A 57105-nucleotide genomic window follows, 5' to 3' on the forward strand; every position below is an offset into this window, starting at 1 on the left:
TATTCGAAACAAAAACAGCCGAAAACCTGTGTTTAGGTTTCGGCTGTTGGGGGAAAGGAATTTTGCAAAGGTCTCAGACTCATTAAAAGCACAAAAAAGGCCGTCTGATTTTTTCAGACGGCCTCTATGGTTTAAAAAGATGATAAGGCTATTTCCCGGCTACTTCTTCATCTTTTATAAAATCCGATACGCCATGAACACAGCGGATTTTGCGTTCCGACAAGGTTGCCTCCAACAAGGCATCGTTTTGCGGCAAAGAATCGCGTTCTGCCTCATTGTGCCAGAGGTGGTACGCAATGCCGGCAAATTTCAAATTATGGCGTTTCATCCCGTTATGATAGCAACGGGCGACAAATTCGCTGTCTTCCCTGCCCCAACCGACAAAGCTATTGTCAAACCCATTGACGGCAAGCGCATCGCTGCGGAAAAAGCCCATATTGCAGGTTTTGATGCCTTTATGTTTGCGGTTGCCTTTTCGGCCTGCCAATTTGGCCAAACAACGGCAGCGCAGGGCGGAAAGCCGTTTTTCTATCCCTGAGCTGAACATAGACAAAGCAGGCAAATCGCCTTCATCCAAAATATCCTGCGTTTTATCCTCAGTCAAAATCACGCGGGAACCCTGTATCAAACGGCCTCTGCGGGCAATCTTCAAATGATCGGCGATAAAAGACGGATCCAAAACCATATCGCCGTCAATCAACACAATATAATCGCTTTTCGCCTGCGCCAACGCACGGTTGCGCGATTCGGCAGCACGAAAGCCTCTATCCGGCTGCCATGAATGCTTAACGGGAATACTTGTCCTGCGGCGGATAAAATCAACCACTTCGGCGGTTTCCTGCCTTGAGCCGTCATCCGCGACAATAATCTCATCCGGCAGACGGGTTTGCGATAAAGCCGATTTCAACACCAGCTCCAAAGCATCGGGGCGATTGTAAGTGGTGATGATGAGGGAGACGGTTATCGTGCGGTTGCGCTCGTAGAGTTTGACATATTTGTAATACGAACCTTGTGCGTTGGAAACTGAAATCGTCAGGCCGTCCGCACCATAAGCAAAACCGCGCTTGAGCAGGTAATTTTTCACAAACGATACGCCGCCATGCAACAAAGCCTTAAACGGCGAACTGTCTTTCTTGAAGCGGTTTTCTTCCGCATACAGTGAGCTATACTGCTGCATTTTCTGAATCAGCCCTTCGGCGTTTTCAAAAGAATAATGTTTCAGACGGCCATCGAGTTGTTTAACCTTGGCTTCCTGCGGCAACACCAAAGACTCATGCACCTGACGGTCGGAAAAACGGCTAAATCTGCGATGATAAAGGCGCGGAATAATATCCGGATACCAGCCGCAGCCTTTAATCAGTCTGCCGTGGTAATGGTTCAGACGGGAAAGCGAAAAAATATGTTCCTTCTCATTTTCCAAAACGGCCGCACGAATGGATTCGATTAAAGCCTCATCCGCCACTTCATCACTGTCTATGCTGAAAATCCAATCGTTTTGCGCCAGTCTGGCCGCCAGATTTTTCATCGGGCCAAACCCGATAAAGTCATGCTTGTAATAGCTGACATTGGGAAAGCCCTTAGCAATTTCAAAAGTACGGTCGGTCGAGCCGTTGTCCAACAGCAGGACTTCGTCAAAGTCTTTCAGCGCACTCAAAACTTCTGAAAGATAACGTTCTGAATTTTTTACCAACATGGCGGCGGTTGCCGGAATTGTGTGCATCATAAAAAGGCCGTCTGAAAAAGGAAGCTGTATTTTAACCGATATACCGCTACAATATGTCCTCCTTTTTTCAGACGGCCTGACCCATGCAGCTTATTCTTGCCCCCATGCAGGGGCTGGTGGACGATGTGATGCGCGACCTGTTGACGCGCATTGGCGGATTTGACGAATGCGTCAGCGAATTTGTCCGCATTACGCACACGGTCCACTCACGCGCCACTTGGCTTAAATATGTTCCCGAAATCGCCCATGCCAACCGCACGCCGGCCGGCACGCCCTGTACTGTCCAACTTTTGGGCAGCGATGCGGAAAACATGGCCGTCAATGCTTTAGAAGCCGTGCGTTTCGGGGCGGACAAAATCGACCTCAACTTCGGCTGCCCCGCACCGACGGTCAACAAACACAAAGGCGGCGCGGTCTTGCTCAAAGAGCCCGACTTGATTTACCACATCGTCCACACCCTGCGCCAACGCCTTCCGCAACACATTCCGCTGACTGCCAAGATGCGGCTCGGTTATGAAGATAAAAGTCTGGCATTGGAATGTGCTTCCGCGATTGAAAACGGCGGCGCATGTGCATTAACCGTCCATGCGCGCACCAAAGTCGAAGGCTACGAACCGCCGGCACATTGGGAATGGGTGCGCAAAATCCGCGATGCAGTCAGTATTCCCGTTACTGCCAACGGCGATGTATTCAGCCTTCAAGACTATCTCGACATTAAAACCGTCAGCGGATGCGACAGCGTGATGCTCGGGCGCGGCGCAGTTATCCGTCCCGACTTGGCGCGGCAAATCAAGCAATATGAAAACGGCGAAACAGTCAAAGATACCGACTTTGCCGAAGTCTCCTCATGGATAGTCCAATTCTTCGACTTATGCCTTGCCAAAGAAGCCAACAACAAATATCCGGTTGCCCGCTTGAAACAGTGGCTGGGCATGATGAAAAAAGAGTTTGAACAGGCGCAGGTATTGTTTGACCGTATCCGCGCCGTTAAAGAAGCGGATGAAGTAAAACAGATTCTGCTGTCATTTGAACAAGAGATGCATTCATGATTCAAAAAGGCCGTCTGAATTTCAGACGGCCTTTAATATGATTACTGACAGATATAATCAGCCAACAGTCTGCCTTTTTCTGCACTGGCTGCATTAGCCATATTCACCTGTCTGGTCTCAGGGCCATTCTTGGATTTCAGGGCTTCACCATATTTTCTGGCAAACTCTTTATTGGCACTGGTCACCCTTGACTCAGTGGAATCCAATATAAAACCGTCTTGCTCATATTTGCCTTGCGCAGTAATAATCAAGATATTTTCAGGCGAAGGATAATCCGGAAAATTAACATAGTTGGTAACCAGCTTGTAGGAAACGCCTTTGCCGTGTTTCATATCCTGACAGATGCCGTTAGGCGCGGTAAAGACTGCATGGCCGATCCGACTACGTCCGAAATCGTAAAAATCGACTCTCTTAGCAGTAGCCAACAGTTTTCTATCATTGTCGTCATTAATATTTAATGACTTGCCGTTTACCAAAAACAGGGTTGGCAACAAGGGGCTGCCATAAGATGCTTCCAAATTATATGCTTCGCCCAACAGCTTGCCCTGACGATACACTGTCAAGACAGGCTTTTTCAGACCATTTTCCGGATTACCGGTTTTCTTAAAAGAAATCTTCTGAAGTACATTGCCAAATTCATAATAAGGCCGCGACTGCACGCCTGTTTTCGCATCCTGCAGGGCGCTCCAGTCTCCGTCCGTCGTTTGGGCGCATGCAGTCACAGCAGCAAACAGAATACCCGATAGTAAAACTTTAGAATGTTTCATTCATAAACTCCTTCTCAAGTAAACAAAAGAACGGATGTGTGCCTTTACTGCCTAATTTTGTTTCTTTCTTTATTAAAATTTTAGAACTATTGCACTAAATTAGCAAGGGATTAAACAACAGGCCGTCTGAACATTCAGACGGCCTTGATTAAGCTCAAATTTTAAGAAGCCAAAACGCGGTGGAACAAAATCTCATTTTCTAAATGGATATGGTCTTTCAAATCATCCACCATCTCTTTGGCCAAAGTGTACAAACGGGTCCAGCTGCCGCAAGCGCCTTCGGGAAGCTCAAAATTGTTGGTCAATTCTTCCAAACGCGCGATGGCTTGGTCGTGTTCTTCATGCTCGTGCATCATCACGCTGATGGGCATTGCTGCACCACGACCCACACCCTGATTAATCATCGGGAACAACATGCGCTCCTCTTTCATCATGTGCATCAACAGCTCGTTTTGCATATAGGCCAACAAATCAGGAACTTCGGCAGGGAAAGTATCGGCATGAACCTGCGCCACTTTTTGCGCCAGCGGAACCAACTCTTCAAACTGGGCGCGGTGGACATTGTGGTAACGCTGCAGGATATGGTCAATCGTAGAATTGAAAGGTGCGGTTTCCCAAACGGTAAAGTCGGTCATGGCTGTGTTCCTTTAAAGATTGATATTGGATGAATGTTAGACATAAGGATACACGCTGCAAACGGCTTTGTATAGTTTTTTAATTGCTTAATTAATTGATAATAAAAGTTATTTTCAAAATTAAAATACCAAACAGGCCATCTGAAACATAAAGTCAAAGTTTCAGACAGCCTGCCCTTTTCTTAAATAATCCAACGATATAAGGCAATCATTACCGGCATGGTTACCACGCAAAGCAAGGTCGTCAGCCCATAAATCGCGCTGGCTTTTTGGGCATTTTTGCCGTAAACAACCGCCATTTGGGTAACTGTCGAAGCGGCAGGCGAAGTCGTTGCCAAAAAGCTGATTAACACAACCGTATCCGCATGCGCATCATGATGGGCAAAACCGCAAACTTTGACGGCGAAAAGCAATAATACCGGAATCAAAATCAGCCTTAAAAAAGCAACGAGATAAAGCCTCGGCGTCCACATAATCGAGCGTAGCGGCAAGGAAGCTAAAAGCATACCCGCCACCAACATGGCAACCGGGCCAATCATACCGCCCACCGTCGCCAAAGTATTATCGACAATGTGCGGCAGCTTGATTTGAAAGGTAAACATTAGCAGCCCGACCAGCATGGATAAGATGTTGATATTGGTGAAAATGGTTTTCCAAGCCACATTGCCTCGGCCGCAAATCAACAGGCGCAGATGCGTCCAAAATAAAAACGTCTGCACCATGATAAAACCGCTGGTGTAAATCACCCATTCCGCACCAAAGACCGACATTACCAAAGGGATAATCAGGTTGCCCGAATTGCTGTACACCGTCGCCGCGTGTTCGAGTGAATCGAGTTTGAACAAGTGTTTAAACAACCTGCCCAAAACAATCAATACCACATGGAAAAACACCGCCAGCATGACGGAAAGCTTAAGCCCTTCGATAATCTGCGGCGTATTGTCCATCTGAAAAGCGTGAATCATGACGGACGGGCTGATCAGGTAAAGCGCGATGACGGAGAGCGTGTAGCTGTTTTCCGATTTCAACAGCCCTGCCTTCACCAAGGCCACGCCCATCAAAACAATCAGCGTCAGCTCGGTAATTTTTCCGGCAAGCAGGAAAGAGGTTTCCATAATAAAAAAAGCGGCAAAAACGTTGATTTTACGCTTCTACCGCTTCGCATGCCAAATTCAGACGGCCTGAAGCCTTTTTCCAACAACCCGACATAATTTGCCCTACCGCAAAGCAAATCAATATAAATCTGTCTGTATATCCGCTATAATCAGCCATTTTCTTCAAACAGGAAACATCATGTCCCCCAGCCGTTTCAATCAAACGGGCCCCAAAATCGGCCTGAGCGTACGCCTTGCAGAAACCCAAGCTGAAATCGAAGCCGCCCAAAGATTGCGCTATCAAGTTTTTGCCCAAGAATTGGGGGCGGAAATCGAAAGCGATGACGGCCGCGATGTCGATCCTTATGATGAACATTGCCACCACCTGCTCGCCTTCGACGATGCAACCGGCGAGGTAATCGGCTGCTACCGCCTGATTACCGAAGAAACCGCAAAAAAAGTCGGCGGCTGGTATAGCGAGCATGAATTCAACCTTGAGCCTTTGAAAGACATCCTGCCGCAAACCGTCGAACTCGGTCGCGCCTGTACTCACCCGGACTACCGCAACGGCGGCTTGGTCATGCTGTTGTGGACCGGTTTGGTCAAATTCATGAAAGACGAAAACCTGCGCTTTATGATTGGTTGCGGCAGTATCGAAATGCGCGACGGCGGCAACGATGCGGCGGGCCTGTATCATGCTTTGAAAGACAAATACCTCGCTCCGGAACAATGGCGCGTCAAACCGCTCAACCCGCTCAAATGGGACAGCATCACGCCGTCTGAAAATCCGCCTGTACCCGCACTGATCAAAGGCTATCTCAAAGCAGGCGCGTGGTTCTGCGGCGAGCCTTGCGTCGATGAAGCATTCAACTGCGCGGATGTGCTGATCATGATGGACATCAGCCACCTTTCCGACCGCTACTTGCAGCGTTTTGCCCCTAAAACCGATTCATAATAAAAGGCCGTCTGAAACTTCAGACGGCCTGCCTAATCTTTATAAAAACACACACAATGACTGCCAAAATCCGTTTTATCTTCCGTCTTCTCTGCATTGCCGGCTGCCTTTTGTACGGCATGGCCGAAATGTTTTTTCTGTTTCCCTTTTACAGCAGCAAACGCAAACTGCGCGCGATCCAATTATGGTCGCTGCGCGTGCTCGCTTCCTGCGGCATGAAACTGCAAACTTTCGGCACGCCGCCGCAAGAAGGCCGCGGCCAAATGCTTATCAGCAACCATATTTCATGGTTGGATATTATGGCGGTCAACGGCGCATTCCCCGGCCGTTTCGTGGCTAAAGACGATGTAGCCAAATGGCCGGTGGTCGGTTACCTCGCCACGCAAGCGCAAACGGTTTACGTCTCGCGCAACCGCGGCATCAAAGGCAACTCCGCCAAAATTGCAGGCGTGACCGAAGCACTGAAAAACGGCGATACCGTCACCATTTTCCCCGAAGGCACCAGTACCGAAGGCCGTGAAATCCTGCCGTTCAAACCCAGCTTTTTTCAGACGGCCTACGATGCAGGCGTACCGATTATTCCGGCACTCTGCCGCTATCCGAATCCGGACGGCAGCAGCCCTAATCCGCACACTGCCTACTACGGCGACATCAGCCTCTGGCAATCCATCTGCATGGTCATCAGCCAGCCCTCCAGCACGGTCGAGCTGCATTTCCTCGATCCGATTGAAGCGGGAGAAGACCGCTACGCCACCGCGCTTCACGTACACGCCCTGTTGAGCGAAAAGCAAAAACAGTTGGGCTGATCAAACAAAAGGCCGTCTGAATATTCAGACGGCCTTTTCCATTATCTTATGTCTGCTGAAAATAAAGTGCGGTTAAAAACGGAATAATTTTTAACCGTACTTTCAATCAGTTTAGCTACAAATAACTAAAAATCTTCTGCATATTGCATAAAGTCAAATTCGCCCTCAGCACGTGAGAATAAATGAGCAGCATAACGATCTATTACCTCTGCTGGATTCGTTAACTTTTTAATACCCATCACATCCGCTCTTGGTATCACATAAACATTACGCTCATCATTATGTGAAGACACAAATAATTGATATCCTGTTTTACTCCAATCGTCATTGGCACGGGTATCTAGTAAACATCTTAATTCAAAATATTTTTCGCCATCATTGAATTTATCATCGTCATAGCTTTGTCTAAAAGCATGATGAAATTTCTGCTCTAAAAATTCAGTATATTCAGGAAGAGCAACGCCATGGCTATCTTCAAAACCTTCTATAATTGAATGAAGAGGCATCAAGAGAAGTGACGGAAGATTGCTCTTATAAATATTAGGAACAATACTTTCTGCACTACACCATCTACTACTAAGGTATAACCATGAATCAAGGATTTCCTGAGGAATAAAGGCTACTTCCTCTAAACCTCTATCATGATATGGGTTATATTTAATATAGTACACCACATCATTAATAATGATGCCAAATTGTGTAATATCATCCATAACTGGAATTTCTGATTTTTCTATTGCATAAAAGAATTTCCCTTTAGTTAAATATTGACATGTTATTGGCATGATATTTTTAAAAGAGGATATTAATTTACTATTAACCTCTCCTGAATTTAAAAAATTAAGCCCATCATACTCTCGAGTAATATCGTCTATGTTTAATTTATCATGTTCAATATTTTTAAAACTATAAAAAACATAAGTAAAATGTTTTTCTAAATCATCTTTATTGAAAAACTTCATATCTATTTCCCTTTGCTTATTTCCTTAATTTTCTTATTAACTAAATCTCGCATCATTTCTTGTCTTCGAGCAAGGAATTTTCTGTAGTTAGGCGAAATATCTTTCCCTTCCTTAACATAGTGCGCCCAACCAGAAGTACCAGTTTCTATTTTAGATCCTTTTGAAGAATTTAAGTATTTTGGTAAAGGTTGCAAGTTCTTAGGATGATTCATTAATTCGTTCTAAACATGTTTTGGTAATTCATCAAAGCCAGGAATCCGTTTAAATTCAACTTGAGGTAAAATATGATCCACTGATTAAGATGAATATTGCACTGAATCGCTACCGCTTTTCTTTTGAATAAATTCAATTTTGTAGCCGTCCGGATCTTCAACAAACGCAATCACAGTCGTGCCGTGTTTCATCGGACCGGCTTCGCGTACCACTTTGCCGCCCATCTCTTTGACACGTTCACACGCCGCATAAGCATCATCGACTTCAATCGCGATATGGCCGTAAGCATCGCCCAAGTCGTAAGACTCGGTATCCCAGTTGTGGGTCAGTTCCAAAACAGTATGGTCCGCTTCATCGCCATAACCAACAAAAGCCAAAGTAAAACGGCCTTCAGGATAATCGCGGCGGCGCAGCAGTTGCATATTCAATACGTTTTGATAGAAATCCAAAGAGCGTTCGAGATTGCCGACACGCAGCATAGTATGAAGCAAGCGCATGATTTTGTTCCTTTCTGAATTATGTTTGGTCATGGATTATAACACATCGGGCATTTGCCCCCCTCATCTTAGAAAATGCCGATACATACACCGTGTAGAAATGAAGCGTATCCTCTATCGCCATTTGAATTTCATGTATTAACAAGCACACCGACTGACTAAATTGCTATAATCGCCACACTTACAACACAACACTTCAAACCGTCATGAAAACCTTTGTTCTTCCCGATACCCGCCCTTATCCGCAAAGCCCTATCAAAAACTACCTTCTGCTCAATGCCTATCAGCTGGCACACAACTCCTCCTCCGCATCACGCAAGCTTTCGGCCGGCCAACTGCAAACCGAAATCCGCACCATGCTCAGCCAAAACCATTACATCAACCTTTCATTGGCGATGACCATGGCGCCCGATGTCGGCACTTACACCAGCCTGATTCAAAGCGTGGGCGAAGTCCTGAAGGCAGAAAACGATAACGAAGCCCAATGGTTTGCCCTGCCTGTCGTTTTGGTCGCCGGTTGCAAAAAAGAACAAACCCTGCCGCTCACGCTGCCTACCGAAGCCCTCTTCGCCTGCCTGCAAAACTACCCTAATCTGCGCGCCCTCACGCAAAACACGCAATGGCTGCCCTACCTCGTCCAATCTACCGATTTGAGCAGCGTTACCCCGGGCGAATGGTTCCAAGCCAAGCAAAACGATGAAGCGGCAGGCGCATTCCTGCAAAAATTCGAATACAAACCATTGACGCTGCCCGAAGGTCAATCCGTCCATGTTGTTTACGCGCTGGGCTACGGCAATAAAGACATTCAGACGGCTTTGGGACTCAACCTGCAACAGGCAGGCCTGCCATTGATGCAGGTTTGGCAAGAGCATCTCGCCCTCGACGGCGTTACCCTCTTTACTAACCCGCTCTCGCCCAATACGCCGCTTGACGCGCTTACCGACGGCAGCCACACCCGCCAACGCATGGCCATGGACGTTTTTGCCACCAACGCCATCCGCGCCATCCGTATGCAAAGCCCGCGCGTCGGCGTTGTTGCCGCTGCAAAAGCGGACGGCAAACTCCAGTTCAGCTTCAACGCGACCGACAGCGCGTTTGAAATCGTTCCGCAGACCTTCACTTGGGAGCTGGCATCAACCGACAATATCGCTATCGTTCAGCAAAACTTCCTCGACCTGATGGCCGAATGCCGAATCGAGCACCTCTACCTGCTGCACGACCCATTGGGCGAAAACGAGAACATCCCTACTTATGCCCAAGCGTTGAAACTAGAAGGCCATAATCCTTTCTTCAGCAATGTAAACTAAATTGAAAATGCAACACGCCAAGGCCGTCTGAAAACGGTTTAGCGTGTTGCATTGATTTTCAAACCTTACCGCTCATTTTCACAAACATGAAAACCCACAAAATCCTTTTCGTCTGCCTCGGCAACATCTGCCGCTCCCCCATGGCCGAATACGTCCTGCGCCATCGCGCCCGCGAAGCAGGCATGGGCAATGCTGTCATTACTGCCAGCGTAGGCACATCAGGTTGGCACGACGGAGAAGACATGCACGAAGGCACGCGCCGCGCACTCAAGCAACACGGCATCGACCCGTCAGGCTTTACCAGCAGCAAAATCAAACCCAGCGATGCCGAGCATTTCGACTACATCATCGTGATGGACGACAACAACCTCAGAGAAACTGAAAAGCAGCTCGGTTTCCACCCTGGCAAAATCTTCAAACTGACCGACCTTATCCCCGATTCAGGGTACAACCACGTTCCCGATCCGTGGTACACGGGCGACTTTGACGAAACCTACCGTCTGGTCGATGCCGGCAGTTTGGCCTTGTTGGAAAAATTGAAACAGGCTTAAACCGACTTTAACAATAAAAGGCCGTCTGAACAGATATTTGCAAAAGCCATGCTTTCGTGATGACCTGTTCAGACGGCCTTTATTGATTGCCGTATCAACCCACGCGGTAAAACGCCAGGCTGCCCAATAAATTCGGCAGATGTTTGACCTGTCGGTTGCCCGTCATGACCGCACGCTCAAGCACACGGATTTTGTTTTTGGCACACAGTAAATCAAAATCTTTGAGGGTACACCAATGGATATTGGGCGTATCGTACCAATGATACGGCATCCGCTCGGAAACCGGCATATGGCCACCGACGGCGATTTGAAAGCGGTTGCGCCAGTAGCCGAAGTTAGGGAAGCTGACGATGGCCTGTTTGGCCACGCGCATCAGGCAGCGCAGGATTTTTTCCGTGTTCTGCATGGCTTGAATGGTTTGGCTCAAGACAATCACATCAAAACTTTGATCGCCAAATGCCGCCAAACCCTCTTCCAAGTCGGCCTGAATGACGTTTACACCGCGGGTCATGGCGGCAATCACGCTGTCGGTATCGATTTCAATGCCATAACCGGCACAGTTTTTATGCGCTACCAACGCGGCCAGTAGCTCGCCGTCGCCGCAACCTAAATCGAGTACGCGGCTGCCTTCGGGTATCCAATCGTAAATGAGTTGCAAATCGTCGCGCAGATTCATTGTTGGCAGTCCTTGTAAACGTTGTTCATGTAAGCGGTAACCGCGCGGATATAGGCTTCGTCTTCCATCAAGAAGGCATCGTGGCCGTGATTGGATTTGACTTCGATGTACTGCACGGATTTTTGCGCAGCGATTAATGCCTTGACCAATTCATGCGAACGTTGCGGCGAGAAGCGCCAGTCGGTGCTAAAGCTCGCGACAAAAAATTTGGCCTGCACATTCTCCACGGCTCGCGTGAGGTTGTGGCCATAATCGGCGGCCGGGTCGAAGTAGTCGAGTGCCTTGGTCATCAGCAGATAAGTGTTGGCATCAAAACGGCCGACAAACTTGTCGCCTTGATAGCGCAGATAAGATTCCACTTCAAATTCAACGCCGTAGCCGTACTGATAGCCGTCTGATTTTAAAATGCGGCCGAATTTTTTACCCAAACCGTCTTCGGCAAGATAGGTAATGTGCCCCATCATGCGCGCGATACGCAAACCGCGTGAAGGAACGGTATGATGGCTGCGGTAATTACCTTCGTGGAAATCGGGATCGGTCAAAATCGCCTGACGGGCAACATCGTTAAACGCGATGTTTTGGGTGGAAAGTTTGGGCGCAGAAGCGATAACGAGCGCGTGGGCAACGCGTTCGGGCAAAGAAATCGTCCATTGCAATGCCTGCATGCCGCCCAAGCTGCCGCCGACAACGGCCGCCCATTTTTGAATGCCGAGATAATCGGCAAGCATGGCTTGGGACTTCACCCAGTCTTTGACGGTTACAACCGGAAAATCCGCACCATATTCGCGGCCGGTTTCAGGATTCTCGGACAAAGGGCCGGTGCTGCCGTCGCAGCCGCCCAAGTTGTTCAAACCGACCACAAAAAAGCGTTCGGTATCGATAGGTTTGCCGGGGCCGACCATATTGTCCCACCAACCGGCGTATTTATCCTCCGCACTGTGCTTGCCGGCAACATGATGATTGCCTGATAAGGCGTGGCAGATAAGGACGGCATTGCTTTTGTCGGCATTGAGCGTGCCGTAGGTTTCAATCATCAGGTCGAAACGAGGTAAGGTTTTGCCGTTTTCCAGAGCAAGCGGTGTGTCAAACGGAATTTTCCGGGGCGTTACAATGCCCACTGAGGCATTTGTTGTCATTTGTAATTTCCAAGTGATGCGGCAAAAGGGGTATTATAACGTTTCGTTTTTGTTTTGTGCATGAGGCTTCAGACGGCCTGCCCTAATTAGAGGCAATATTTTTGGGAGGATGTGGAATGATAGGCAGGCTTTTGCGATTTTTTTTCTTTTGCGCCATCGCGGCATTGATTGTGAACCGTCTGTTCAGCCGCCAACAAAAGCGCACCATTCGGGAAATCGCCAAAATCAGCGCGTGGGTATTGCTGGGGGCGGCGGCGGCTACGCTGTTTTGGTATCTGATAATGCTGTTTTTCAAGCATATTCCCAATTCTTATTGAAATAAAATATAAAAGGCCGTCTGAAAACCTTAATCCAGCGTTTTCAGACGGCCTTTTGATGTTCAAATTTAAAACAACTCTTCCGGAATCTTGCAAACCGGAATCGGATTGACTTTGTGCTGCATGGCTTTGTGCAATCGGGTATAGATTGCCAAAACTTCGCGCTGCCTGCCTTCAAAATCTTCAGGCTTGTGGCTTTCGTACACGCTCATCGCCCATTCCAGTTCGGGATAAGACGCGCCCATTTGCTCTTCATCGGTACGCTCGGTATCCCAAAGGCCGTCTGTCGGTACGGCTTTTTGAATGTCTTCCGATACGTCCAACTCGGCTGCCAGCGCGTACACTTGAGTTTTGGTCAAATCGGCAATCGGGCTGATGTCCACGCCGCCGTCGCCGTATTTGGTGAAGAAACCGACGCCGAAATCTTCAATTTTGTTGCCCGTCCCCGCCACCAGCAAACCATGCAGCTGGCCGTAATAATAAAGCGTCGTCATGCGAAGGCGGCTGCGTGCATTGGCCAGTGCCAGCTGTTTGTTGGGAAATTCGGTTTCGCTGACGTCAACGGTATCGGCAAACGTATCGAACGCCGGAGTCAAATCAACGCTTTGCGCTTTTACGTTAGGATAACGCTGTTTCAGACGGCCCATGTGTCCTTGTGCGCGGTTGACTTGGTCGGATTTCTGACGAATCGGCATTTCCAACAACAAAACCGACAAACCGGTTTGCGCGGCAAGTGTGGAAACCACGGCAGAATCGATGCCGCCGGATACGCCGACGACAAAACCTTTGGCACGCGCCTGCTCGGCGTAATCTTTGAGCCATTGAACGATATGGCGGATGATGGCTTGGGTTTGCATAGGGATAAATGTTCGCTTCAAATAAACCGAATGATAGCCTGATTTGCACTTGTCTGAAAGACGACAGGGTATAATGCTTCTTTTATTTCTTGCACACACACCATGTCCAAACCCATTCTTTTGCGCTGGCTCGCCGTCTGCCTGATTCCGCTTGCCACCCTTTTGTGGTTTGCCCTCAACCCGCCCGAAGACAAAACGCAACACCTCATCAACGGCATCATCCTTGCCTGCGAAGCCACGTTCCTATTCAAATTCGTCCTCTTTGACGTCATCAAACACCACCTCAAACAAGAGCCCGAATTGAAACGGCAAAGCATATGGATGTTTATCCCGATTGTTTTGCTGATTGTTTATTTGTTCCACTATTTCGGCGCATTCTGATGTTTTCAGACGGCCTTGGGCATATTTTCCCATGAACACTCCCCTACCTTATACCTGCTGGATTTTCTGCAACGTCATCGACAACTTCGGTGACATCGGCGTTTCATGGCGGCTGGCGCGTATTTTGCAACGCGAACTCGGCTGTCAAGTGCATTTGTGGACAGACGATTTCCCGTCCCTTCAAGCACTTTGTCCTGATTTGGCCTCGATTCCCAATATTCATCAAGGCATCGGCATTCACGCTTGGCAAGCCGACCATGCCGAAGATACCGATACAGCCCCTACCCCCGACATTGTCATCGAAACCTTCGCCTGCGAACTGCCCGACAACGTTCAATCCATCATCCGCCGACACCGACCGCTTTGGCTCAACTGGGAATACCTCAGCGCGGAAGACAGCAACGAGAGGCTGCACTTAATGCCCTCGCCCCAAGCCGGCGGCATACAGAAATACTTTTGGTTTATGGGTTTCAGCGAAAAAAGCGGCGGCCTGCTGCGCGAACGCAATTACGCCGAATTTGCCCGCTTTGATACGGAAACCTTACGCCGACAACTCAAACTTCCCGCAAAAAACACGCTCGAATGGCTGCTTTTCGGCTATCAAAGCGATATTTGGGCAAAATGGCTGACCATGTGGCAACAGGCCGGCCAACCCATTACCTTGCTGCTTGCAGGTACACAAATCATCGCCAGCCTGAAAAACAGCGGCCTAGTGCCGCAAAACACCATGCTTGAAGACGGCGATGTATATCAGAGCGGACACGTTACCCTGATCAAAATCCCTTTCGTTGCCCAACAAGATTTCGACAAACTGCTCAACCTTGCCGACGGCGCCGTCATACGCGGCGAAGACAGCTTTGTTCGCGCCCAGCTCGCCGGAAAACCTTTCTTTTGGCACATCTATCCGCAAGAAGAAAATATCCATCTCGACAAGCTGCACGCTTTTTGGGACAAAGCGCATCAAGTTTACCCGGATGTTGTCGCCACGGCACACCGCCGCCTTTCCAACGAACTCAACAACGGCGAAGCACTCAGCGACAGCCAGCGCCTGCAAGCATGGCAAACCCTGACGGCACACCAAAACGAATGGCGGCAAAGCGCGGCAAAATGGCGGGACGGACTTTTTGCCCAAAAAAGTGCCGTCGAAAAACTTGCCGCCTTTATTTCAAAGCACAAAAAAATACGCTAAAATAGCGCGTTTTATTACAACCGATTTGATTGGAAAACCACAATGAAAACAGCACAAGAACTGCGCGCCGGCAACGTATTCATGGTCGGCAACGATCCTATGGTCGTTCAAAAAACCGAATACATCAAAGGCGGCCGCTCTTCCGCCAAAGTCAGCATGAAACTGAAAAACCTGCTGACCGGTGCCGCTACTGAAACCATTTACAAAGCCGACGACAAATTCGACGTCGTGATCCTGTCCCGCAAAAACTGTACTTACAGCTACTTTGCCGACCCAATGTACGTCTTCATGGACGAAGAATTCAACCAATACGAAATCGAAGCCGACAACATCGGCGACGCGTTGAAATTCATCGTTGACGGCATGGAAGACCAATGCGAAGTCACTTTCTACGAAGGCAACCCAATCTCCGTAGAATTGCCTACCATCATCGTTCGCGAAGTTGAATACACCGAGCCTGCCGTTAAAGGCGATACTTCCGGCAAAGTGATGAAAACCGCACGTCTGGTCGGCGGCACTGAAATCCAAGTGATGTCTTACATCGAAAACGGCGACAAAATCGAAATCGATACCCGTACCGGCGAATTCCGCAAACGCGCCTAATCAGCCCGTAATACAAAAAGGCCGTCTGAAACAAGTTTCAGACGGCCTTTTATCAATCTGCCTTATTGTTTCTTCAAGCCCTTGGCTTCGACAGTGGCAATCGTACCGTCAATGCCTTTGCTCTTAATCAGCTCGCCAAATTGATTGCGGTATACCGTTACCAAGCTGGTACCGTCCACGCGGATGTTGTAAATCTTATACACACCGCCGCTTTGGTAAAGTTGGTAAGCCACCTCATACTTCGTACCTTTTTTGGTTTGAATTTCCGAGAAAACGTCAAACTTATTGCCGTTTGCCGTCATCTTCGGCAACAGGCGCACATTTGCATCCGCCGCGCCAATTAACGCGGAATGCGAGTACATCGCAATGACCATATCTTTGAATGCACGGATAAAATCGGTTTTCTGCTTGGCAGAAAATTCACGCCATGGCGCACCGACCGCCAAAGCCGAAATACGCTCATAATCCAAATAACGGTTGGCATACTGCTCAACCTGTTTCACGCGTTGCGCCTCTGTCAAAGACGTATTGCGTGCAATTTTCAACACGGCATCAATGTTCTGCTGCATCTGCTTTTGTGCCGGATGCGTTTCCGCCGCCACATAAGGCGCGGCAATTACCATCGGCGCGGCCACAATCAAAGTCTGAAAAAAACGGTTCATGACAATATCCATCCAAAATAAAACCGCATTGTAAAAACAATCTATTCCAAAAAACTTAATTCTTTGTAAAAGCAGGCATGAGCAATGAAAAATCCTGCAATTAAATTTCAGACGGCCTGATAAAAATAAGATAACATATAAACGTTATTTTCAAAGGAGGAAGCCATGCCCTACGTCAACATCAAAGTAACCGGCGGCAACGAAGCCCCGAGCGCGGAGCAAAAAGCCGAATTGATCCGCGGCGTCACCGAATTACTCTCACGCGTTCTCAACAAAAACCCTGAGACAACCGTCGTCGTCATCGACGAAATCGATATGGACAACTGGGGCATAGGCGGTAAAAGCGTGACGGTTCGCCGTGCCGAAGCGCGCAATAAGTAAGCCTTGGCCGTCTGAAACCCTTTTAATTTACCCGCAAAAAGAGTACATTTATCCCATTGTTAACAATTTTACGGAACACACATCATGGAGAAATTTCCCAAATCATCCAAACTGGACCACGTTTGCTACGACATCCGCGGCCCGGTTCACAAAAAAGCCCTGCAACTGGAAGAAGAAGGCAACAAAATCCTCAAGCTCAATATCGGCAATCCGGCTCCGTTCGGCTTTGAAGCGCCTGACGAAATCTTGGTTGACGTCATCCGCAACCTGCCGACTTCGCAAGGCTACTGCGACTCCAAAGGCCTTTACTCCGCACGCAAAGCCATCGTCCACTACTACCAAACCAAAGGACTGCTCGACGTTACAGTCAACGACGTTTACATCGGCAACGGCGTCTCCGAATTGATTACCATGTCCATGCAGGCGCTGCTCAACGACGGCGACGAAATCCTGATTCCCGCACCGGACTATCCTTTGTGGACCGCCGCCGCGACACTGGCAGGCGGCACCGTCCGCCATTATCTATGCGACGAAGAAAACAACTGGTTTCCCAACCTGGCCGACATAGAAGCCAAAATTACGCCTAAAACCAAAGCCATCGTCGTCATCAACCCCAACAACCCGACAGGCGCGGTGTACAGCAAAGAAATCCTGCTCGAAATCGCCGAATTAGCGCGCAAACACGGCCTGATTATTTTTGCCGACGAAATTTACGACAAAATCCTCTACGACGACGCAGTACACCACCATATCGCCGCGCTCGCCCCCGACCTCCTGACCGTGACATTCAACGGCCTCTCGAAAGCCTACCGCGTTGCCGGTTTCCGTCAAGGCTGGATGATACTCAACGGTCCGAAACATCATGCAAAAGGCTATATCGAAGGCTTGGACATGCTCTCGTCTATGCGCCTTTGTGCCACCACACCCATGCAACACGCCATTCAGACGGCCTTGGGCGGATACCAAAGCATCAACGAATTCCTCCTCCCAGGCGGCCGCCTGCTCGAGCAACGCAACAAAGCATGGGAACTGGTCAACCAGATTCCCGGCATATCCTGCGTCAAACCCATGGGCGCATTGTATATGTTCCCTAAAATCGATACCGAAATGTACAGCATCCACGACGACATGAAATTCATCTACGACTTACTCGTACGTGAAAAAGTCCTGTTCGTCCAAGGCACAGGCTTCAACTGGATACGCCCCGACCACTTCCGTATCGTTACCTTGCCGCCCGTTCATCAAATTGAAGAGGCCATGGGCAAACTCGAACGCTTCCTGCAAAACTACCGTCAATAAACCTAAACAAAGAGGCCGTCTGAAAAAGCAAACCGCTGTTCAGACGGCCTTTTTAATCAAACAGCAACTTGGCAAAGCCCGCCGACATGCGTATAATCGACTTTCCCTATCTGGGGGCGATCTTGGTTTCGACGGGGGTTGCAAAGCAGATGCGGGCATACCGGGGTCTCAGATTTCCCGTTAAACACTGAATCAAAATAGTCGCAAACGACGAAACTTACGCACTGGCCGCTTAAGGCCTGCCGTTGCAGCAGTTGGTCAATGGGCTGTGTAGCGCAAGCTACCGCAACGTCATTCTACATTGACTGGTTTTCTGTCGGGTTACTTGGCAGGAAACGAGATTTAAGGTAACTGGTTCCCTGAAGGCCTGTTGGTCGGCATGATGGGGACGAGATTCTAAATAGACACAACTAAGTATGTAGAACGCTCTGTAGAGGACTTTCGGACGGGGGTTCGATTCCCCCCGCCTCCACCATACCGAATTTTCAGCAGTATCCTGTAATACGCATAAAGCCTTGAGCCATAACGGTTTCAAGGCTTTTTTATTACCTTGAATATGCTGGCGTATGCTTGAGTTTTCGTCATTTATAGGGTAACTTTTAGGGTAACTTTTCAGGAATTACCCAAAAAACAAGCCCGAAAAGTGGGCAAATTAGCCCTATTTTTTTAAACAAGTTACCCCAAAAGTCCATAAAACCAATTATTAACAATGGCTTAATGAGTTTTTAAAAGTTACCCCAAACTGGATTAAAAATGCCTAAACAGACGCTACCGCTTACAGATAGCCAATGCAAAAAACTACAACCGCCGAATCAATTATCAGACGGCGGAGGGTTATATCTTCAAGCAAAGGGAAACGGCAAATACTGGCGTTTTCGTTACTACCGGCCAAGCGACAACAAACGCGATGAAATGCGACTGGGTGTCTATCCTGAAATCAGCTTAAAAGAAGCAAGAGAAAAACGCGAAGAATTGCGCGGGCTGATAGCCAAAGGGATAGACCCTAAGCTACACCAGCAAGACAAAGCACAGAGGCAGGCAGAACAGCTAAAAAACACATTTGAGGCTATTGCGCGCAAATGGCACAGCGACCAAGTAGCGAAGCCGAATAAATGGAAGCCCGACCATGCACAAAGAGTTATCCGCAGCCTTGAGCTTCATATTTTCCCTGACCTTGCAACACGCAAAATAGACGAAATCATGCCGCTTGAGGTTTTAGGACTGTTGCAGAGGCTGGAATCGGCGGGGAAATATGACACGGCACAAAAAATTTATGACGTAGTAAATCAAGTTTTCAAATATGCCGTGAAACTTCGCTTGAGCCTATTCAATCCCGCCGCCGAATTGCGGGGAGAGCTGGCAAAGGTGGAACAGAAACATTACCGTTTCATTAAAGACCCGCAAAAGCTAGGCGAAGTGTTACGGGCTTTTGACGGTTACACTGGCTTTCCGCAAACACGCGCCCTATTACAGCTTTCCCCTTATGTGTTTGCCCGCCCTTCCGAATTACGTTTATTGCGCTGGTGTGAAATTGATTGGGAGGAGCAGCAATACTATAAAGACGGCGTAAACATGAAGAACAAGATAGACCATATTGTCCCCTTGAGCCGCCAAGCCTTAGCAATACTGGACGGCTTGAAACCAGTAACAGGGCATTATGAATATGTATTTTGTAACACCAGCAAAAAACAGCCCTTGAGCGAGGGGGCGATACGGAAAGCATTAGACCGTCTGGGATTCTTGGAAGAAACCACACAGCACGGCTTTAGGCATACAGCCAGCACGATATTGAATGAGATGGGCTATAACGCCGATTGGGTAGAGCGACAACTAGCCCACAAAGACCCCAACACGACAAGGGCGGCATATAACCACGCGGAATATTTAGAACAGCGCGCCGATATGGTTCAAAAATGGGCTGATTATCTTGATGAATTGAAAGCACATTCAGGCGTATTGCAGGAAACGGCAGAATAAACTATCATCTTAAGCATTACGAAAGAAAACCATGCGGATATTCAGAAACCAGTGGATAACGAAATTTGCCAAGAAGCACAAAATCAGCGATTCCGAGCTAATAGAAGCGGTAGAGCGGGCAGATAAAGGAGTGATAGACGCAGATTTAGGCGGCGGCGTTATCAAGCAGCGCATAGCAAGGCAAGGGCAAGGCAGAAGTGGCGGTTATCGTAGTCTGATATTTTTCAGGCGCGGGGAACGGGCGTTTTTCATGACTGCCTTTGCCAAGAACGACCGCGAAAACATCACGAACAAAGAACTTGCAGAATTAAAGAAAGCCGCCGCCATCATCTTGGCAATGACGGAAACCGACATAGAACAAGCCAAATCAAACGGCACTTTCACGGAGATACAGCCATGAAATACAAAAGCGAGATTTTTGCAGCAATACATGAAACCATGCAGGGTTTGCACGACATCGGCATTATCGACAAAAAAACCATGCGCGATTTTGACAAATCATGCCTGACCGAAATCAAACCATTGAGCGGCGAAGACATCAAGGCAATCAGAGAGCGCGAAGCATTATCACAAGCCGCTTTTGCCATGTATCTAAACATCGGCAAAAACCAAGTTTCCGAATGGGAGCGGGGTATTAAAAAGCCGAGCGGCGCGGCTTTGAAGCTGCTTACTATCGTCAAGAACAAGGGAATTGAGGCGATTGCCTAAAAATACGTCTGAAAATATCCGCTTCAAGTTATCGGGGAAATTTAAGGCTAACATAATGAGAACATGGGAAGAATTAGAAAATTTGGCTTGGCAGGCTAGTAGCTTTTCAGCACCAGCTACAAGCAGACTGTTAGCAGCGTTAAAGCGATTGTTGCAGAACAGGACGCATGAGCAAATTGAATATGCTATTAGATTGATTGATGAAAACATCGAATATTATTTTCAAGAGGAAGAAGATACAGCCATTCGTGAACTAAAAGAAGCCCTTCACTTTGATGATAGTCTGCATAATTTGTTCGAGTGGGATTATTCAGATGGAGAGGTAAATTGTTATCCAACACATCGAGCTATCGAATATATTCAAGAGACATCATACTTAGAAACAGAGGAAAACACTGAAGATTATGAAGCGCTACTAGGGTATGTTGAGAGATATGGGATAGATGATGAAGATGATGAGCTTCCAAATGTAAAAGAGTTTGAATTAGTCGCAGTTTTAGCTTTAAAGCATTTTGAAAATGCTATGAGTGGGTTTTGCCCACAAACTGTTGAAGATGAAGCAAGTGATATAGATTTTCCAATCCCTCTTCAAGAATGGAAAGAGTTTCATAGAAAAAATGCAGTGAGCGATTTATTGAGGGCATGGAACATTTTAAGGATTGCTGAATATGATTTTATGAGCAGTCAGAGAGATGAGGAACTGAAGAAACTTATAAAAGAAGTAAAAGAAAATGCAATTTCGGAAAACGCTAAAAGAGCAGGAAAAGCCAAGCAAAGCCCTTATGAAAAAGCAGGAACGATAGCAGCCGTAAATCAGTTATTGGAGGAAAGAAAGGGAAAGTTAAATCAAAGAGGAGGAAAAGCTGAATTAATCAGCCTGATTATCCGTAAAATTAATAACGGTGAAATCCCCGCCCCTGATGTTCCAACAGAAAGAACGGTTGTAGAGTGGATAAAAAAATTTGAGCAAAACATGAAATCAACTAGCTGACTTCATGAAATCAACACGCTATTTCATGAAATCAACACGCTACTGCCTAAACAGCCGCCCATTGAGGCGGCTATATTTGTGCCTATCGAAACGCCAGCAACCCGCAGGCGTGATTAACCAAACGGAGGCAATAAATGCACATTATCAATATCGACAGCTTACCTGATACCGCGCAATTAACTATTGCAGAACTTGAGACCAGCCAAGCGAAAGGACGGCGCGGAATCACTCGCTTGAGCAGCAGCCAAATCAGACGACTGGAAGCAGCAGGACAATTCCCGCAATCACGCCAAATCACAGGCACGCGCAGCCGCTTTTATGTAGCAGGAGAAGTGAAGAAATGGCTTACAGAACAGGCAAGCTAATGAAAGGAGAACAGGAGTTTTCGTAACAGTACGCGCCCGCGCGCGCGATTGTAACTCAAGACCTGATTTTTAAAAAATAAAACCGCCTGAACGGACATTCAGACGGCAGAAAGAAGAGTAGATTATGAAACTTGATTGTATCAATAACAAGCCCAAAACGCCAAGCCAAAAAGAGCGCGTTTTAAACCGATTAAGACAGGGAAGCGTTACATCATGGGAGCTTTCCCAAATGGGCATACTTGGCTATAACTCACGCATTATGGAGCTTCGCAGAGCAGGGCATGAAATCATAACCGTGATGGAAGATGTAAAAAACCAATTCGGGGCAACCGTGAAACGCGGGCGGTTTTCTTTGCTGGTGTCGGAAAGGAGTAAGTCATAATGCCAAGCGCGCTTGTAAAACGTGCTAGGCAAGGCATAGCCCCTTTTAATTAAAAGCAGAATCAGACATTTATAAAAATCCGTCTGAAAAGTATTTACAAACACCACGCAAAACGGCAAGATTAGCAAACCTGTTCAATAGCAGGTCAGCCGTGAGAAGCTGAAACAAACAGGCAGATACAAAGCCGCCTAGCGGTTTTTTTTGTATCTATCCCCTAGCTTTACCTTTCATGGTGGGCGGGGCAAGGAGGGCGCACGCCCGCTGGTACTGTTTGCCAGTTTCTCACACCTTGCCTTTGCCCGCCGCCCTACCGTGTGAGAACGGAGGAGGCATTAGCCAAACAGAAAGGTAGCACCTCATGAAATCTTCAAATTCTACCCAAATCCAAACCATTCAAAATCAAGCCCAAACGGTAACCATCCCCTTAGAGCTGGCAAACCGCATCATGGACGCGCTGTACTACGGCGGCGAATTTATCGCCAATACGGGCGCAATCATCGACACCATTTGCGACAACATGGCCGCCCATTCCGTCCGCAACGCCCCCATAAGTGCGAGCGGAAGCACGGCACGCCTTGCCACAGTCATTCAAACCCTAGTCCCCCATGCGGAAAACTTGGAATCTTTCGATTTGTCATCCGAGCTTGCGGGATACATTCAAACTGACCCCGTCTCAGCGCCCTGACGATTCAGACGGCTAAGCCCTCTTATTCCCTGAAATTTACCCGCCTTTATGCCGCCTATTTCAGACGGCATAGGGCAAACTTCGCCCTAGTGTTTTCATAACTAATTGATTTTATTAGATTCATGTTTTGAAACACTGGAGGCAGAGCAAAGGATAAAACCATGAAACAGACCAATAAATCCGACCGTTTCCGCCGGTATCTTAACCGCGCCTTGCTGGTGTTTTGGGTGTTGCTTTTGGCTTTGGTAGTCCGAGCCTGTAACCAGCCCGCCCACGCTGACACGGAGCAACTAGAGCCGGAAACGCCCGCAATATGGAAAACCGACCCAACAGCCGGAATAGTTTTAGAACCAGTATCAGAGGAGGCAGAGCAATGAAACCAACATACCAAGACATTAAAGCTGCCGCGCAATACCGCTGGCAGGAAATACACGCGGCATTAGGCATAGACCCGCGATACCTGAAAAACAAACACCAGCCCTGCCCCGCGTGTGGAGGGAAAGACCGTTTCAGATATGACGACAAGGACGGAAACGGCACATTCATTTGTAACCATTACAACAACGGCGCGGGCGATGGTTTCGGCTTGGTAATGCACTATTTGCAATGCGACTTTCAGACGGCTTTAAAGCAGGTTTCAGGCGTTTTAGGCATGGGCAATGCAGACCCTTTGCCGATACCGCCAAACCACCCACAAGCGCAGCCACGCCCCGAAAAAGACCAAATCGAGAAACTGGCCGCATTATGGAGAAGCACAGAGCCTATCCGCCCTGATTCCCCTGTTATCCAGTATTTGAAATCACGCGGTTTGGAGATGGCGCATTTACCCGAAAACGTCCGTTTCCTACCTGAAAAAGACTATTGGACAACAGGCGAAAATAAGCCGCTTTTGCTTGGCCGTTTCCCGTGTATGGTTTGCGCTATCCGTGATATGGACGAGGAGCTTCAAGGCTTGCACCTTACCTATCTTCAGACGACCTATGACAAGCCATGCGGAGAGGACGGACTACACGCCCCGCGCTATCAGAAACTGGCAATCAAACACCCTGAAACGGGCGAAGCATTACCAGCTAAGAAAATGCGAAACCGTAAGCAAGGCAGCATTTCAGGGCAAGCCGTCCACTTGTTCCCAATTCCTGAAAATGGCCGTCTTGTCATTGCAGAGGGAATAGAAACCGCCCTTGCCGCCCGTGAATTGTACAAGGCTTACGATTGGGGCTTATACGCCGCCCTAAGCACAAGCGGCATGACTAATTTTCACTTTCCAGACGGTATAAAAGAAATTGCGATTATTGCCGATAACGACACGCCCCGCCCTGTTGGTTACAGAGCCGCTTATGACTTGGCAATGCGAGCCTTTAAGCAAGGAATCAAGACGAGCATATTGCGAAGCAAAACAGCAGGCTATGACGCACTGGACGAACTGAACGAGAAAAAGCAATCAGACAATCATTTCGGAGGACAGACAGCATGAAAAATACCGAAACAGCGAAGCAGGAAAGCCCCAACGACTACAACCTTGAGAATATCGAGTCATTCCGCCCGCGCCCTCACTTTGAAATCGACAATCGGGGCGTATGGTGGATAAACGTTAGAACCGACAAAGACGGCGATATTGTCGAAGCAGAGCCGCTATTGCTTTCCGACCCTATCGACATCATAGGCACAGGGCAAGACAATGACGGCGCGTATTATCGGATTATCAAGTTTAAAGACAAAATCACACGCCGGCATAAGACCGCCGCCCTGCCACAAGCAGAAATTGCCGGTGGGAAATGCTGGGAGCGTTTGGGGTTTTACGGCTTATTCATTGAGAGCAACCCAACAAAAAGGCGAAAACTGGCAGACTATTTGCAGAAAGAGGGAAGCCAGACAGCCTTTACCATTACCGACCGCGCAGGCTGGCACGAAGACAGCTACATTATGCCCAGTGGGGAAACCATCACAGCGACCGACAAAGACCCCGCCATTATCTACAACGGCGACACCAGCCAAGCAAAGGCATATCAGCCAAACGGAGAGCTTACCGACTGGCAACAAAACATAGCCCGATATGCAGTAGGAAATAGCCGTTTGTGCCTTGCTTTGGGAGCTTCATTTGCCGCCCCGTTGCTTTCCCTATTAAACGAAGAATCGGGGGGCTTCCACTTGATGGGCGATTCTTCAGACGGCAAAACCACAGCCGCAAAAGTAGCCTTGAGCGTATGGGGCAAACCATCAGGAAGCCTGTTGTCTTGGAGCGGTACGAAAATAGGCTTTTCCAACACAGCCGCCGCCCGCAATGATGGCTTGCTGGTGTTGGACGAAATAGGACAGGCAAGCCCGCACGTTATCGGCGATACTGTTTATAGCGTTATGAACGGTATCAACAAAGTGCAAGGCGCAAAACAAGGCGGAAACCGCGCTTTAAGCCGCTGGAAAGTGATGATGTTTTCCACCGGCGAAAAGACCCCCGATTCCATCTTGAAGCACCATAAGGGCGATTGGAACGCAGGACAAGCCGCCCGCCTGCCTAGTATCAGAGCCGCCGCGCAATACGGCATTTATGACACATTGCACGGATTTGAAGATGGCGCATTGTTGAGTGAGCATATCGCCCAATCAGCAGAAAAATATCACGGAACGGCAGGAAGACTATTTATCCGACAGCTTTTAGACAACCTAGAACAAGCCAAACAGCAGGCAACGGAGCGCATGGCCGCATTTATGGCAACCATTCCCGAATTATCAGGGCAGGCGCGAAGAGTAGCAAAACGCTTTGCTATCGCCGCCTCCGCTTTGGAACTTGCCGCCCCTGTTACCGGCTTGCCCGTAGGTGTAGGCATGGCAGGCGTGAAAAAATGCTTTGATGAATGGCTGGAAGCCAACGGAGCAGGAAAACACGAAGACCGCCGAATCATTGAGCAGGCAGAGGATTTTATCGCCCAGCACGCATTAGGCACGCGGTTTATGGAATGGAGCGATAAAAGCACCAATAAAGACCATGCAGGATATAGGAAACAGGAGGGGGAAAAATTGGAATTGTGGGTAATCCGCCGTGTCTTTGCCGATGAAATCGCCCAAAGTTTCGATGAAGCGAAAGTTTGCCGCGTATTAGCAGATAATGGATTGTTGAAATATAACCACAAAAACAGAGGCTACCAACACCAGCGGAAAGGTAACGGCTGGTTTCATGTTTTAGCTACAAATATAGAACTGGACGACTAATCATTTACATGGGGTTAATTCCAAAATCCTAACCAAGCCCGCCGGGATCAACACAGGCGGGCTTTTTTACGTCTAAACATTCAGGCAGACCAACCAAGAAAGCATAAAATTAACAGGAAGCCCCTAAATCTCAAAAATTAGGACTGTTTGACCCTTTCCCTATACCTACCCTACCAAAACAAAGAAACGCGCTTACAGCGCGATTTTAGCCTATTTACGCTATGACCAACAAAGACAGACGAGGGATAAATAATTTCGACACCAATACGCGCGCGCGCGAGAAAAGCAGCCCTTGAATTTTTGGAGCCCATAAAAAGGAAAGAAGACCAAGACACGCGAAAAGATAAAACCATATGCGCGAGGCAAAATCACTTGTTACCTTTGTTACCACAAAATTTAACACTTATAACTATATGAATATAAATATAAAAACACAGAAAAAACGGTAACAAATGAACATAAATTTACTTGTTACCGATTTGTTACCACTTGTTACCCTTTTATATTCAAATGGTTACGCTTAAAAAATAGGAGCGGTAACAAATGGTAACAAGGTTAAAATATGTGTTTTGTTACCATGTAAGCCATGACTGGCAAGGCTTTCAGCCATTGGTAACAAGGTAACAAACGATTTTTGCGTTTTTTTGTATATATACGCTTTTTTTGTTTGGGCGCATGACTGACAGAGCCGATACAAACAAAAGCCGCCCGAGAGACAATATCGGACGACTGGAAGAAGAAAGCAGAGAACACCCCACAAGCGCGGATAATTTCCAGTGTTACAATTCAACCATGTTTACAGCTTGGCAGAAATGCCGCAAAATATTTTTGCCCCTGCCACCCAAACAGCTTAAACTGGCAATCTGACAAGGGGTAAATAGTGCCAAAAAAATGCCCCTACCTTAAAGTTTTGGGGTAACTTTTGGGGTAACTTTTACCGTAAACAAGAACATGATTATATTTAAATCAATGAGTTAATCTCAAAGTACGATTGACCCCGCCTCCACCAGATTTGAAGCGCAAACTTTTAATATAAAAAAGTTTGCGCTTTTTTATAAACTTAAACAGGCCGTCTGAAACTTTTCAGACGGCCTGTTTTTATATCAAATATCTGAGCGAAAAAACTTTTTCTTTCGATACATTCCCAATAGTGCTTTAAAAAATTTCAGCCTCACATTTTTCTATCTGATTTCATATTCATTTTACGATGAGGTCTAACCGTTACACTCAAGGGCAGATGATCTGACAAATGCTGCCAGTCTTTACTGTTGTGGATTTCAGAATCGATGACATCAAGGTTGCGCGTGTAAATGCGGTCAAGACTGAGGATGGGCAGGCGCGAAGGGAAGGTTTTGGGGCGTTTGCCTGTATTATCGACGAATACTTCGTTCAAATCTAATGCCCTGCCCAATTCATGCGCTGATTTCTGCCGCCAGTCATTGAAATCGCCAGCGATAATCAACGGGCTTTCCGGACGAATATATCGGCCAACGTAATCGCTGATGGCGCGGTATTGTTTAAGGCGGTCCGGCTCGCGCAGATTGAGGTGGACGCACAAACACACCAGCGGATCTTCCCAACCTTCGGGCACGACCTCGCAATGCAACAGGCCGCGCTGTTCGAGTTTATTGACGCTGATGTTGAGGTTGTTTTCCGTTTTCAGCGGCAGGCGGCTGAGAATGGCGTTGCCGTGGTGTCGTTTGGGATAGACGGCATTTTTGCCGTAGCTGCGATGATAATCGAGGCTGTCGCCGATGATGTCGTAATGCGGCGCATCGGGAAAGTCGGTACGGCGGCTTCTGTTGAGATGTTGTCCTTGGACTTCTTGTAAAAACAAAACGTCCGAACCCAATGCACCCAGCGCGTCAGCCATGCGGTTGACCTGCACTTTGCGGTTGAGCGCAGACATGCCTTTGTGCATATTGTAGGAAGTAATGGTAACTGGACGGGGAGACATGATGTGTGATGAAGCGGTTTATTTGCTTCAGTATAACACCGGAGCGTGTGGTTTTACGGCAATTTTGGTTATACTTGTTTAAAGAATAAAACGGCGTTTTGACAGGGAATTTCCCAATCAAAACGCCTTTTGTTTTTCAGACGGCCTTGCGTCCGAATCAGTTGTTGATTACTTCAACATTGGTCTCAAAAGTAACGGTATGTTGGTATTTAGATGCGGTTTTGCGTTTCGGATAAGGATATTTGGAAACGCTTTTCACTGCACGTTCGTCCATTTCAGGATTGCCGCTGGATTGAATGATATTCACGCGGTCGACATTACCGGCAGGAGTTGTGAAGACATCCATCAAAACGGTTTTAACGCTGCCGTTTTGTGCTTTCATGGCTTCCAGAGTTTCGGTATCGGCTGCTTGTGCGGTACCGAATACAGCGGCAAACAACAGGGCTGAGGCGAGGAGTTTAGTCGTTTTCATGTTTTAGTCCTTATTAGGGTTGTGGTTAGGTTAAATATTTCAGACGGCCTGGATTCGTCGTTATTTGAAATTCAAAATCGGCCAACCTTTTTCTTTGGCTTCTTTTTCCAACTCGGCATCCGGATTGACGGCGACAGGTTCGTCCACGATACGCAGCAACGGCAAGTCGTTTTTGGAGTCGCTGTAAAAATAAACCTTACCGTAGCTTTCAAAGGTCTCGCCGCGCTCGGCAAGCCATTGGTTCAATCGGGTAATTTTGCCTTCTTTCAGGCTCGGCGTACCGACATAGTTGCCGGTATATCGGCCGTCTTCACCGGTTTCAAGCTGTGTGCCGATAATGTTGTGAATACCGAAAAGATGGCAGATTGGAGTAATGATGAACTCGTTGGTCGAAGAAATAACCAACATTTCGTCACCCGCCATTTGATGGCTTTGTACCAACATACGCTGCATCGGAGAAATATGCGGAACAATATATTCGGCCATAAACTCGCGATGAAACTCAGCCAATTCCTCCTTGCTGAAACGGGCTAAAGGCGCGAGATGGAATTTGAGGAAAGCATCAATATCAAGACAACCGTTTTGATAGTCTTGGTAGAACTTTTCATTTTGCGCCTCGGTTTCAGCCGCATCCACTATGCCTTTTTTAATCAGGTATTGCGGCCAGGAGTGATCCGAATCGGTATTGATTAAAGTATTGTCGAGGTCGAAAATGGCAAGGTTTTTCATTGGGTTTCCTGTTGTTTTAAAAGCTGGCGCAAAAGCGGCAAAGTAATGCGCTTGCCCATCATAACGGCGTAGTTGTCGAGGGTATCGAGCATTTGCATCAGGCTGTCCATATCGCGCCGCCAATGGTTCAGCAGGTATTCGAAAATTTCTGGATCGATGGTTACCTGACGGGCGGCCGCCATGCTGACAAGCGCATCGATTTTTTCCCGGTCGGTCAACGGTTTGACTTCGTAAACCAAGCAATACGCCATGCGTGTGCGCAGGTCTTCGCGGATAACGAGTTGTTGCGGCGTATATTCGGAACTCAAAAGCAAAAAGCCTTTGCCGCTGTTGCGGAAGCGGTTGAAGATGGCAAACAGTAAAGCCTGTTCTTCATTATTAAGCTTTTCGATTTGGTCAATGGCAAGATATTCCGCATCCAGCGCGGCTTCTGTCAGCGGCGTGGCGGCGGCATCAATATAGATGGCATTTCGTCCGGCATCGAGCGCCTGTGCGACCCATGCCTGCAAGAGATGGCTTTTTCCTGCGCCCTCTTCGCCCCAAACATAGATAAATTGCCCATGTTTGTGCTGCAACACATACACCAGCTCGGCATTTTCTGTTCCCAGAAATTTGTCGAAGCCGGGATAATCATGGCTGGCAAAATCGAAGATGAGCTGGTTCACAAAGGCGCACCGGTTAGGTTGAAATCGGCTTTATTTTACGTTGTTTTGCCGTCCACCATCAAGGATAAAGGCCGTCTGAAACCTATACCTGCAACATATCTGCACTTCTAAACATATCTTGACGCGCTTACGGCATTGGTTTTATTCCGCTTTGGTTTTACAATGTCGAACTTCTCGCCGAAACATTTGTCTGTTCTTTTTCAGACGGCCTTTTTATTTGGGGAACCCTAGTGATTTCTACCCTTATTGATTTCATCCTCCATATCGACCAACACCTTGTCCACCTTTCCGCCCAATACGGCCCGTGGATTTACGCGATTTTGTTTGTTGTGATTTTCTGCGAAACTGGTTTGGTCGTAACGCCATTTTTACCCGGCGACTCGCTGCTTTTTGCCGCCGGCGGTATTGCGGCCATCGGCGGCATGAACATCCACGTCATGGTATTGCTGCTCTTGGCGGCCGCTATTTTAGGCGATGCGGCCAACTTTATGATTGGCAAGTATTTTGGACAAAAACTGTTTGCCAATCCTGATTCCAAAATTTTCCGCCGTTCGTATTTGGAAAAAACCCATGCGTTCTATGAAAAACACGGCGGTAAAACCATCATCATTGCGCGCTTTGTGCCGATTGTGCGGACGTTTGCTCCATTTGTCGCCGGTATGGGCGATATGCACTACGCGACGTTTATCCGTTACAACATTATCGGCGCAGTGTTGTGGGTATTGTCGTTTTCCTATGCAGGCTACTTCTTCGCCAATATCCCCGTCGTCAAAAACAATCTGGGCTTAGTCATGGCGGCAATCATCGTGATTTCGATTTTACCTGCGGTAGTCGAAGTCGTCCGCGCCAAACTTAACGCCAAAAAATAACAATCAATCGAAAAGTTTGAAAGTTTAAACACATCAAGGAATTGTCATGCCGTTGTTGTCTATTGAGTTTGCGGTATTCTTTATCGTATTTTTGCCGCTGTACTGGGCATTTGCACGTTTGCCGCAAGTTCAAAACGTTTTACTTTTGGTTGCCGGACTGGGCTGGCTTTACCGTATCGACCCCATCTTTGCCGCGCTGATTTTGGTTTACTCGTCTGTGGTTTACCTGGTCAGCGTGCTGATGTTTTCTGAAAACGAGCATATCCGCAAATTTTGGCTGGGTTGCGGTATTTTGGCGGCATTGACTGTTTTGTGTTTCTTCAAATACTTCGACTTTTTCCGCCCGATTATTCAGCAATATACAGGACAAAGCGCCGTCATCGACATCCTTTTGCCTCTGGGCTTGTCTTATTACACTTTCCAATCGCTGGCTTACTTGGTGTATTGCTACCGTGAGCCTAAGGGAGAGCGTTTTGAATGGCACGAGCTCCTACTGCATCTGAGCTTCTTCCCCACCATCACATCCGGCCCGATTATCCGTGCAGCCGCTTTTAAAAGCATAGATGGCGAACAAGCAGGCGCATTGGTGCAAATCCGCACCAAACAGGCACGCCAGCTGATTTATCCGGCTTTGGCGGTTGGCCTGATTATGTTGGGCATTGCCAAAAAGTGGTGGCTTGCCGGCGTATTAGCGGAAGGTTGGGTATCGCCTGTTTTTGAAAATCCGGCTCAGTTCGACGGCTGGGGCGTTCTGTCTGCGATTTATGGCTACACCTTCCAACTCTTTTTCGACTTTTCCGGCTACTCAGATTTGGTCATCGGCTTGGCCATGCTGCTCGGCTTCCAACTGCCGAAAAACTTTGCCGCGCCGCTTCGCGCCATCAACATCCGCGACTTCTGGGACAGATGGCATATCAGCCTGTCCACTTGGATTCGCGACTATATCTATATCCCTTTGGGCGGCAGCAAAAAAGGCTTCGGCCGCACCCAGCTCAATCTGATGATTGCTATGTTGCTTTCCGGCATTTGGCATGGCTATGGCTGGAGCTTTTTAATTTGGGGCGCGCTGCACGGTGCGGCTTTAGTATTCCTTAACTGCGGCGATAAAATCGTCGGCCGCAATGCCTTAGGCCGTCTGAAAATCGGCAAACCGCTTGCCTGGCTGTTTACTTTCCATTTCGTTTGTTTCGCTTTTGTCGTGTTCAACAGCGCAACGCTTGCCGATACGGAAATGCTGTTCAGCGCATTATTTGCCAATGACAAAGGTTGGAACGCGCCTCTGCCGACCGACCTCATGTTGCTGGGTGCATTTGCGATGATGCTTTTGCTGTACCCGTATTTGCTTCGCTTATTTGAAGCATCGGTAAAAGGCTTGGACAAACTGCCTGCATGGCTGTGGTTTATCCCCATCACGCTGATCCTCGCCCTGATTATCGTCTTCGCCCCGTCCGGTATTCCCGGCTTTATTTACGCCAACTTCTAAGGAGCAGAACATGAAACGCTTTATCTCCCTGTTTGTTTCGATTCTGCTCAGTGCGGTTGCGCTGACGTGGTTTGCCCAAAACTCCATCAATGCCTATTGGCAGCAAACCTATCATGAAAACAGTCCGCTTGAGCCTTTATCCGAATACGCTTGGTGGCGTATCGGTGCGGATTGGCAACAAAAAGCCTACGAATTTTCAGACGGCCTGAAAGCTTCGCTGGAAGCAGAAGACACTTTGGCTTCGGAAGACTCTGGCATTGAAACAACAAGGTCGTCTGAAAATACGGAAAACATTGAAGTATCCGACAATCAAAAAGACTCTGCTGCTTCCGATGCGGCTAACAATACAGATACCGCAGCCAGCGAGCCAAGCAATCAGGCTGATCAGTCGGCAACACAGGTCGTGTTGAAAAAAGGCAACAAAGTTTTCTTTGCCGGCGACTCACTGATGCAGGGCGTTGCACCTTTCGTACAAAAACACCTCAAGCAAGAATATGGCGTACAATCGGTCAACCTCAGCAAACAAAGTACCGGTTTGTCCTACCCCAATTTCTTCGACTGGCCGAAAACCATCGAACAAACTTTGCAAAAAGAACCCGATATCCGCGTTTTGGTTGTATTCTTAGGCCCCAACGACCCTTGGGATTTCCCGATGGGTAAAAAATACCTGAAATTCGCCTCCCCCGAATGGGAGGCAGAATACCTCAACCGCGTCCGCCGTATTCTTGATGCAGCCTCCACACATGATGTCCAAGTCATTTGGCTGGGCATTCCTTACATGAAAAAAGCCAAGCTCAACGAACAGATGCGCTACCTCGACAAAATCCTGTCGGGTACGGTGTCGCCTCAAGCCATTTGGCTGCCGACTGACAAACTGTTGAGCAATGGCGCAGAAGAATATGCCGACTCTGTCAAAGTAGATGGAAAAATCATCCGTTACCGCAGCAAGGACGGCATTCACTTTTCCGCAGAAGGCCAAAAACTATTGGCCGAAAAAATTATGGAAAAAATTAATTTTACACACGATACACAACCATGAAATTTAATAAAACCTTACTCCTCACACTTCTCGCACTCCCTATTACCGCCTGCGCAACCAATGACGGCCTGTTAAGCAACTACGGCTCCAACCGCCCTGCCTGGCTGAATAAACTGCAACAGTTCAACAATACTTCAGACGGCAAGTTTCGCATCATCCAAGTTGGCGACTCCCACACCGCCGGCGACTATTTCACCGACCGCCTGCGTCGCCGTTTGCAACAACAATGGGGCAACGGCGGCATCGGTTGGGTTTACCCCAACACCGTCAAAGGCCAGCGCATGGCAACCGTCCGTTACAGCGGCAGCGGTTGGAACACCATCAGCAGCCGCAAATCACACAGCGATTTTTCTTTCGGCGGTATTGAAGCACGCGCCGATGGCGGCAGCATTACCTTAAGCGCAGCCGACGGCAGCATGGATATGCAACAAATCTCCATTTTCGGCAAACCGGTTTGGTCAGAGCAAACCCTGACCGTCAACGGCCGCGAAATCCCTGCCACACAAAACGGTTGGCAACTGCTGCGTACCAATGCTTCCCTGCCGATGACCCTCAGCAGCAGCATGCCTTGGCAAATCGGTTTCATTAATATCGAACGCCCCGGACGCGGCGTAACCGTTTCCGCCATGGGCATCAACGGCGCGCAGTTATCCCAATGGTCAAAATGGCGGCCCGGTATGTGGGAAGATTTGGCACAAACCAAAGCCGATTTAATCATCCTTGCCTACGGTACCAATGAAGCCTTTTCCGGCAACCTCGATATTTCCTCTACCGAGCGGACATGGCGCAATTACATCCGTCAAATCAAAAACACCCTGCCTAACGCAGGTATCCTGATCCTCGGCGCTCCGGAATCTTTGAAAACTGCCTACGGCAGCTGCGGCAACCGTCCAGTCTTACTCAGCGAAGTACAACAAATGCAGCAACGCGTTGCCCATGACGAAAAAATCATGTTCTGGTCTTGGCAGGATGCGATGGGCGGGGCATGCAGCATGAAAAACTGGATGGCTCAAGGCTTGGCAGCCAAAGACGGCGTCCACTTCTCTGCACAAGGTTATGAAACTGCAGCCGATAAGCTTGCCGACAGCCTGATCCGCTTTGCTCAATAAATTGGCCAAGGCCTAAGTGTTTTTCATTAACAGCACATAAAAGGCCGTCTGAAATTAATATTTCAGACGGCCTTTTGTTTATCGCTTATTCAGCAAACTGCTTATTTTTTTAAGCCAACATATTGCTGCTCATGCGTTGCGTTTGGTTTTCCGTAAAATGAACCAATCTTGCCTGCCTGTCAAAACCTAATGGCTTGGCGACAAGGCGGTTGGGCAGCTTGTTTAAATGATGGTTGTAGCTTCCGGCTCTGCGGTTGTAAGTGCGGCGTGCCGATGCAACTTCCGCCTCTGCTGCATCCAGCATTTCCATCAAACCGGCCAATTTCTCATCAGGATACTGTTTCAAAAGGCCTTTGACGGCAGTTTGCAATTTTTTCAGCGCATGATTCAATGCTGTTTCGGCTTCGCACAGATGTTTGATCTTGGATTCGGAAAATGTTTTGGCAGTTTGCGCCAATGCGGTTTCGACTTCGGCACACATCTGCTGAACGTTTCGATCCGATGCAATGCCCTGCTCTTGCAGGTGTTTGCTGTATGCATCCAATACATGACGGACGGCCTGATGTCGGCAGTCAAGCGCAATGCGCAAAGAGACAAAGGATTCGCGACAGTCTTTTTTGCGGTCTTTCAACTGTTGTTTGAAATACAATAAGACGGCGGCGATTGATACGAAAATAAGTGCAAGACTGATAATGCCCATAGTGAGTTCCCTAGTTATGATGCCACTCATACCGGTGGCTGATTTTTTACATTGATTATAATCCAATTTTAATATTTTTTCCCAATTTTCATAAAAAAGGCCGTCTAAAATTCAGACGGCCTGAAGTTTATATTTCTATTTCAATGCTTTGACTTGATGTCGATAACCCACACTTCTGATTGCGAACCCAAACGAAGGGGAATGCCCCAGAAGCCGTAGCCCGAAGTGGTGAAAAAATGGCCGTTGCCGATCGCCTCATAACCGTAAGCAAGACGATAAAGCGTACGGACGATAAGGTTGGCAGGTGCAACTTGGCCGTTGTGGACATGGCCGGAGACCTGCACATCAATCGGCAGCCGGGCATGGGTTTCGATTGAAGTAGGACGGTGATCCATCAATAAAACCGGTAATTGGGTATTTTGACCTTCCAAAAGCTGCTCCGCACTGGGACGCTTGCGATCCAAATCATCGCTCCGCCCTACCAGCAACACACCATTCACTTCCAGAACCTGATTGGCCAAAACCGTCAAACCTGCCGCTTCCAATTCATGTTTGATACGCTTCTGATCGCGGAACCAGTCATGATTGCCCAAAGTGGCATAAACGCCCATCGGCGCAGTCAGCTTCTGCAAATGCGGTTTCATGTTTTCTTTAAGGTAGGCATCAACGGTATCGTCCATCAAATCCCCCGGCAGCAACACCATGTCGACTTTTTCCCGCTTCATGATGTCCGTTAGCTTGTCCAATTGACGCGCGCCAAACAAAATCCCCAAGTGCAAATCGCTGGCCACGCCGATACGCAGCGGCTTATCCATTTTCTTATTGATGAATACAGTCTGATGGCGAACAACAGGCGTATAGGCGTTATACATCCCAAAACCGAGCAAACCGGCCACAAACAAAGGCGCAAACAGCCGCAGGCTTCGTGACAGCAGTTGGCGTGCCATAAAACGGCGCAGCAAAAGATACAGGATAAATGTCGCCAGCGCGGCATACATCACAAACAGCAAGATCACCATCCAAAACGCCATCGCGCGGAATATTATATGTCCCAACTCCAGCAGCAAACCGACCAACAAGCCGTTTGTAATGAAATAGGAAATACCCATCAGCCAACGTCTGCCGACTTTGCCAATCCAAGGCGCAAACAACCATTGCAGCGAACGCCCGAGCCCGAATGTAAACACTTGCAACAGAATGACGCTCACAAAAAACATCTTGCCAAACATGCCTTTCCGCCCTAAAAAATCAAAAGGCAGATTTTAGGCCGTCTGAAACTTTCAGTGTATAATCCCCCGCGTAAAAACCCATAATATTTTGAAAGGAATCATCATGAGCCATCCCCAATCAGCCATTATTCCTGATCACGCACAAGCCGGTATTTTTATCGAAGCAGACATTTCAGACGGCCGCAATGAAGACATCAAATCTGCCTGCCGTCTTTCTTTGGAGGCTCTGGCTAAACTGAAAACCCGTTTTCCGAATGATATTTTGGGTTTGACCATTGCCTTTGGCAGCCGCGCATGGCAATCGTTCGGCCATACTGACGAAGGCAGCGAAATCAAACCTTTCCCAGAATTGGGCAACGGCCTCGCACCCTCCACCCAACACGACCTCTATATCCACATTCAAGCCACCGAGCAAAAAGCCGCCTACGCCTTGGCCCAATCTGTTTTCAGCGCATTCGGCGACAGCATCCGCGTAGCCACTGAAGAACACGGCCTGCGCCTGTATGAAGACCGCGGCTTGGACGGTTTTGTCGACGGTACGGAAAATCCGCAGGGCGATGACAATGTGCGCAATGTCGCCATTATTCCCGAAGGCAAGCCTGATGCCGGCGGCAGCTATGTTTTGCTGCAAAAATACCTGCACGATTTGAAAAAATGGGATGCCGTTCCCACTGCCGAACAAGAAGCCAGCGTTGGCCGCAGCAAAGAAACCAATGACGAATTCAGCAAAGACGTGCGCCTGCCAGATTCCCATCTCGGCCGCGTCAATGTTAAAGAAAACGGCGTTGGCCTGAAAATTGTCCGCCGCAGCCTACCCTTCGGCAAACTCAGCGGCGAACATGGTTTGATGTTCACTTCCTATTGCAACACGCTGCACAATATTGAAGTTCAACTGCTCAATATGTTCGGCGAATCTGACGGCAAAACCGACTTACTGCTGAAACATTTGTCTAAAGCCGTATCAGGTGCTTACTACTACGCACCTTCTGTCGAACGTTTGCAAAATCTTTAACGGCTCAAAGGCCGTCTGAAAAAAACCTGCCTTTTCAAAGGCAGGTTTTTGTTATTTAAATTCCCTTAATATTTTATGGTATTATCATAGAAATTTATCCCATCGTTGCTTAATAAACCCTGATTACAGACAACGATAAAAACTGATACGCCCCAAGCAGCTATTTTCGATAAAATAAACCCAATTATTATCCCTATAAAATTACGACACCATGTATAAATCCCGCCTTCTTCCCCTGCCCGTATTGATTCTCTCCGCGCTGAACGCCTATGCGGCCAATACGCCGAATCCGCTTGATCAAATCGATAAAAACGTACCCAACCAATTCGACAAAGACTTCCGCGACAACCTCGATCAGATTCATTCGGTCGAAATCCAAAAACGCGAGCAGTCGGCATGGGATTTACAGAAAAAACAAGATAACGACACGGTTGCACAAGAGGTGCCGTCTGAAAACAATACCGAATGCTTGGATTACACCGGTATCGAGCTTTCCGGCATTACCCTTATCGATTCCCAAAAGATTGAAGCCAAGTTACCCAAATGCATCAATCAAAACAACATCAACCAACTGAACCGGGACATCGTTGCCGAGTATATCGCTCAAGGCTATCCGCATACGCAAATCAAATTTGAAACCACGTCTGAACGCGTCCTGAAATTGGCAGTCATCGAAGGCAAAATCCGTGAGATTACCGGCGGCTCCCGTACAGTCAACGTCGATACCCTCTTCCCCGATCATCAAGGCAAACCTCTAAACATCCAATACCTCGACCAAGGTATTGAACAGGCAAACCATGTTGCCGGCAACAACGTCAGCATCGATGTTTATCCGCATGATGACGGCACCGCCTCCATCCAACTCAACAACGATGCCCAAAAACATTGGGGCGGCAGCGTCACCATCGACAATAAAGGCAGCAAACCCAATACCACGACACTTCGCGGCAGCCTGAATATCGGCAGCCCGTTGGGATTGAGCGACTCCCTTTATCTAAACGGCTATACCAATCTAAACAATCACGACAGCCATTACAGTCGCGGCGGCAGTATGTTCTACCAAGTACCTTATGGCGCATGGACATTCAGCACTTACGCCGCCGCGTCGCAATCGCAAAGCATCTTAACGCCCAGCGTAACGCGCTATGCCTACCGCTCCAAATCCAAAGCGGCAGGAATCAAAGCGGACCGCGTATTTTCACGCAGTCAAAAACACATTACCTCCGCCTATGCCGGCATCGATTATGTGAAACAGACTGCAAAATTTGCCGACAGCAAACTGGAACTGCAAAGCCCGGAAATCTATTCGGCACAAGTCGGCCTGTCGCATACAACCATCCTGCCAAACGGTATTTGGCTCAACAATATCGGCGTGGAACAAGGGTTTGCGAAAAATACCGAACATACGCCGTTCGACAAGCGCTATACCTCTGTATCCTTGCAAAGCAATTTGATTCAAAACCGCCCATTGGGTAAATGGATCGTGCGCAACCATCACCAAATCGATGCCCAATATAGCCCTCATGATTTGTTTGCCACCAAAGAAATGGACGTCGTCGGTCATCAAAATGTACGCGGTTTCCGTTCAACTTCTTTGAGCGCAAACAGCGCAGTCCTGTTAAGCAATACCGTTTATTTCCGCCGCAATACGCCTCACGGCATCTATATCGAGCCTTATCTGGGTGCAGACATCGGCGTTGCCAAAAACAATAACGAAGGTTCGCAACGCGCCATGGGTGTGGTTGCAGGTTTGAATTTGGGCAAGGCGGATAAATGGCAACTTTCTGCCGACTATGGCAAAGGTTTTGCGCGCATGCCCAACCAATCAAACAGTGAAATACAGGATCATGTGACCGTTTCTTTGCGCATTCCATTTTAAAGTTATGTAAATATATATCCTTTTATCCAATATATAAACCGCCCATCTTAACATTATTAATTTTTCATTAATATCAATAAGATGGGCGGTTTATATTTGCATTTGAAATAGTGCACACAAGGCCGTACTGGTGGTATTATTGTAAAAAATTTTATAACAATGTTAATACATTCAAAATTTCCTCAACAGAAATCTCATACCCGATATGGGATTTCTGATTCAATCTCCATCACGATAAATAAGGATTAAAATCCATGAAAATCGACACTTTATATCAGCCTAAGCTCTCAGCTTCTGGCAAAGTAACTGTCGCCGTGTGCTTTGCATTCCTGGGAAATGCAGCGGTAGCGGCCAATATCGAAGCCATCGGCCAAACTTCGGTACAGCAGCAACACAATGTTGACATCGTCAACATTGCCGCACCGACGGCCCAAGGTCTTTCTCACAACCAATATAACAAGTACAACGTTTCCCAACACGGTGCCGTTTTGAATAACGCCCTGTCTGCCGGTAAATCCCAACTGGCCGGAAACCTGTCTGCCAACAAAAACTTCCAAGGTCAGGCCGCATCTGTGATCTTGAACGAAGTGGTCAGCAAAAACCCTTCTCTGATCTTGGGTCAGCAAGAGATCTTCGGTATTGCCGCAGACTATGTTTTGGCAAACCCTAACGGCATTACCCACAACGGCGGCAGCATCCTGAATGCCAACCGCACATCCTTGGTTGTCGGTACGCCAACCGTTTCAGACGGCACGTTGAAATCTTTTAATATCAGCGACAATGGCAAACAACTGCAAGTAAACGGCAATTTGAGCGGCAACCGCGTAGTTGACCTGCTCGCGCCGCAAGTTGTTGTCGGTAAATCAGCCAATGTTAATGCCGCCGACGCCATCAACGTTTCTTCAGGCAAAAGCAACTTCGACTACAAAACCGCGCAAATCGAAGCATTGGACGCTGCTTCAAATGCGCCGGTGCTTGACGGTCATATCTTCGGCAGTATGCGTGCCGGTACCATCCGCATCCACGCGACCGACAAACGCGCCAAACAAAACATTCAAAATGCGGCGATTACCGGCACCCGCTACCTGAATATCGACAGCAAAGGCAACCTGAGCATCCAGTCTGCCAATCTGACCGGCGCACAAATGGAATTGTTTGCCCGCGATACCGACATCAAAGGCACGGTTAACAGCCATTCTGCTAACAAGTCTTCCAGCGGCAAAGAGGCGAAAAATGTTCAGCACTTCCGTTCAGACCGCAACAAAACGGAAACCTTTACCGCCAGCAATATCAATGCATCCGAGTCATTGACTTTGAACAATAGCGGCAGCCTCAACCTGAGCGCAGCCAACATCAATGCCGGCGCGCTGACCGCATCTGCCACAGGCAACTTCAATTCTAACGCGGTAAAAACCACCAACCGCATAGAATCCGACCATACTCAAAGCAAAGGCCTTTGGTACAACAACAACCTGAGCTCTTCTGCTGACGAAAGCCTGCATCAAACCAAAATCAATGCCGGCTCTGTCAATATTGCCACCACAGGCAAAGTTCAATTGGATGCGACCGAACTAAACTCGGCTGCTGATGCTCGCATTGCCGCCCAACAAGGAATCGTATTGAGCAGCAACAGCGAAACCGACAGCAGCTCGACTTATGTCAGCTTCAAAAATGAAACTGCCGCCCTGAAAACCGGTATCGCTACAAAATCTTCCAAAAACTCTACCGCCCATCAAACCAAAATCTCCGCAGCCGGTGATATCGGTTTGATTTCCGAAGGCGATTTGAGCACTTACGGCGCAAGCATCGCGGCAAACGGCAATGTCGTTACCGATGTCAACAAGATCAACTTGGGCACTCAAACCACCACTAATACCAACAGCCTCGATGACCAGAAAAAATACTGGGGCGGCCTGTTCGGCGGTGAAAGCCAAGTTCAAAACAACCGTACAGAAAACCTGCACGGCAGCAGCATTACTGCCAACTCAAACGTAGTCTTGGGTGCAAAAAACGGCGTCAACGTTTACGGCAGTACCGTTGAAGGCCAAGCCGGTACATTCGTCAGCTCCAAAGCAGGCAATGTTGATATTAAAAACGCCACCAGCACCGATACTTCCGCACAAAGCGCGCGTAAAGGTACGATTTTCAATATCACTACCTCTAAAACCAGCAGCAACAGCAGCATTGAAAAAGTAACCGGTTCTACCCTGGTTTCCAATGCCGACCTGACCGTTGTTTCCAACAAAGACATCAATGTGATCGGTTCTGCATTGTTTGCGGCACAAAAACTGCAACTGTCTTCCGCAGGCGATTTGACCATTGATGCAGCCAAAGCAGTAGAAAACAAGCAGGTCAACGAGTATTCCATCAAAGGCTACTCTGGTATCGAAACCAATAAAGAAAACGGCAGCGTGACTGCCAAAGCCGGTATCAAATTTACCGATACCCACACCGACACCCATTCTGTCGGCCTGAACGGCAGCATTTTGACCGGTAAAAACACCCAGTTGTCTTCCAACTCAAACGTTACCGTCAGCGGCAGCCAAGTCAACGGCGAAGAATCTGTCAACATTTCCGCAGCCAATGACGTCAATGTTGTTGCATCCAAAGGCAGCAGCACTGTGACCGAATCCGGCCGCGTAACCGATTTGGGCGTATCTGCTACTGCATACGAAAAAAATAACGTTGCAGGCGTCGGCGTATCTGTCGGCATTACCAGCACCAAAACAGATGCAACTACCGTAACGAATACATCCCATGTATCCAACATCAACACCGGCGGCAACGCTACCATCACTGCAAACGGCAATATTAATCAAGAAGGTACCGTGATTAACGCGACCGGCAATGTGGTTGAATCTGCCAAAAACGTTACCCATGCAGCGGCACACAGCGGTGCAAAATCCGATGTGAAACAAAACGGCGGCGGTTTGGTCGTTTCTGTTGGCATCAGCACCAACAAAGGCATCGGCGGTGAAATCACTGCACAAGGTCAAGGCAACTCTTCGACCCACAATGAATCCACTGCAACCGTAACCACCATCAACGCAGGCAATGCCATCGTTTTGGCAAATGACAAAGTGTCTGATGAAGGTACAAAATATGATGTTACCGGTGCGATCAACATTGATGCAGGTTCATACCACAACACTGCCGCCCACAACACCAGCAACAGCAGCAGTAAACAAGGAGGCGCTTCTTTGACTGTCGGCGCATACACCAAAGACGGTTCAAACGTTGATGTGAATGCCAACCTGAACGTCAACTACGCTGATGAAAACAAAAAAGAATCTACCGCCGTCAAAGGCGATATGAATGCGACCAATGTTGTCATCAACGCCAAAGACTCTGCTGAAATCGCATCCAACATTACTGCCAACAACAACGTCAACATTACCGCAGGCAACGGCGTAACCTTCACCGAGTCAGCCAATACTGCCTCCAACCAAGGTACAGCCGTTAATGTCGGTATCGGCGCTGGCGCGACAATCAATGTTGAAACCGGTGTTGCCGTTCCTCACGTCAACGGCTCTGTCGGCGTCAACAAAACCGATAACGCGTCTTCTACCGCCGCAGGCGCAAATGTAGTGGCCGGCAACGATATTAAAATCAATGCCAACAACGGCGACGTCAACCTGCACGGTACCAACCTGGTATCCAATAACTCCGTTGAAGTAGAAGGCAACAAAGTCAATACTTCCGGCGCGATCAGCAGCGTTAACGAAAAAAATCTGACCGTCAATGTCAACGGCAGCTACGCTTCAGGCAAACCAAACGGCGGCATCAACGCCAAAGGTAAAAACGACGCCACCGTAACCAATACGGCAAACACCATCCAAAGCGACAATGTTGTTATCACTACCGGCTCTCCAACCGGTTTGAGCGTCAACAATACGACCATCAACGGTAATAATGTTGCGTACTACTATGACGACAGTAAAGCTCCTGCGGCGAACCGTTATACCTACCATCCTCGCCAACCAAGCTACGCCAGACGCCGTTTGCGCTACTAAAATGCACTATTGAAGTCATTTAATAGCCATTAAGACATGCCGTCTGAAAACAGAAAGTTTTCAGACGGCATTTTTATCATCAATGCAAAACAACACACTATCTCTGTTATGATAATGCCTCGCTAATATTATTCCGTTCCAACCATGTCTTCCGCCCTTCCTTTTGACGCGCTCACACTTTCCATCGACGGTACCAACCTCATCGAAGCTTCTGCCGGTACGGGTAAAACCTACGGCATTGCCGCGCTTTTTACCCGACTGATTGTTTTAGAAAAAAAAGACATCGAGAAAATTCTGGTCGTTACCTTTACCAAAGCGGCGACGGCAGAACTGAAAACCCGTTTGCGCGCGCGTTTGGACGAAGTGTTGCAGGTTTTGAACGAAATCCAAACCTTGGGCGGCGAGCCGGAACATATTTCAGACGGCCTGAACAAATATTACGAAAAAGAGAAAAAATCCCCCGATGACTTTCTCAATCGCTTGATTCCTTTGGCTTTAGGCGAGCAAGACGGACAGGAAAGCTGCCATCGCCTGACTCTCCGCCTCAAAGCCGCGCTGAGCCAGTTTGACAACGCATCGATTTACACCATCCACGGCTTCTGTCAGCGCGTCTTGCGCGATTACGCGTTTTTGTGCGGCGCACCTTTGGATGTCGAGCTGTCGGACGACTCGCGCGAGAGGCTGCTGATTCCTGCGCAAGACTTTTGGCGGCAAAAAGTGGCAACCGATGCCACATTGGCACAATTGGTTTTTGATCGGAAATGCACGCCTGAAGAAATGCTTGCCGAAATCAAAAGCTATACCGGCCGCCCCTATCTGAAATTCAGACGGCCCGAAGGCGATTTGAAAGAAGCCCAAGCTAACCTTCAAGAAACATGGCAAAAAGTTTGCAGCCAGTTGGAAGACTTGGAAAAAGCGTTTTGGGTAATCTTGCCCAAACTTAACGGCCAGATCTACAGAAGAAATACCTTTGAAAATGTTTTTACCGATTTAAAAACAAACTCCGAATCCAACCGTCTGCCCCGCCTAAGCAAACAAACACTAGGAAAACTAAACCATTTCAGTGTCGATACACTCAACAGCAAACTGAAAAAAGAATATAAAGCCGATGCCGATGCGCCGGAAATTATTCAGCTGCAAGCCTTGGCCAATCTCGGTCGTGATTTGCAGGCAATGGAAAGCGCAGAAGAAGCAGTCTTCATCTGCCTGCAACTCGACCTACTTTCCTACATCAACCAATCCATTGCCGAACAAAAAAAATCACGCCGCGAGCGTGTGTTTGACGATTTGCTACTGGATGTCCATCAGGCATTGACCACCAATGAACACGGCAACGCATTGGCAAAAGCGGCGGCAGCAAACTGGGAAATCGCGCTGATTGACGAATTCCAAGATACCGACCCGCTGCAATACGAAATTTTCCGCCAAATTTTTATCGAACAAGGCTGCCCGCTGTTTCTCGTTGGCGACCCCAAACAGGCGATTTACAGCTTTCGCGGTGCGGACATTTACGCCTATCTGCAAGCCGCGCAAGATGCGGACAGGCATTACACCCTCGCTGTCAACTATCGCAGCCATGCCAAACTGATTAACGGCATCAGCGCCTTGTTCAAACAAAAAAAACACCCCTTCGTATTGGAAAACATCGATTACAGCGATGTCTCCGCTAGCCGCGCCGAAAGCCGGCTGTCGCCACACCGCCCCGCCATCCAAGTGCGCTGGCTCAATACGGACGACCAAACCGACAAAGAGATTTTGCGCGGCTGTGCCGCCGAATATTGCGCCGATGAAATTGCCTTTGCGCTCAATGAAGCAGCCGAAGGCCGTCTGAACTTCAAAGGCCGCGCGTTGGAATCCGGCGATATTGCCGTCTTGGTGCGCACCAACAACGAAGCGGCGATGATTGCAGGGAAACTGAAACAGCGCCGTATCCAAAGCGTGTTGCTGTCGCGCCAGTCCGTTTTCGATTCCGCCGAGGCAGACTCTCTGTCCGCGCTGATCGGCTTTTGGCTCAACCCAAGGCAAACCGACTGGCTGCGCTTTGTCTTGACCGGCGTTTTGTTCGGCTATACCGCCAAAGAGATTTACGAACTCAACCACAACGAACACCAGCTGCTGAAATGGCTGGAGTCGTCTGCCCAAGCCATGGAAAAATGGCGGAAAGGCGGCATTTTTGCCGCCGTGCAGCAGTTTGCCGCCCTACATGACATCGAAACACGCCTGCTCAAAGGCGGCAACGAGCGTAGCCTGACCAACTACTATCAAATTCTGGAGCTTTTGGCCGAAGAAGACAGCCAAAGCCGCAACCCTGCCGCCCTGCATAAATGGCTGAACGAACAAATCAGCCGTGCGCGCAGCGGCCATTTCCCATCAGACGCGCAAACCATCCGTCTTGAAAGCGACGAAAAACTGGTCAAAATCGTTACCATGCACGCGTCGAAAGGTTTGCAATATCCTTTGGTTTACTGCCCCTTCGCATGGGATACCAAAGACAATTCCAAAGAAAACTGGAAAATCCTGCATACTGACAACCACGAAACCGAGCTGCTGGCCAAATCGCAAACCTCAGAAGCAGAACTAAGCCACCTTGCCGACGAAAAGACGGCCGAAGATTTACGCCTACTTTATGTCGCCCTTACCCGCGCCGAAGAACAGCTCAATATCTACGCCGCCGCCAACAAAAACTGTACGCCAAACAATCCTTTTGCCTATCTGCTCGAAGGTTTGCCGGATGCCGGCCGCGAAAGCGTCAGCCAAAGCTATAAAAGCGCGACAGACGTTGTGGAAATGCTCAAAACCAACTGGCAACGCTTTATCACAAACACGCCTGAAAATACGGAGTTTGCATTCACGGAAGAAGCCCCGCCGGAAACCGTCTACCAATACAGCCGCCAGCAAGACCAAGCTTTTAGCGCACATAGCATCAAACGCCGCGATTTTGACTTTATCCGCCACACCAGCTTTACCGGTTTGAGCCGGCATACCAAGTCAACCGACGAACAACACGAGCCTTTGCAACCTGCCATCGATCCGGCAGAAAGCGCAGACCGTGCCATGCCGTCTGAAAACCTGCCGCCCCCACTTTCAGACGGCCTCGATATCCACCATTTCCCCCACGGCACCAATGCCGGCGTATGTTTGCATGAAATGCTGGAAAAACTCGACTTCGCCGCCTCTGCCGAGAGCCAATCCGAAATGATTGCCGAAGTTTTGCAACGCCACAGCTTTGAAGACAAATGGCTGCCGACGGTAATCACCATGCTCGATACCTGCCGCCTTACGCCTTTAATCAACGAGAGCCTGTCGCAGATTCCGCCGACCCGACGCCTGCCCGAAATGGGGTTTACCCTGTACATGGACGATTTCAAACTGGACGACTTGCGCCGTTGGTTTGCCTCAAGCGAAGCAAACCTGCCGCCCGAATGCGTTCAAGCCGCGCAACTGCTTGACTTCCATGATTTACAAGGCTATTTGAACGGCTTTATTGATATGGTTTGCCAAGATTCAGACGGCAATGTCGTTTTAATCGACTACAAATCCAACCATTTGGGCAACGATGCAAGCGCCTACACGCAACAGGCGATGAACGAAGCCGTGGCACATCATCACTACTATCTGCAAGCCCTGATCTACGCCGTTGCCACCGCACGCTACTATGCCCTGCGCGGCAAGCCGTTGCCCAAAATCGCCATCCGCTACCTCTTCCTGCGCGGCATGGACGGCTCGGATCGCGGCATTTGGAAATGGGACATCGATACCGCCCTGCTTTCCACTTTCGTTGAACGAAAAACAAATTCTTGATAAATCATTTTGTTAAGCCGTCAAAAAGGCCGTCTGAAACGTTTTCAGACGGCCTTTGATTATTTGTGCAAACCGCATTCCTTACTGTCTTTGCTTTCCCACCACCATCGCCCGGCGCGGATATTTTCGCCTAGCTTGACCGGACGCGTGCAGGGTTCGCACCCAATACTGGGATAGCCTTGATGATAAAGCGCATTGAGCGGAACTTGGTGTTCGTGTGCATATGCCCAAACATCCTGCTCTTCCCAATCAAAAATAGGATTGAATTTGGCGATGTTGCGGCCGGTATCCAGCTCTTCAAAATTCAATTCGCTGCGCGTTTCGGACTGGCTGCGGCGTTGTCCGGTCAGCCATGCGGGGGCGTTGTGCAAAGCGCGGTTGAGCGGTTCGATTTTGCGGATATGGCAGCAACGGCGGCGCAACTCGACGCTGTCGTACATCGCGGTCGTGCCAAATTCCGCTTCAAATTCATCGGCGGTTTGTCGGTTGGGATAAAACACTTCCAATTCGGTTTGATAACGCGCATTGGTTTCGGAAATCAGCGCGGCGGTCTCGGGATTGAGTTTGCCCGTATTGAGCGTGATGATGCGGATGGGTAGTTTCAGACGGCTCACGGCATCGGTAATGACCATATCTTCAACTGCAAGGCTGGATGCGAACACGGCTTGCGGATAGCGTACGGCAATGTCTTGCAAACGGCGCTCCAAAGCGGCTGCCAACTCAGGCAGGCGGCGGCGTTCGGCATCGCTGATTTCGGGGATTTTCCAGAGTTGTGGACGGAATAAAGACATGGCTGGTTGTTCCTAATAATTTTCAGACGGCCTGTTGAAACGGCTGCCGATATGGTTATGGAACAATATTGTCCTGCGCCCTATCTTCAAACGGAAAGAATGCTTTTCTATTTCTTTATAACCAAAGCGTCTGCTGCTGGTTTTTCGGCAGCAAATGACTCACACCGATACCGATCAGGCGGAAGGCGTCTTCGCGTTGCGGCGGTATGCGTTGCAACAAAGTATGCGCCGCCTGAAGCAGCGAGGCGCTGTCGGGAAGGACGGAAGAATACGTCAGCGAACGCGTAATAATGCGGAAATCATGGGTTTTGAGTTTGAGGGTAACGCCTTTGGCTTCGACGTTTTTGCGTTCGATTTGCCGCCAGAGGTCTTCGGCAAGGTGCGGCAAATGACTTGAAGCCTGCGCCAAAGACAAATCTTCGGGCAAGGTAATTTCGGTTGAGATTTGCAGGCGTTCACGTTCGGCTTTGACAGGCCGCTCGTCAATACCGCGTGCCAAATCATAAAGGCGGTAGCCGTAGCGGCCGAAATGGTTTAAAAGTTCGCCGCGCTCAAAACGGCGCAAATCGCCGGCAGTTTGCATACCGAGGGCATTCATCTTTTTCAGCGTGACTTTGCCGACACCGGGAATCTTACCCAACGGCAGGCTCTCCAAAAACGCCATGATTTTTTGCGGCGGCAACACAAACTGCCCGTTTGGCTTCCGCCAATCTGAAGCAATTTTTGCCAAAAACTTATTGGGTGCAATACCTGCGGAGGCGGTCAAACCGGTTTCTTCAAAAATTTCGGCACGAATGCGTTTAGCCACCTCGCTGGCGTACGGGATATTTTCAAAATTTCGGGTAACATCCAAATAGGCTTCGTCCAAAGACAAAGGCTCGATCAAATCGGTATAACGCCGAAACACGGCATGAATCTGCGCCGATACTTGGCGGTACAAATCAAAATGCGGCGACACAAACACCGCCTGCGGACACAGCCTTTTCGCCGTCGCCACCGACATGGCCGAGTGCAAACCGAATTTGCGCGCCTCATAAGAAGCGGCACAAATGACCGACCGCGTACCGTCCCACGCCACAACGACCGGCAACCCTTTCAGGTGCGGCTGCTCGCGCAGTTCTACCGAAGCGTAGAATGCGTCCATATCGATATGGATGATTTTGCGTTGAGACATGGGAAAAGATGGATAAGAAAAAGGCTTATTGTAACAAAAGGCCGTCTGAAGTTTCAGACGGCCTCTATGTTTAAGCCCTATTTTTTACTGGAAAGCTGGTCAAATAATCCGCCGTCGGCAAAGAATTTTTTCATGATTTCTTCCCACGGGCCAAATTTCTCATTCGGATTAAACGTCTCAATCTCAGGGAAATCGGCTTTGTGTTTTGCCAATACTTCAACATTGCGCGGACGCAGGTAAAGATTGGCGGCCAACTCTTGGGCAGGTTCGCTCCAGAGGTTTTGCAGATAGGCTTCGGCAGTGGCGCGTGTGCCTTTTTTGTCGACTACGCTGTCCACGACGGCAACCGGCGCTTCGGAAAGAATAGTGTAGCTTGGATAAACAATTTCAAATTGGTCTTGGGTCAGCTTTTTGCTGACGTAGTTGGCCTCATTTTCAAAGGTAACCAAGACATCGCCGATATGGCGTTGGCTGAAAGTCGTCGTCGCCGCACGGCCGCCGTTTTCAAATACAGGCGTGTTTTTCAGCAATGCGGCCACAAAATCTTTGGTTTTGCCTTCATCGCCGTTATTCACTTTCAAACCATAACCGTACGCACCCAAAAAGGCGTAGCGGCCGTTGCCGGTGGTTTTCGGGTTGGCCAAAACAATTTGCACGCCGTCTTTGGCCAAATCGCCCCAGTCTTGGATGTGTTTCGGATTACCTTTGCGCACCAAGAAAACGACGTTGCTGGTATAAGGCACGGCATTGTCCGGCAGGCGCGTGTTCCAATCGGCTTTGACCAAACCTTTTTTCACCAAAAGCTCAATATCGGAAGTCTGGTTCATGGTCACCACATCGGCAGCCAAACCGTTGGCGACAGCCAAAGCCTGCTTGCTGGAGCCGCCGTGTGACTGTTGGACTTCAACCGATTGTCCGCCGTTTTTTGCGGTAAACTCTTTGACAAACAAAGGATTGTATTCTTTATAAAAATCTCGTGCGACATCATAAGAGACATTCAACAGCTTCACATTACCGCCCTTGCCTGCGGAAGCTGCATTGTCGGCAGATTGTTCGTTTTTGGGAGAGCAGGCACTCAACGCCAGCGCGGCGGTCAATGCGGCAAAAGAAAGGGTACGGATATTCATGGTCGGCTCCTATTAAAAGTATGGCGATACTTTATCGGGATCGGAGGCAAACGGGAAATAATGTTTGCTTTTGGGTTTATCAGTTTTGGTTATATAAACCGAGGCCGTCTGAAATCAAAAAATAATTATTTATAACTATAAAATCTAAACCATATTATTTACAAAGTTAATAAAAAAGAGTACCGTTCGTATTTGCCGAATCATTAGGCGTTTTGTTCAATAATCGAAAAATGGAGTGTAGAAACGATGAAACAATGGATGCTTTTAGGATTGCTGGGATTAGGCGCAGCGGCACAGGCGCACGATGTTTGGGTGGCCGCACCGACACATCAGCCTGCCGGCCAAATCCTGCATGCGGATTTGGGTTACAGCCATGACTTCCCCAATGTCGAAAAAATCGCCGACGACCGCGTGCATATTTTCAAACCGCTGCAATTGACCGGCAACTCAAAGAAAACCGTTGATTTGGTAAATAAAGGCGAAAACTATCAATACGTTTCCAGAGCTGCTTTGCCTGAAGGTTCCTACTGGGTCAGCGCAACCTACAAGCCTACTTTCTGGTCGAAAAACAAAGATGGCTGGAAACAGCAAACCTTAAAACAACTGGCCGGTGCCACCTATTGCGAACAGGCACAAATGTTCGGCAAAAGCTTTGTCCAAGTGGGCAACGGCGCAGTCGATGAAGCGGTATTGACCCGCCCTATCGGCCAAGAGCTGGAACTGGTTCCGCTGCAAAATCCGAACGAAGTCAAAGCCGGCGGCATTTTGCCGGTCAAAGTCCTGTACAAAGGCGAGCCTTTGGTTAAAGCCACCGTTACCGCCAGCTCGGACACTTTGGCCGAAATGGACTTGGAATCAACCCATGACCACCGCGAGCCTCAAGGCTTCTCCGGCAAAACCGATAAAAACGGCGTGGTCAATGTGATTACGTTGATTGACGGCTTGTGGAAAATCAAAGTCGTGAACGAGACCGATTACGGCGATAAAAGCGTATGTCAGAAAGACAATACTTACGCAACGCTGATTGTGCCTGTCGGTACCAAACGCGCGGCTGCACGCCATGCCCACCATCATCAACATTAACAGCCATTAAAAAAGGCCGTCTGAACTTTCAGACGGCCTTCATTTATTCTAATTCATAACCCAAATTTCTAAAAAAACGGGAGAATGTTTCCAATTTATCCTCATTCAATTGGGCAAACCGGACACGGTTGCAGCCGGTCAAGACCACATTGCCCATCCAATGCGCCCCAAAGACACGCTCTAAAGGGACATTCCTCATTTGATTGATAAACGGTACTTCTGAAGAAAATTGTGTAGCAATATTCGGAGGCGCGAATTTCAAACCCAAGTCCTGCAATCTATAACGATGTTGCGCCGTCAAAAACATATCTTCGTGGTGCAGCCGTATCAGCCATTCCATATCGGCAATTTTTTCGTCTTTCGGCGGCAAAGGCGGTCGGATTTCTACATTTAAGCCCAGTTGTCGTGGCATAGCTAAAAGCCGTCTGCTGCGCAGGCTGAAACCGCCATTCTGCGGCTCGTCCAAATTTGGAGAAGTCTGAATCAGATGTTGTTTGGCCAAATATTGGTCGGTTCCCTTCAGGAAAAACTGCCCGTCGGCTTCGGTTTCCAACAAAATCGGCAAAGGTGCGCCGATATAGTCATATTCCCGATAGGCATCCTGCCAGTTTTGACCGTTCAACACCCAGCCGTCATTTTGAACGATCAAACAATAATCAGTATCGATGTAATACATCAGTTGGTACAAAACAAACAGATTATATTCGAGATAACCGAATGGCCGGCAAGGCTGATGTCGGATATTTTCCGGCAAACCTTGCGGACAGCTCGGGCTGATCAGCAATCCACGGCTTCCAGGCAATTCGGCACAGCTGCGGATAATTGCATACATCGTGCCCTCGGTATAAGAATCTGCACCGGTAATACCAACCACGGTAATGTCAGCAAAACTCATTATATGTTTCTCCTGTTTCAGACGGCCTTTGAGTTATTTACGACACCTTGTTGCAAATTTCTTTCAAGCGATACAAGGCATCCAAGGCTTCGCGCGGCGTGAGGTTGTCGGGCTGAATTTGCGCCAAAGCTTCAGCCAATTCATTGGCCTGCAAATTATCAACAGGTTCAATTTCTTGTGTTTTCCCTTCCTCATCTGCCCTATTTTCAGACGGCATTGCGCTGAAAATGTCCAACTGCGGGCGGTTGGCGGCGGCTTGGTTTTCCAAATCGTTTAAATGCTTTTGAGCCGCTTTCAAAGCGCGGTTGGGCAGACCTGCGAGTTTGGCAACGGCGATACCGTAGCTTTTGCTGGCAGGACCGGGTTCGATGTGGTGGAGGAAGACGATGTCTTGGCCTTGCTCAAGTGCGGAGAGGTGCATATTGACTGCCGTTGCGTGGGCTTCGGGCAGTTTGGTTAACTCAAAATAGTGGGTGGCAAAGAGGCTGAAGGATTTGTTTTTTTGCAGCAGGTGTTCGGCAATGGCTTGCGCAAGGGCGAGACCGTCAAAAGTCGAAGTGCCGCGACCGACTTCGTCCATAAGGACGAGGGATTGCTCGGTGGCGTGGTGGAGGATGTAGGCAGTTTCGCTCATTTCGACCATGAAGGTGGAGCGGTTGGAAGCTAAGTCGTCCGATGCGCCGATACGGGTAAAGATTTGGTCGATGGGCCCGATTTGTGCGGCATCGGCGGGGACGAAGCTGCCGGTGTGCGCCATGAGGACGATGTGGGCGACTTGGCGCATGTAGGTGGATTTACCGCCCATATTGGGGCCGGTCAGGAGCATGAGGCGGTGTTTGTGGTCGAGGCGGGTGTGGTTGGCGGTGAAGTGGCGCACTTGTTGCTCGACGACGGGATGGCGGCCGTTTTCGATATGGAGGACCGGATAGTCGGCAAACTCGGGGCAAACGAAGCCGCGTTCGGCTGCAATCGCGGCAAACGTAGAAAGTACGTCGAGGGCAGCCGCGGCTTTGGCGGCTTTTTGAAGCTGGGGAAGGGTCGTCTGAATGTCTTTGAGGAGGGCTTCAAACAGGCGTTTTTCCAATGCCAATGCCTGCTCTTGCGCGGTCAGGACTTTGTCTTCGAAGGTTTTGAGTTCAGGGGTGATGAAGCGTTCGGCGTTTTTCAGGGTCTGGCGACGTTGGTAGTCGGCGGGGGCTTGTTCGGCTTGGATTTTGGATAACTCGATGTAGAAGCCGTGGACGCGGTTGAACTCGACTTTGAGGGTGGAGAGGCCGGTGCGTTCGCGTTCGCGCGCTTCAAGCTCGAGCAGGAATTCGTCGCCGTGGTTTTGGATGTGGCGCAACTCGTCAAGTTCTGCCGAATAGCCTTGGTTGATGACGCCGCCGTCTTTGAGCCAGACGGCGGGTTCTGGCATCACGGCGGCTTTGAGGGTTTCGGCGACGGGCAGGGTTTCGGGGAAAACGGCTTTGAGGGTTTCTAAGAGACTGCTGCCCTCGGCGGACAATTCGATTTCGGACAGGGCAAATAGGCTGTCGCGCAGGGCGGCGAGGTCGCGTGGGCGGGCGTTGCCGACGGCGATGCGGGCGGCGATGCGTTCGATGTCCGCGATGTTTTTCAGACGGCCTTGCAGGGTTTCGTATTGCGAACTCAACGCAGCAACGGCTTCTTGGCGGGCGCGGATGTGGGCGCGGCTGCGTAAGGGGTGGTGCAGCCAGAGTGCCAAGAGGCGGCTGCCCATGTGGGTGGCGCAGCCGTCAAGTATGGAAAACAGGGTCGGCGATTTTTTGCCGGAGAGGGTTTGCGTGATTTCGAGATTGCGGCGCGTGGCGGCATCCATGCCGATATATTGGCTGTCGGTTTCGAGCGAAATGCCGTCTAAGTGTTGCGGCATCAGGTTTTGCGTCAAGCGGATGTAGTTCAACAGCGCACCCGCCGCACCGATGGCGACTTCGTGTTCTTTGCCGTCCAAACCAAAGCCGTGTAAGTCTTGGCAGCCGAAGTATTCGGTCAACAATTTCGCGCCCGCGTCGGCGGCAAACTGCCATGAGTTCAGACGCGTGATGTTGGCGGAGGTTGCCTGAAAACCGTCAGGCAGGCTTTTACCTTCAGGCAACAGGATTTCCGCTGCCTGCAAACGCGCCAGCTCGTCGGCGAGTTTGTCCGCCGTCGTCAGCTTGGTTTTGAATTCGCCGCTTTGCAAAGAAGCCCATGCAATGGCAACGTTTTTCTTGTCTGCGTTTACCGCCACAATGCGGTTGGTTTCCTTGTCTTCCAAAAACGCCGCGTCGGTCAGCGTGCCGGGCGTTACGATGCGCACGACTTTGCGCTCCACCGGCCCTTTACCCGAGCCGACTTCGCCCACCTGCTCGCACACCGCCACGCTTTTGCCCATCTTCACCAGCCGCGCCAGATACTGCTCCGCCGCGTGAAACGGCACGCCCGCCATCTTAATCGGCACGCCGTCCATCTGACCGCGCGTGGTCAGGGTGATATCCAGCAGCTTTGCCGCTTCCACCGCGTCATCCAAAAACAACTCGTAAAAGTCGCCCATACGGTAAAACACCAGCTTGTCAGCGTGTTGCGATTTGATGGCGAGATACTGCTGCATCATCGGGGAAACGGTGGGTTTGGACATGGAAAAGCCTTAGAAACGCAAAAGCGTTATTGTAACAAAAGGCCGTCTGAAAAACAGGTTTCAGACGGCCTTTAACAGCAGCTTGGTTTTAAGCCAAAGCCACTTCCAAATTATCAATCAGGCGCGTGGTACCCAAACGGGCGGCGACAAGCACCACCAATTCTTTATCGCCAACATGAGCCACTGCCAAACTGTGTGCATGGCGGATTTCAACGTAATCAACCACCCAGCCGGCATCGGTCAAACGGTGGATACATTCGGCCTCAAGCTGGGCGTAATTAAGATTGCCGTTTTTCAAGGCGGTGGCAATGTTTTGCAACTCTTGATAGAGGCGCGGCGCTTCTGCGCGCTCTGCTTCGCTCAAATATTGGTTGCGGCTGGAAAGTGCCAGGCCGTCTGAAGCGCGGCCGGTATCGACGGGTACGATATCGATATTGAAATTCAAGTCTTCGACAAAGCCTTTGATAATCGCCAGCTGCTGATAGTCTTTTTTGCCGAAACAGGCGGTATCGGGTTGAACAATGTTGAACAACTTGGTTACAACGGTCGCCACGCCACGGAAATGGCCTGGGCGGAATTTACCGCACAATTCATTTTGCAGGTGCGGAGGCTCGACATTGAAACGCTGTTCCACATTCGGATACAGCTCTTTTTCATCAGGCGCAAACACAACGGCAACGCCCTCGCCTGCCAATTTGTCGGCATCTTGCTGCAAAGTGCGCGGATATTTGTCGAAATCTTCGCCTTGTCCGAATTGCAGGCGGTTGACAAAAATACTGACCACAACGTTATCGGCACGTTTTTTTGCTTCGCGCACCAGCGCGAGATGGCCTTCGTGCAGATTGCCCATGGTCGGCACAAATGCCACTTTTCCGGCAGTTTTGCGCCACTCGCGCAATTCTTTAATCGTATGAATAATTTGCATGGTTTGAAAAATCCTTTATCTTTTCCGCCGTTTCATCAACGGAAATCACGCGCCGATTATACGCTTTTATTCATCAAAAAGGCCGTCTGAAATAAGTTTCAGACGGCCTGTTTATTTTATCCGGCAAACGTATGTTCGACAGATGGGAACGTTTTTGCTTTGACTTCGTCCACATAGGCTTTGACCGCAGCTTGAACGCTGTCTTTGCCCTGCATAAAGTTTTTCACGAATTTGGCGGTTTTACCGGGGAAAATGCCGAGCATATCGTGCATCACCAAAACCTGACCGTCGCAATCCACGCCTGCGCCAATACCGATGGTCGGGCAAGAAACTGTCTCGGTCACTTTTTTCGCCAACTCTGCAGGAACGCATTCCATCAATACGATTGCCGCACCTGCCGCATCATGCGCTTTGGCGTCGTTGAGCAACGCTTCCGCCTTGTCGCCGCGGCCTTGAACTTTATAGCCGCCGAATGCAAACACGGATTGTGGAGTCAGGCCGATGTGGGCGCAAACAGGGATACCGCGAATTTGCAGAAATTCAGTGGTCTCCGCCATCCAGACACCACCTTCAAGCTTGACCATATGCGCGCCGGCCGCCATCAACTCTGCCGCTGCCGCAAATGCCTGCTCTTTGCTCTGCTGATATGCGCCAAACGGCAAATCGCTGACAATCATGGCATTTTTAGTGCCGCGAGCCACGCATTCAGTGTGGTAGCACATATCTTGCAAACTCACCGGCAAAGTGGACTGACGACCTTGCACCGCCATACCCAAAGAATCGCCGACCAGCAACACATCCACGCCGGCATTGTCCATCAGCGCGGCAAAGCTGGATTCATAAGCGGTCAGCATGGCGATTTTTTCGCCCTCTGCTTTCATTTTTTGCAAAGTGTTTACGGTAATCATGGTGTTTTGTGTGTTCCGCCCGACGGGCAGCCCTTTGTTGTAATGGAAACGCGGTATTATAAGGTCTGCTTTTAAAATATCAAAGCATAAGCAAAAAGCCCGACTGCTTTCACAATCGGGCTTTTAATTGGTGCCGGCACCAAGAGTCGAACTCGGGACCCCCTGATTACAAGTCAGGTGCTCTACCAACTGAGCTATACCGGCTTACTGAAATGCCTTGCAGCACCATCAG

At 48.9% G+C, this 57105-nt stretch carries 54 protein-coding genes, 1 tRNA gene and 1 other RNA gene; 31 read left to right on the forward strand and 25 right to left on the reverse strand.

The annotated features are described in order from the left end of the window. Positions 1-148: 148 nt before the first annotated feature. Entirely contained in the window at positions 149-1723 is a 1575-nt protein-coding gene (locus ACTHSN_RS09325) for a glycosyltransferase family 2 protein (RefSeq protein WP_107791896.1), read from the reverse strand. A gap of 83 nt (positions 1724-1806) precedes the next feature. Between ACTHSN_RS09325 and ACTHSN_RS09330 the strand changes: the two genes are divergently transcribed. Then, positions 1807-2772, forward strand: coding sequence for a tRNA dihydrouridine synthase (locus ACTHSN_RS09330; protein WP_049333384.1), 966 nt, complete (start codon positions 1807-1809; stop codon positions 2770-2772). A gap of 41 nt (positions 2773-2813) precedes the next feature. Here ACTHSN_RS09330 and ACTHSN_RS09335 read toward each other — a convergent pair whose 3' ends face one another. The 3 genes from ACTHSN_RS09335 to ACTHSN_RS09345 all read right to left on the reverse strand — a co-directional run bounded on the left by ACTHSN_RS09335 (position 2814) and on the right by ACTHSN_RS09345 (position 5289). Continuing rightward, positions 2814-3539, reverse strand: coding sequence for a hypothetical protein (locus tag ACTHSN_RS09335; RefSeq protein ID WP_070460044.1), 726 nt, complete (start codon positions 3537-3539; stop codon positions 2814-2816). A gap of 161 nt (positions 3540-3700) precedes the next feature. Next, positions 3701-4174 carry an iron-sulfur cluster repair protein DnrN gene (gene dnrN / locus ACTHSN_RS09340; RefSeq protein WP_004519850.1) on the reverse strand — a complete coding sequence of 158 codons (474 nt, stop codon included), beginning with the start codon at positions 4172-4174 and terminating at the stop codon, positions 3701-3703. A gap of 182 nt (positions 4175-4356) precedes the next feature. After that, positions 4357-5289: an AEC family transporter gene (locus tag ACTHSN_RS09345; RefSeq protein WP_440365275.1), complete on the reverse strand. Its 933-nt coding sequence runs from the start codon at positions 5287-5289 to the stop codon at positions 4357-4359. A 178-nt stretch (positions 5290-5467) separates the two neighbouring features. Here ACTHSN_RS09345 and ACTHSN_RS09350 point away from each other — a divergent pair, with 178 nt between their 5' ends. Both ACTHSN_RS09350 and ACTHSN_RS09355 read left to right on the forward strand, forming a co-directional pair. Beyond that, the gene (locus ACTHSN_RS09350) at positions 5468-6223 is read left to right on the forward strand and encodes a GNAT family N-acetyltransferase (RefSeq protein WP_101755559.1); all 756 of its coding nucleotides are present in this window, start codon (positions 5468-5470) and stop codon (positions 6221-6223) included. A gap of 56 nt (positions 6224-6279) precedes the next feature. Continuing rightward, positions 6280-7029, forward strand: coding sequence for a lysophospholipid acyltransferase family protein (locus ACTHSN_RS09355; RefSeq protein WP_049322297.1), 750 nt, complete (start codon positions 6280-6282; stop codon positions 7027-7029). A 125-nt stretch (positions 7030-7154) separates the two neighbouring features. On the opposite strand, the gene ACTHSN_RS09360 is transcribed toward ACTHSN_RS09355, so the two are convergent. The 3 genes from ACTHSN_RS09360 to gloA all read right to left on the reverse strand — a co-directional run bounded on the left by ACTHSN_RS09360 (position 7155) and on the right by gloA (position 8701). Continuing rightward, positions 7155-7991: a hypothetical protein gene (locus tag ACTHSN_RS09360; protein ID WP_440365276.1), complete on the reverse strand. Its 837-nt coding sequence runs from the start codon at positions 7989-7991 to the stop codon at positions 7155-7157. A gap of 2 nt (positions 7992-7993) precedes the next feature. Continuing rightward, a complete protein-coding gene (locus ACTHSN_RS09365; RefSeq protein ID WP_063075460.1) occupies positions 7994-8203 on the reverse strand; it encodes a hypothetical protein in 210 nt (69 codons plus the stop codon). An 84-nt stretch (positions 8204-8287) separates the two neighbouring features. Then, positions 8288-8701, reverse strand: a complete 414-nt coding sequence (gene gloA, locus ACTHSN_RS09370; RefSeq protein WP_003685011.1) for a lactoylglutathione lyase — start codon at positions 8699-8701, stop codon at positions 8288-8290. A 206-nt stretch (positions 8702-8907) separates the two neighbouring features. Here gloA and ACTHSN_RS09375 point away from each other — a divergent pair, with 206 nt between their 5' ends. Together ACTHSN_RS09375 and ACTHSN_RS09380 are read left to right on the forward strand one after the other, a co-directional pair. Further along, positions 8908-10008 carry a conjugal transfer protein gene (locus tag ACTHSN_RS09375; protein ID WP_070460028.1) on the forward strand — a complete coding sequence of 367 codons (1101 nt, stop codon included), beginning with the start codon at positions 8908-8910 and terminating at the stop codon, positions 10006-10008. Between the two features lie 86 nt (positions 10009-10094). Further along, positions 10095-10559 (forward strand): low molecular weight protein-tyrosine-phosphatase, encoded by a 465-nt coding sequence (locus tag ACTHSN_RS09380; protein WP_070460025.1) that lies wholly within the window; start codon positions 10095-10097, stop codon positions 10557-10559. A 94-nt stretch (positions 10560-10653) separates the two neighbouring features. Here the strand turns inward: ACTHSN_RS09380 and metW are convergent, their stop codons facing one another. Together metW and metX are read right to left on the reverse strand one after the other, a co-directional pair. After that, on the reverse strand, positions 10654-11235 hold the full coding sequence (gene metW, locus ACTHSN_RS09385; RefSeq protein WP_049322294.1) for a methionine biosynthesis protein MetW: 582 nt from the start codon (positions 11233-11235) through the stop codon (positions 10654-10656). Continuing rightward, entirely contained in the window at positions 11232-12371 is a 1140-nt protein-coding gene (metX, locus tag ACTHSN_RS09390; RefSeq protein WP_003747142.1) for a homoserine O-succinyltransferase MetX, read from the reverse strand. The genes metW and metX overlap by 4 nt, the downstream gene beginning before the upstream one ends. Before the next feature lie 116 nt (positions 12372-12487). Between metX and ACTHSN_RS09395 the strand changes: the two genes are divergently transcribed. Further along, a complete protein-coding gene (locus ACTHSN_RS09395; RefSeq protein ID WP_070460022.1) occupies positions 12488-12688 on the forward strand; it encodes a protein MIGRI in 201 nt (66 codons plus the stop codon). A 68-nt stretch (positions 12689-12756) separates the two neighbouring features. Here the strand turns inward: ACTHSN_RS09395 and nadE are convergent, their stop codons facing one another. Continuing rightward, positions 12757-13545, reverse strand: a complete 789-nt coding sequence (gene nadE, locus ACTHSN_RS09400; protein WP_070460019.1) for an NAD(+) synthase — start codon at positions 13543-13545, stop codon at positions 12757-12759. A 102-nt stretch (positions 13546-13647) separates the two neighbouring features. Here nadE and ACTHSN_RS09405 point away from each other — a divergent pair, with 102 nt between their 5' ends. The 3 genes from ACTHSN_RS09405 to efp are packed head-to-tail and all read left to right on the forward strand — an operon-like array spanning position 13648 to position 15718. Further along, the gene (locus ACTHSN_RS09405) at positions 13648-13926 is read left to right on the forward strand and encodes a hypothetical protein (protein WP_003747149.1); all 279 of its coding nucleotides are present in this window, start codon (positions 13648-13650) and stop codon (positions 13924-13926) included. 31 nt (positions 13927-13957) lie between these two features. Beyond that, positions 13958-15115, forward strand: a complete 1158-nt coding sequence (gene earP, locus ACTHSN_RS09410) for an elongation factor P maturation arginine rhamnosyltransferase EarP (protein WP_070460016.1) — start codon at positions 13958-13960, stop codon at positions 15113-15115. Between the two features lie 42 nt (positions 15116-15157). After that, positions 15158-15718, forward strand: a complete 561-nt coding sequence (efp, locus tag ACTHSN_RS09415; protein WP_036490530.1) for an elongation factor P — start codon at positions 15158-15160, stop codon at positions 15716-15718. Positions 15719-15780: 62 nt separating this feature from the next. Here the strand turns inward: efp and ACTHSN_RS09420 are convergent, their stop codons facing one another. Beyond that, positions 15781-16380 (reverse strand): MlaC/ttg2D family ABC transporter substrate-binding protein, encoded by a 600-nt coding sequence (locus ACTHSN_RS09420; protein ID WP_070460013.1) that lies wholly within the window; start codon positions 16378-16380, stop codon positions 15781-15783. A 165-nt stretch (positions 16381-16545) separates the two neighbouring features. On the opposite strand from ACTHSN_RS09420, the gene ACTHSN_RS09425 reads away from it, so the two are divergent. The 13 genes from ACTHSN_RS09425 (at position 16546) to ACTHSN_RS09485 (ending at position 26375) form a co-directional block, all read left to right on the forward strand. Further along, positions 16546-16761, forward strand: a complete 216-nt coding sequence (locus ACTHSN_RS09425) for a tautomerase family protein (RefSeq protein ID WP_049333410.1) — start codon at positions 16546-16548, stop codon at positions 16759-16761. An 84-nt stretch (positions 16762-16845) separates the two neighbouring features. Beyond that, positions 16846-18060: a pyridoxal phosphate-dependent aminotransferase gene (locus ACTHSN_RS09430; protein WP_070460010.1), complete on the forward strand. Its 1215-nt coding sequence runs from the start codon at positions 16846-16848 to the stop codon at positions 18058-18060. 112 nt (positions 18061-18172) lie between these two features. After that, positions 18173-18535, forward strand: a transfer-messenger RNA (tmRNA) gene (gene ssrA, locus ACTHSN_RS09435). 278 nt (positions 18536-18813) lie between these two features. Continuing rightward, positions 18814-20037, forward strand: a complete 1224-nt coding sequence (locus ACTHSN_RS09440; RefSeq protein WP_440365277.1) for a tyrosine-type recombinase/integrase — start codon at positions 18814-18816, stop codon at positions 20035-20037. Positions 20038-20068: 31 nt separating this feature from the next. Continuing rightward, positions 20069-20437 (forward strand): type II toxin-antitoxin system RelE/ParE family toxin, encoded by a 369-nt coding sequence (locus ACTHSN_RS09445; RefSeq protein WP_107723098.1) that lies wholly within the window; start codon positions 20069-20071, stop codon positions 20435-20437. Then, positions 20434-20745, forward strand: coding sequence for a helix-turn-helix domain-containing protein (locus ACTHSN_RS09450; RefSeq protein ID WP_070460005.1), 312 nt, complete (start codon positions 20434-20436; stop codon positions 20743-20745). The genes ACTHSN_RS09445 and ACTHSN_RS09450 overlap by 4 nt, the downstream gene beginning before the upstream one ends. Before the next feature lie 55 nt (positions 20746-20800). Beyond that, a complete protein-coding gene (locus ACTHSN_RS09455) occupies positions 20801-21736 on the forward strand; it encodes a hypothetical protein (protein WP_070646834.1) in 936 nt (311 codons plus the stop codon). Positions 21737-21870: 134 nt separating this feature from the next. Beyond that, entirely contained in the window at positions 21871-22101 is a 231-nt protein-coding gene (locus ACTHSN_RS09460; protein WP_049344708.1) for a helix-turn-helix transcriptional regulator, read from the forward strand. A gap of 124 nt (positions 22102-22225) precedes the next feature. Beyond that, positions 22226-22483: a helix-turn-helix domain-containing protein gene (locus tag ACTHSN_RS09465; protein WP_107791904.1), complete on the forward strand. Its 258-nt coding sequence runs from the start codon at positions 22226-22228 to the stop codon at positions 22481-22483. A 358-nt stretch (positions 22484-22841) separates the two neighbouring features. Next, positions 22842-23168, forward strand: a complete 327-nt coding sequence (locus ACTHSN_RS09470; protein WP_107791905.1) for a hypothetical protein — start codon at positions 22842-22844, stop codon at positions 23166-23168. A gap of 161 nt (positions 23169-23329) precedes the next feature. Then, positions 23330-23545 (forward strand): PTS sugar transporter subunit IID, encoded by a 216-nt coding sequence (locus ACTHSN_RS09475; protein ID WP_107791906.1) that lies wholly within the window; start codon positions 23330-23332, stop codon positions 23543-23545. Then, the gene (locus ACTHSN_RS09480; protein WP_440365278.1) at positions 23542-24642 is read left to right on the forward strand and encodes a DUF7146 domain-containing protein; all 1101 of its coding nucleotides are present in this window, start codon (positions 23542-23544) and stop codon (positions 24640-24642) included. The genes ACTHSN_RS09475 and ACTHSN_RS09480 overlap by 4 nt, the downstream gene beginning before the upstream one ends. After that, on the forward strand, positions 24639-26375 hold the full coding sequence (locus ACTHSN_RS09485) for a DUF927 domain-containing protein (RefSeq protein ID WP_440365279.1): 1737 nt from the start codon (positions 24639-24641) through the stop codon (positions 26373-26375). The genes ACTHSN_RS09480 and ACTHSN_RS09485 overlap by 4 nt, the downstream gene beginning before the upstream one ends. 1171 nt (positions 26376-27546) lie before the next feature. Here ACTHSN_RS09485 and ACTHSN_RS09490 read toward each other — a convergent pair. The 4 genes from ACTHSN_RS09490 to hda all read right to left on the reverse strand — a co-directional run bounded on the left by ACTHSN_RS09490 (position 27547) and on the right by hda (position 30198). Beyond that, positions 27547-28332, reverse strand: coding sequence for an endonuclease/exonuclease/phosphatase family protein (locus ACTHSN_RS09490; protein ID WP_070459975.1), 786 nt, complete (start codon positions 28330-28332; stop codon positions 27547-27549). Positions 28333-28489: 157 nt separating this feature from the next. Further along, entirely contained in the window at positions 28490-28804 is a 315-nt protein-coding gene (locus tag ACTHSN_RS09495; RefSeq protein WP_003747161.1) for a TonB family protein, read from the reverse strand. Between the two features lie 60 nt (positions 28805-28864). Further along, positions 28865-29533, reverse strand: coding sequence for an HAD family hydrolase (locus ACTHSN_RS09500; RefSeq protein WP_070459972.1), 669 nt, complete (start codon positions 29531-29533; stop codon positions 28865-28867). Beyond that, positions 29530-30198: a DnaA regulatory inactivator Hda gene (gene hda, locus ACTHSN_RS09505; protein ID WP_070459969.1), complete on the reverse strand. Its 669-nt coding sequence runs from the start codon at positions 30196-30198 to the stop codon at positions 29530-29532. Before hda ends, ACTHSN_RS09500 begins: the two co-directional genes overlap by 4 nt. Before the next feature lie 230 nt (positions 30199-30428). Between hda and ACTHSN_RS09510 the strand changes: the two genes are divergently transcribed. From ACTHSN_RS09510 to ACTHSN_RS09525, 4 genes are read left to right on the forward strand one after another with little or no spacing between them, the layout of a single operon-like run. After that, the gene (locus ACTHSN_RS09510) at positions 30429-31067 is read left to right on the forward strand and encodes a DedA family protein (protein ID WP_070459965.1); all 639 of its coding nucleotides are present in this window, start codon (positions 30429-30431) and stop codon (positions 31065-31067) included. A gap of 46 nt (positions 31068-31113) precedes the next feature. Next, the gene (locus ACTHSN_RS09515) at positions 31114-32550 is read left to right on the forward strand and encodes an MBOAT family O-acyltransferase (protein ID WP_070459961.1); all 1437 of its coding nucleotides are present in this window, start codon (positions 31114-31116) and stop codon (positions 32548-32550) included. A 10-nt stretch (positions 32551-32560) separates the two neighbouring features. Then, on the forward strand, positions 32561-33589 hold the full coding sequence (gene patB, locus ACTHSN_RS09520) for a peptidoglycan O-acetyltransferase PatB (protein WP_070459958.1): 1029 nt from the start codon (positions 32561-32563) through the stop codon (positions 33587-33589). Beyond that, positions 33586-34698: an SGNH/GDSL hydrolase family protein gene (locus ACTHSN_RS09525; RefSeq protein ID WP_440365280.1), complete on the forward strand. Its 1113-nt coding sequence runs from the start codon at positions 33586-33588 to the stop codon at positions 34696-34698. Before patB ends, ACTHSN_RS09525 begins: the two co-directional genes overlap by 4 nt. Positions 34699-34807: 109 nt before the next feature. Here ACTHSN_RS09525 and ACTHSN_RS09530 read toward each other — a convergent pair whose 3' ends face one another. Beyond that, a complete protein-coding gene (locus tag ACTHSN_RS09530; RefSeq protein WP_070459952.1) occupies positions 34808-35398 on the reverse strand; it encodes a LemA family protein in 591 nt (196 codons plus the stop codon). Positions 35399-35538: 140 nt separating this feature from the next. After that, positions 35539-36627 (reverse strand): metallophosphoesterase, encoded by a 1089-nt coding sequence (locus ACTHSN_RS09535; protein WP_070459949.1) that lies wholly within the window; start codon positions 36625-36627, stop codon positions 35539-35541. A gap of 103 nt (positions 36628-36730) precedes the next feature. On the opposite strand from ACTHSN_RS09535, the gene ACTHSN_RS09540 reads away from it, so the two are divergent. The 4 genes from ACTHSN_RS09540 (at position 36731) to recB (ending at position 47332) form a co-directional block, all read left to right on the forward strand. After that, positions 36731-37639 (forward strand): Dyp-type peroxidase, encoded by a 909-nt coding sequence (locus tag ACTHSN_RS09540; protein WP_070459946.1) that lies wholly within the window; start codon positions 36731-36733, stop codon positions 37637-37639. Between the two features lie 211 nt (positions 37640-37850). After that, positions 37851-39518, forward strand: coding sequence for a ShlB/FhaC/HecB family hemolysin secretion/activation protein (locus tag ACTHSN_RS09545; protein ID WP_070459943.1), 1668 nt, complete (start codon positions 37851-37853; stop codon positions 39516-39518). A 254-nt stretch (positions 39519-39772) separates the two neighbouring features. After that, the gene (locus ACTHSN_RS09550) at positions 39773-43531 is read left to right on the forward strand and encodes a hemagglutinin repeat-containing protein (RefSeq protein ID WP_070459940.1); all 3759 of its coding nucleotides are present in this window, start codon (positions 39773-39775) and stop codon (positions 43529-43531) included. 144 nt (positions 43532-43675) lie between these two features. Next, positions 43676-47332, forward strand: a complete 3657-nt coding sequence (gene recB, locus ACTHSN_RS09555; protein WP_070843470.1) for an exodeoxyribonuclease V subunit beta — start codon at positions 43676-43678, stop codon at positions 47330-47332. A 59-nt stretch (positions 47333-47391) separates the two neighbouring features. Here the strand turns inward: recB and ACTHSN_RS09560 are convergent, their stop codons facing one another. The 3 genes from ACTHSN_RS09560 to ACTHSN_RS09570 form a co-directional block, all read right to left on the reverse strand. Continuing rightward, positions 47392-48123, reverse strand: coding sequence for a phosphoadenylyl-sulfate reductase (locus ACTHSN_RS09560; RefSeq protein WP_070712574.1), 732 nt, complete (start codon positions 48121-48123; stop codon positions 47392-47394). 115 nt (positions 48124-48238) lie between these two features. Then, positions 48239-49297: a DNA polymerase IV gene (gene dinB, locus ACTHSN_RS09565; RefSeq protein WP_070712571.1), complete on the reverse strand. Its 1059-nt coding sequence runs from the start codon at positions 49295-49297 to the stop codon at positions 48239-48241. Between the two features lie 77 nt (positions 49298-49374). Continuing rightward, positions 49375-50418, reverse strand: coding sequence for a sulfate ABC transporter substrate-binding protein (locus ACTHSN_RS09570; RefSeq protein ID WP_199900787.1), 1044 nt, complete (start codon positions 50416-50418; stop codon positions 49375-49377). Positions 50419-50670: 252 nt separating this feature from the next. Here ACTHSN_RS09570 and ACTHSN_RS09575 point away from each other — a divergent pair, with 252 nt between their 5' ends. Next, complete coding sequence (locus tag ACTHSN_RS09575; RefSeq protein ID WP_070712566.1) at positions 50671-51507, forward strand: DUF4198 domain-containing protein; 837 nt, start codon at positions 50671-50673, stop codon at positions 51505-51507. 43 nt (positions 51508-51550) lie between these two features. On the opposite strand, the gene ACTHSN_RS09580 is transcribed toward ACTHSN_RS09575, so the two are convergent. The 5 genes from ACTHSN_RS09580 to ACTHSN_RS09600 all read right to left on the reverse strand — a co-directional run bounded on the left by ACTHSN_RS09580 (position 51551) and on the right by ACTHSN_RS09600 (position 57077). Further along, entirely contained in the window at positions 51551-52402 is an 852-nt protein-coding gene (locus ACTHSN_RS09580) for a DUF5672 family protein (protein ID WP_070712563.1), read from the reverse strand. Positions 52403-52439: 37 nt separating this feature from the next. Next, positions 52440-55040 (reverse strand): DNA mismatch repair protein MutS, encoded by a 2601-nt coding sequence (mutS, locus tag ACTHSN_RS09585; RefSeq protein ID WP_440365281.1) that lies wholly within the window; start codon positions 55038-55040, stop codon positions 52440-52442. An 88-nt stretch (positions 55041-55128) separates the two neighbouring features. Then, positions 55129-55965: a pantoate--beta-alanine ligase gene (gene panC, locus ACTHSN_RS09590; RefSeq protein ID WP_296184313.1), complete on the reverse strand. Its 837-nt coding sequence runs from the start codon at positions 55963-55965 to the stop codon at positions 55129-55131. Between the two features lie 116 nt (positions 55966-56081). After that, positions 56082-56873 carry a 3-methyl-2-oxobutanoate hydroxymethyltransferase gene (panB, locus tag ACTHSN_RS09595; RefSeq protein WP_107867541.1) on the reverse strand — a complete coding sequence of 264 codons (792 nt, stop codon included), beginning with the start codon at positions 56871-56873 and terminating at the stop codon, positions 56082-56084. A gap of 128 nt (positions 56874-57001) precedes the next feature. Then, positions 57002-57077, reverse strand: a tRNA-Thr gene (locus ACTHSN_RS09600). Positions 57078-57105 lie beyond the last annotated feature (28 nt).

The sequence above is a fragment of the Neisseria sp. P0009.S010 genome (assembly GCF_051958545.1).
Taxonomy (GTDB): domain Bacteria; phylum Pseudomonadota; class Gammaproteobacteria; order Burkholderiales; family Neisseriaceae; genus Neisseria; species Neisseria subflava_A.

What these genes read in the sequence shown, in the direction of transcription:
- ACTHSN_RS09530 (WP_070459952.1), bottom strand. Translation starts at nt 35,398, where the DNA reads ATGGGCATTATCAGTCTTGCACTTATTTTCGTATCAATCGCCGCCGTC.
- ACTHSN_RS09350 (WP_101755559.1), top strand. Translation starts at nt 5,468, where the DNA reads ATGTCCCCCAGCCGTTTCAATCAAACGGGCCCCAAAATCGGCCTGAGC.
- ACTHSN_RS09535 (WP_070459949.1), bottom strand. Translation starts at nt 36,627, where the DNA reads ATGTTTGGCAAGATGTTTTTTGTGAGCGTCATTCTGTTGCAAGTGTTT.
- ACTHSN_RS09380 (WP_070460025.1), top strand. Translation starts at nt 10,095, where the DNA reads ATGAAAACCCACAAAATCCTTTTCGTCTGCCTCGGCAACATCTGCCGC.
- ACTHSN_RS09475 (WP_107791906.1), top strand. Translation starts at nt 23,330, where the DNA reads ATGAAACAGACCAATAAATCCGACCGTTTCCGCCGGTATCTTAACCGC.
- ACTHSN_RS09580 (WP_070712563.1), bottom strand. Translation starts at nt 52,402, where the DNA reads ATGAGTTTTGCTGACATTACCGTGGTTGGTATTACCGGTGCAGATTCT.
- metX (WP_003747142.1), bottom strand. Translation starts at nt 12,371, where the DNA reads ATGACAACAAATGCCTCAGTGGGCATTGTAACGCCCCGGAAAATTCCG.
- ACTHSN_RS09325 (WP_107791896.1), bottom strand. Translation starts at nt 1,723, where the DNA reads ATGATGCACACAATTCCGGCAACCGCCGCCATGTTGGTAAAAAATTCA.
- ACTHSN_RS09330 (WP_049333384.1), top strand. Translation starts at nt 1,807, where the DNA reads ATGCAGCTTATTCTTGCCCCCATGCAGGGGCTGGTGGACGATGTGATG.
- ACTHSN_RS09365 (WP_063075460.1), bottom strand. Translation starts at nt 8,203, where the DNA reads ATGAATCATCCTAAGAACTTGCAACCTTTACCAAAATACTTAAATTCT.
- ACTHSN_RS09465 (WP_107791904.1), top strand. Translation starts at nt 22,226, where the DNA reads ATGAAACTTGATTGTATCAATAACAAGCCCAAAACGCCAAGCCAAAAA.
- ACTHSN_RS09470 (WP_107791905.1), top strand. Translation starts at nt 22,842, where the DNA reads ATGAAATCTTCAAATTCTACCCAAATCCAAACCATTCAAAATCAAGCC.
- ACTHSN_RS09500 (WP_070459972.1), bottom strand. Translation starts at nt 29,533, where the DNA reads ATGAAAAACCTTGCCATTTTCGACCTCGACAATACTTTAATCAATACC.
- ACTHSN_RS09440 (WP_440365277.1), top strand. Translation starts at nt 18,814, where the DNA reads ATGCCTAAACAGACGCTACCGCTTACAGATAGCCAATGCAAAAAACTA.
- ACTHSN_RS09485 (WP_440365279.1), top strand. Translation starts at nt 24,639, where the DNA reads ATGAAAAATACCGAAACAGCGAAGCAGGAAAGCCCCAACGACTACAAC.
- ACTHSN_RS09335 (WP_070460044.1), bottom strand. Translation starts at nt 3,539, where the DNA reads ATGAAACATTCTAAAGTTTTACTATCGGGTATTCTGTTTGCTGCTGTG.
- ACTHSN_RS09525 (WP_440365280.1), top strand. Translation starts at nt 33,586, where the DNA reads ATGAAATTTAATAAAACCTTACTCCTCACACTTCTCGCACTCCCTATT.
- ACTHSN_RS09540 (WP_070459946.1), top strand. Translation starts at nt 36,731, where the DNA reads ATGAGCCATCCCCAATCAGCCATTATTCCTGATCACGCACAAGCCGGT.
- ACTHSN_RS09360 (WP_440365276.1), bottom strand. Translation starts at nt 7,991, where the DNA reads ATGAAGTTTTTCAATAAAGATGATTTAGAAAAACATTTTACTTATGTT.
- efp (WP_036490530.1), top strand. Translation starts at nt 15,158, where the DNA reads ATGAAAACAGCACAAGAACTGCGCGCCGGCAACGTATTCATGGTCGGC.
- ACTHSN_RS09575 (WP_070712566.1), top strand. Translation starts at nt 50,671, where the DNA reads ATGAAACAATGGATGCTTTTAGGATTGCTGGGATTAGGCGCAGCGGCA.
- dinB (WP_070712571.1), bottom strand. Translation starts at nt 49,297, where the DNA reads ATGTCTCAACGCAAAATCATCCATATCGATATGGACGCATTCTACGCT.
- earP (WP_070460016.1), top strand. Translation starts at nt 13,958, where the DNA reads ATGAACACTCCCCTACCTTATACCTGCTGGATTTTCTGCAACGTCATC.
- ACTHSN_RS09460 (WP_049344708.1), top strand. Translation starts at nt 21,871, where the DNA reads ATGCACATTATCAATATCGACAGCTTACCTGATACCGCGCAATTAACT.
- ACTHSN_RS09495 (WP_003747161.1), bottom strand. Translation starts at nt 28,804, where the DNA reads ATGAAAACGACTAAACTCCTCGCCTCAGCCCTGTTGTTTGCCGCTGTA.
- ACTHSN_RS09425 (WP_049333410.1), top strand. Translation starts at nt 16,546, where the DNA reads ATGCCCTACGTCAACATCAAAGTAACCGGCGGCAACGAAGCCCCGAGC.
- ACTHSN_RS09375 (WP_070460028.1), top strand. Translation starts at nt 8,908, where the DNA reads ATGAAAACCTTTGTTCTTCCCGATACCCGCCCTTATCCGCAAAGCCCT.
- ACTHSN_RS09515 (WP_070459961.1), top strand. Translation starts at nt 31,114, where the DNA reads ATGCCGTTGTTGTCTATTGAGTTTGCGGTATTCTTTATCGTATTTTTG.
- ACTHSN_RS09550 (WP_070459940.1), top strand. Translation starts at nt 39,773, where the DNA reads ATGAAAATCGACACTTTATATCAGCCTAAGCTCTCAGCTTCTGGCAAA.
- ACTHSN_RS09420 (WP_070460013.1), bottom strand. Translation starts at nt 16,380, where the DNA reads ATGAACCGTTTTTTTCAGACTTTGATTGTGGCCGCGCCGATGGTAATT.
- ACTHSN_RS09405 (WP_003747149.1), top strand. Translation starts at nt 13,648, where the DNA reads ATGTCCAAACCCATTCTTTTGCGCTGGCTCGCCGTCTGCCTGATTCCG.
- ACTHSN_RS09480 (WP_440365278.1), top strand. Translation starts at nt 23,542, where the DNA reads ATGAAACCAACATACCAAGACATTAAAGCTGCCGCGCAATACCGCTGG.
- panB (WP_107867541.1), bottom strand. Translation starts at nt 56,873, where the DNA reads ATGATTACCGTAAACACTTTGCAAAAAATGAAAGCAGAGGGCGAAAAA.
- mutS (WP_440365281.1), bottom strand. Translation starts at nt 55,040, where the DNA reads ATGTCCAAACCCACCGTTTCCCCGATGATGCAGCAGTATCTCGCCATC.
- ACTHSN_RS09445 (WP_107723098.1), top strand. Translation starts at nt 20,069, where the DNA reads ATGCGGATATTCAGAAACCAGTGGATAACGAAATTTGCCAAGAAGCAC.
- dnrN (WP_004519850.1), bottom strand. Translation starts at nt 4,174, where the DNA reads ATGACCGACTTTACCGTTTGGGAAACCGCACCTTTCAATTCTACGATT.
- ACTHSN_RS09450 (WP_070460005.1), top strand. Translation starts at nt 20,434, where the DNA reads ATGAAATACAAAAGCGAGATTTTTGCAGCAATACATGAAACCATGCAG.
- ACTHSN_RS09545 (WP_070459943.1), top strand. Translation starts at nt 37,851, where the DNA reads ATGTATAAATCCCGCCTTCTTCCCCTGCCCGTATTGATTCTCTCCGCG.
- recB (WP_070843470.1), top strand. Translation starts at nt 43,676, where the DNA reads ATGTCTTCCGCCCTTCCTTTTGACGCGCTCACACTTTCCATCGACGGT.
- ACTHSN_RS09395 (WP_070460022.1), top strand. Translation starts at nt 12,488, where the DNA reads ATGATAGGCAGGCTTTTGCGATTTTTTTTCTTTTGCGCCATCGCGGCA.
- ACTHSN_RS09560 (WP_070712574.1), bottom strand. Translation starts at nt 48,123, where the DNA reads ATGTCTTTATTCCGTCCACAACTCTGGAAAATCCCCGAAATCAGCGAT.
- panC (WP_296184313.1), bottom strand. Translation starts at nt 55,965, where the DNA reads ATGCAAATTATTCATACGATTAAAGAATTGCGCGAGTGGCGCAAAACT.
- metW (WP_049322294.1), bottom strand. Translation starts at nt 11,235, where the DNA reads ATGAATCTGCGCGACGATTTGCAACTCATTTACGATTGGATACCCGAA.
- ACTHSN_RS09490 (WP_070459975.1), bottom strand. Translation starts at nt 28,332, where the DNA reads ATGTCTCCCCGTCCAGTTACCATTACTTCCTACAATATGCACAAAGGC.
- ACTHSN_RS09455 (WP_070646834.1), top strand. Translation starts at nt 20,801, where the DNA reads ATGAGAACATGGGAAGAATTAGAAAATTTGGCTTGGCAGGCTAGTAGC.
- gloA (WP_003685011.1), bottom strand. Translation starts at nt 8,701, where the DNA reads ATGCGCTTGCTTCATACTATGCTGCGTGTCGGCAATCTCGAACGCTCT.
- ACTHSN_RS09345 (WP_440365275.1), bottom strand. Translation starts at nt 5,289, where the DNA reads ATGGAAACCTCTTTCCTGCTTGCCGGAAAAATTACCGAGCTGACGCTG.
- nadE (WP_070460019.1), bottom strand. Translation starts at nt 13,545, where the DNA reads ATGCAAACCCAAGCCATCATCCGCCATATCGTTCAATGGCTCAAAGAT.
- ACTHSN_RS09430 (WP_070460010.1), top strand. Translation starts at nt 16,846, where the DNA reads ATGGAGAAATTTCCCAAATCATCCAAACTGGACCACGTTTGCTACGAC.
- ACTHSN_RS09355 (WP_049322297.1), top strand. Translation starts at nt 6,280, where the DNA reads ATGACTGCCAAAATCCGTTTTATCTTCCGTCTTCTCTGCATTGCCGGC.
- patB (WP_070459958.1), top strand. Translation starts at nt 32,561, where the DNA reads ATGAAACGCTTTATCTCCCTGTTTGTTTCGATTCTGCTCAGTGCGGTT.